This window comes from Devosia soli (assembly GCF_000970455.1).
Lineage (GTDB): Bacteria > Pseudomonadota > Alphaproteobacteria > Rhizobiales > Devosiaceae > Devosia > Devosia soli.
In genome coordinates this window covers 224,141-279,505 of sequence record NZ_LAJG01000042.1, presented here as the reverse complement: position 1 = coordinate 279,505, position 55,365 = coordinate 224,141, and the positions used below count along the sequence as shown (strand labels likewise).

The window sequence follows — 55,365 nt, the reverse complement described above, 5'->3', positions numbered from 1 at the left end:
CCACTACCCCCTTGGTCAGGTAAGGGTTGCCCCAGTTACCGTTTGACTTGGTTCTCTGTTCTTCGATCGTGCATTTGGTTGCCCCCTGCGCCGGCCGGTCGCAGATCGCCGGACTGTCGGCATTGGCCGTGGTCCAACCAATATTGTTAAGATAGCTCGAGCTCACGATCGCCGTCGTATTGTTGATATAGTTGTTCCCGCCGGTCCCGGACGGCAGATCGGGCGCAAATTGTGGCACGAAGAGCGTGTCTCCGGACGTGGGCGTTGTGTCGTCGGTGTCGAGATATTCGGTCGACAGCGTGCCGCTCTTGGTGTGCGGCCGCGCATCGACACAGCCGCGCCAGGCCTGGCCCGTCGCGGCAAAGAGGCTCTGCCGGGTTGGGAAAGTATAAGAGCCCGAGCTCAGCACGAGACGGCTTTCATCGTCGTCATTGTCGAAATTGTCGAAGTGGGTTGAGGAGGCCCCGGTCTTGTCCATCCAGGTGGCGTTGGCATTGTTGGCGCCGACATTGACGAACATGGTGAAGGGCACGATGCCCACGCGCACGTTCTTGACGAGTTCAGCGCTGGCTGTGGGGATGCACGTATTGCTGTTGCCAGGCTTATCCTGAACTTCGGAATACATCAGGATATAGGTTGCGCACTTGGCCGCGTCGACCAGATTGGTCATGCGGCTTTCGCTGGCCATTGAGCCGGAATTGTCGAGCACCATGACGACTTCGAGCGCCAGCTTTTCGCGTGTCGCCTTGGATTCGACATTGGCGCTGAGGGTGTTGACGCCGACAAGCGACACAAAGCTCGTTGGCACATCGATATGGGCTTCGAAATAGAGCGACCCGTCATTGGGGTTGCCCTTGGTCGCAATGATCTTGGCGCCGAGTTTGTCATTGCCCATGCGCTCGCTGAGGAAGGCCTGGGCGAGGTTCTGGACTTCAGATTCGCTGAAATTGCTTTCAAAGATTTTTGGTTGCAGCGCGAGCGCGGCCGCATCGAGCGCGACCTGCGCGCGATTGCGCCCCTGTTCCATCGCCACATAGTCGACCACGGCGCCGCCGAGCGCGATCAGCACGATGGCCATCACGCCGAACATCAGCGCAAAGGCGCCGCGATCGTCCCGCAAGAAACGCCGGAGCAGCCGGCCAGTCGTGGTTTTCGAGGTCAATCGCAAGCTCCCCTCAGACGGGCGCCGACAATTTTGCCGTCAAATCCTTGCTAAAGAACCACCACTTTCGTTTTCAATTGTACGCGCTCGTAAAGATCTATCACGTCTTCGTTGGTCATGCGGATGCAGCCCGACGAAACATTCTGTCCGATGCTCCAGGGCTCGGTCGTGCCGTGGATACGATAGAGCGTCGAGCCGAGATAAAGGGCGCGGGCGCCAAGAGGATTGCCCGGACCGCCCTCCATGTGTGCCGGCAAGCCCGGTTGGCGGGCGCGCATTTCGGCCGGCGGCGTCCAGCCGGGCCATTCCGCTTTTCGCGACACACGATGGGTGCCGCTCCATTCAAAGCCATCGCGCGCAACGCCGATGCCATAGCGAAGGGCGCGGCCATCGCCGAGAACGAAGTAGAGAAAATGCGCGCTGGTATCGACGACGATCGTCCCGGACCGTTCCCCGGTCGGGTAGGGGACGACCTGACGCAGGTAGATCGGATTGACGCGCGGGTCGGCCTGCAAGGCCAGTGCGTGACGCGGGCGCTGGGTGCTCATCGTCACTCCCGGCGGCGGCGCATAACGCCAACCCGGCTGAAAACGCGTTTCAGCGCCGGCCGAAGCCACCGATGCCATCATCATGGCCGTTGTCGCCAATCCCAGACCCCATGCACGCATCGCCATGGCTCTCTGCTCACGTTTCGTTCGAGTTGAGGCCTGAGTTTGCCCTTTCAACCGCAAAAGCCGCGTCAACCGGCGTGGTAAACAAAGCACGAGAGAAGAAGGCTAATGCGGCGTAAAAGGCTGTGGCGAAACGGCCACACTAAAGCGGGTGCGACAGACTGTCTCACTTTTCACTTGCCGATCACGGAAGCGCGATTTAAGCGTTCATAGTCCGAATTGCCAACCGAGGGAGGCACTTGAATGAAAGTCATGTTGTTCCGCCGCTCGGGGAATTGGCATCATCTTGCCGGTAATGGTCACTACGCGGCCTAAGGCTTTTCCAGCCACCCGGTAACCTTCTGGGCCTTCGGGTCCCGGACATGTCCAACCCACTGCCAAGTGTCGATTCCGGGTCGTATTGCGTCCGCGGTCACACATCTTATCCCTTCAACAAGAGGCCGGCAGGATTCGACCTGCCGGAAAATCGCTATGTCTTCGACTGTGCTTTCCGAGCGCAATGTCATCTTGCGCCTTGAATTCTCCATCGCCGATGCCGTGCATCAGCGCGGACTCCTGCCGGTTATCGCCAGCGCCCTCAGCGCGTGGTGGCATCGCCCGCGGGTTCCAAGCCAACTGCCGGCCTATTTGCGGGACGACGTGGGCCTGCCGCCGGTTGCAGAACCCATTGCCTGGCATTCGCTGCCCACGGCTGCGCTGATCCCCCACCGCCCCAGGCGGAGAGTGTCTTGATCCTCCATGGCAGCCGGGCCCCGCCCGGCTGCCGCCCCGCCCCGACAGTTGTTTCTCGTGCCCTGATCCGCTAGGAACGGCGCGACTTCGTGAAGGCTCTCCCATGACCGAAAAGACCAAGCTCATCGCGCCGCGCTTGCCGCGTGGTTTTGAAGACCGCACCCCCGGCGACATCGCCGCCGTCGGCCAGATGATCGAGACCATCCGCAAGGTTTATGAGCGCTACGGTTTCGATCCCGTCGAAACACCGCTCCTCGAACTCACCGAGACGCTTGGAAAATTCCTGCCCGATACCGACCGACCCAATGCAGGCGTCTTTTCCTTGCAGGATGACGACGAGCAGTGGATGAGCCTCCGCTACGATCTCACCGCGCCGCTTGCCCGCTATTTCGCCGAGAATTTCGAAACTCTGCCAAAGCCTTACCGCTCCTATCGGCAGGGCTATGTGTTCCGAAACGAAAAGCCTGGCCCGGGCCGCTTCCGTCAGTTCATGCAATTCGACGCCGACACCGTCGGCGCGCCCGGCCCTGAGGCCGATGCCGAGATGTGCATGATGATGGCCGACGTCATGGATGCGCTCGGATTGGCGGGGAAGTACGTCGTCCGGGCCAACAACCGCAAGGTGCTCGACGGGGTGCTCGAAGCCGCCGGCGTGACGTCAGACGAGCAGAAGCTCGCCGTTCTTCGCGCTGTCGACAAGCTCGACAAGTTCGGCCAAGAAGGCGTCAAACTGCTTCTGGGTGCGGGCCGCAAGGACGAGAGTGGCGACTTCACTAAAGGCGCTGATCTCACCGATGCACAGGCCGCCGTGGTCCTCGACTATGTCGCTGGCAAGCCGCCGGCCGATAATGAAGGCGTCACCGAACTTGACGCCATGCAGACGTTGTTCGATGCCGCTGGCTATGGTCCTGATCGGATCAAGATCGACCCATCCGTCGTCCGCGGCCTCGAATACTATACCGGCCCCGTGTTCGAAATCGAACTGACCTTCAAGGTGCAGAACGAAAAGGGCCAGGACGTGGTCTTCGGTTCCGTTGGTGGCGGTGGACGATATGATGGGCTCGTTTCCCGCTTTCGGCGCGAACCCGTTCCGGCGACGGGTTTTTCCATCGGTGTTTCGCGCCTCGCCAATGCGCTGAAACTGACGGGCAATCTCGGATCTAAAGAGCCCGTTGGCCCGGTCGTCGTGCTCGTCATGGATAAGGACCAGACGGCCCGCTATCAGGCGATGGTTTCAGAACTGCGGAAAGCCGGGATTCGCGCCGAAATGTTCCTCGGCTCCACCAAGAATTTTGGCAAGCAGGTCGCCTATGCCGATAAGCGCAACGCGCCGGCCGTCGTTATCGAAGGCAGCCAGGAGCGCGAACAGGGCATCCTGCAAATCAAGGATCTGGTCGCCGGCAAGCAGGCCGCAGAAGCCATTACCGACAATGCCGAATGGAAAGCCGCGCGGCCGGGCCAGTTCGAGATCAAGCGGGAAGATCTGGTGCCGGCGATCCAGAAGCTTTTGAGCGAGCAGTGATGCTTTCGAGCGAGGGCGCAAGAAAATGACCAATGCCGCCATGCGCCGAGCTCAGCTCGAAGCGCTCGTTGAAGCGCAAGGCGGCTGTCGCGCGACGCCGCCACTGCTCTTGCCCGCCGATCCCTATTTCGATCTCGCGGGGGAGGAATTCGGCCGCCGTCTGCTGCTGACGACCGATTCAACTGGCGCCGAACATTGCCTTCGCCCGGAATTCACCCTGCCCATCACGCGCGACTATATTGCCGATGGCACACGGCAACCCGCGGCCTTCACCTATCTTGGCCCGATCTTTCGCCAGCGCGACACCGGCCCCGCCGAATTCGATCAGGCGGGTATCGAGCTTCTTGCCCAGCCCGATGGCGATGTGGCGCTCGATCAGGTGTTTACCTTTGCCCGCGCGGCGCTCTCGATCTATGGCCTGCCGGCAAACATCCGGCTTGGCGGTGTTGGTCTTTTCGAAGCCTTGCTGGTGCAGGCCGACATGCCGGCCGCCTGGCGCCCGCGCATTCGCCATCGTTTCGGTCACCCCGAAGCCATGGAGCGGCTGCTGAGCCGCCTTGAGGCTGCGCCCGATGCGCAACGGCAGGAGCAGCCCTCGCGCGATGTGCTGATCGAGGATGTCACGGCGCGCATGGTTTCGACCGGTCTAAGCCTTTCCGAAGGCCGGAAGCCCGAAGAAATTGCCGACCGATATCTCGAACAACAGGCGCTCGATGTCGCGCACGTGCCGGCAGAAACGCTGAAGCTCCTGCGCGATTACCTGGCTATTTCCGGGGATGTGCTTTCAGCCCTGCGCCAGATCGAAGCGCTGGCCGAGAAGCACAAGCTGATGCTTGGTGCGCCAATCCGGGCCATCCGCCGCCATCTCGATAAACTCGGGGAAGCGCGCATCACCTTTGACGCCGCCTTTTCGCCGCGGCTCGATTATTATACCGGCATCGTCTTTGAAATGACCGGGCGGAGCGGCGAGGTGCTGGCGTCGGGCGGTCAATATGACCGGCTGCTCGAGCGTCTCGGCGCGACCGCGCCCATTGCTGCATCCGGTTGTGCGCTTTGGGTCGATCGTCTGGAAGCGGAGGTTTCGGCATGAGCGGCATCACCCTGGCCGTACCCTCCAAAGGACGCCTTGAAGAACTGACCCGCCAGTGGTTTGCCGAACGTGGCCTTTCCATCTCCCGCCCCGGTGGCGCGCGCTCTTATCTCGGCGTCATGGACGGTGAGCCAGATGTCACGGTGCGTTTCTTCCCAGCCTCGGAGATTGCCCGCGAGCTGATCCGGGGAAATATCGATATTGGCGTGACGGGGCGTGACCTGATCCACGAGACCAGCGAAAATGGACCTAGTTCGGTGCATTTTGCACGGTCGCTCGAATTCGGCCACGCCGACGTCGTCATCGCGGTGCCCGATGCCTGGATCGACGTCACGCATCTTCATGACCTTGCCGATGTGGCTTCCGATTTCCGCAGTCGCCATAAGCGCTGGCTGCGCATCGCCACCAAATATATCACCATCACGCGCCAGCATTTTGCCAAGGCCGGGATTGCAGAATACCGCATCGTCGAGAGCCTGGGCGCGACGGAAGCGGCGCCTGCCTCGGGTGTTGCGGATATCGTGGTCGATATTACCTCGACCGGCTCGACCTTGGCGGCCAACGGCCTCCGCGTGCTCGAGGATGGCGTAATGCTCAAAAGCGAAGCCAACCTTATTGTCTCGCGGACGGCGGATTGGCCGGCGGAAAAGAAAGCCCATCTCGACGACCTGTTGCAGCGGCTCGGCGCAACGGCGACCTAAGACGCAGGCGGAGCGGCCACCATGGAACCGTTAGTCGTACCCCTGCTCGCCTTTGGTATTGTTCTCGTCATTATCGTCGCCCTGGGTCAGCGTGACAGAAGGCGCCGAACCGGCAAAGGCTCGAATGCAGACGGCGGTAGCGGCGACGCGGGGCCTGACGCTCATCGTCACGACCATGACGGCGACGCCAGCGACGGTGGCAGCGACGGCGGCGGGGGTGATGGCGGTGGAGGAGGGGATTGATCTCCCCTATCAAGCCCGAAGGCACGGTGCTAAGAGGCGCCGGCTTACCTTGGTTGTCCCATGCTCGATCCGCTTGTTCTTCTCGCCCTCGGCATCGTCGGCCTCCTTGCCGGCTTTGTTGATGCCGTAGCCGGCGGCGGCGGCATGCTATCGGTCCCCGCTCTGCTTTCGGCTGGTCTTCCGCCTATCCAGGCGCTGGCGACCAACAAGATGCAATCTGCTATCGGCACCACCATCGCCACCTATACCTATTGGCGGCGTGGCTTTGTGTCGCTCAAGGCGCTGTTGCCCTCGGTGGCGGTCACCTATGCTGGTAGCCTTCTTGGCGCCTTCACGGTCAAGCAAGTTGATACGTCGGTACTCGACCTGATCGTGCCGATCGCGCTGATCTGCATCGCGATCTACTTCCTCTTTGCGCCCAATCTGTCCGACGCCGATCGCGCGGCGCGCCTGCCGTTTCCGACGCTTGTGCCGCTGCTCGGCTTTTGCGTTGGCTTTTACGATGGGGTATTCGGGCCGGGTACGGGCTCGTTTTTCACCATCGGTTTCGTGCTGCTGTTTGGCCTCGGCATCACGCGCGCCGCCGGCAATACCAAGCTCTTGAACCTGGTCTCTAACCTTGCCGCGCTGACCATATTCATCACCAGTGGCGACGTCGTCTGGCCAGCCGTTTTCGCCATGGCCGTCGGTCAGATCATGGGCGGCTACATCGGCGCCCATGCTGGCATCCGCTTCGGCGCCAAGCTCATCCGGCCGCTCGTCGTCGTGATCTCGATCGCCATGGCCATCAAGCTGCTCGTCTGGCCCTAGCTATTCGCTTTCAAGTCCAGCCGCCTTGCGCAGTACTTCATTGATCCGCTCCTGCCAGCCAGGGCCGTCGTCCTGGAAATGTTCGAGCACGGCACGGTCGAGCCGGATCGAGACCAGCTCTTTTCCCTCTGGCGGCGTCGACGCCTTCGGCTTCATGACGTCGACTGGCTTGGTCGTCGCGCTTTTGAAGGCTGCTTCTGCCTGATCGTAAGCGCTGCCGCGCCTTGGCGTTCTCATTGCCGGTCTGGCTCCTCTTTGCGCGGCAGCCTAGCCTTTTGCCGCCCATGAAAAAAGCCCCGGTGTTGCCACCGGAGCTTTCCACCAAGATCGTGACTGGGAAGAAACGATCCTGGAAGCCTTTTGTCTTTTAAGCGGCAAGTCGCCCGAACGTTGGCCTCTCACGCGGAGAACCAGCGGTCGGCGGTTTGCCGACCGCGATACGGTCCGTGAGCGAAAAGGAAGTCTAAGGCGTTAGCCTTAGAAGTCCATGCCGCCCATGCCGCCCATGCCGCCGGCGCCCGGCATTGCCGGAGCTTCAGCCTTGGGGGCTTCGACGATGGTGGCTTCCGTCGTGATCAGGAGCGAAGCAACCGAAGCTGCGTCCTGGAGAGCATGACGGACAACCTTGACCGGGTCGATAACGCCGAGAGCAACGAGGTCACCATATTCGCCGGTGGCAGCGTTGTAACCGAACGAAGGAGCCGGGTTTTCGAGGATCTTGTCGACAACGACCGAACCTTCGGCGCCGGCATTGTTGGCAATGGTGCGAACCGGAGCCTGAAGAGCGCGGCGAACGATTGCGATACCAGCTTCCTGGTCAGCATTCGCGCCCTTGACGGTCAGGTTGGCCGAAGCGCGGAGGAGGGCAACGCCACCACCCGGAACAATGCCTTCTTCGACGGCAGCGCGGGTTGCGTTGAGCGCGTCGTCGACGCGGTCCTTGCGTTCCTTGACTTCAACTTCGGTCGAACCGCCGACCTTGATCACGGCAACGCCGCCAGCGAGCTTTGCAAGACGTTCCTGCAGCTTCTCGCGGTCGTAGTCCGAGGTGGTTTCCTCGATCTGTGCCTTGATCTGACCAACGCGGCCCTGGATGTCTTCCTGGGAGCCGGCGCCATCGACGATGGTGGTGTTTTCCTTGGTGATTTCGACGCGCTTGGCAGTGCCGAGCATGTCGAGGGTCACGTTCTCGAGCTTGATGCCGAGGTCTTCCGAGATCACCTGACCACCGGTCAGGATGGCGATGTCTTCAAGCATGGCCTTGCGGCGGTCGCCGAAGCCCGGAGCCTTGACGGCGGCAACCTTGAGGCCGCCGCGCAGACGGTTGACGACGAGGGTCGCGAGAGCCTCACCTTCGATGTCTTCGGCAATGATCAGCAGCGGGCGCTGGGACTGAACGACGGCTTCGAGGATCGGCAGGATGGCCTGCAGGTTCGCGAGCTTCTTTTCGTGCAGCAGGATGATCGGGTCCTCGAGGACTGCGGTCATCTTTTCAGCATTGGTGACGAAGTAGGGCGAGAGGTAGCCGCGGTCGAACTGCATGCCTTCAACGACATCGAGTTCGGTTTCAGCGGTCTTGGCTTCTTCGACGGTGATGACACCCTCGTTGCCGACCTTCTGCATGGCTTCCGAGATCATGTCGCCGATGGACGATTCGCCATTGGCCGAAATGGTGCCGACCTGGGCAACTTCGGAAGACGAGGTGATCTTCTTGGCCGAAGACTGGAGCGAGGAGACGACTTCGGCAACAGCCAGGTCAATACCGCGCTTGAGATCCATCGGGTTGAAGCCGGCAGCAACTGCCTTCACGCCCTCGACGACGATGGCCTGACCGAGAACGGTTGCGGTCGTCGTGCCGTCACCGGCGACGTCGTTGGTCTTGGAAGCGACCGAGCGAAGGAGCTGAGCGCCGAGGTTTTCGAACTTGTCTTCGAGTTCGATTTCCTTGGCAACCGAGACGCCGTCCTTGGTGATGCGTGGAGCACCGAAGGACTTTTCGATCACGACGTTACGGCCCTTGGGGCCGAGGGTGACCTTGACGGCATTGGCGAGGATATTGACGCCGCGCAGCATCTTTTCGCGGGCGTCGGTCGAGAACTTTACTTCTTTAGCAGCCATGTGAGGCGCTCCTTAGAATGGGTTAAACGACTGGATAGAAGAGGGTTTTAGACCTCGACGATACCCATGATGTCGCTTTCCTTCATGATGATCAGGTCTTCGCCGTTGAGCTTGACCTCGGTGCCGCTCCACTTGCCGAAGAGCACGCGATCGCCGGCCTTGACGTCGAGGGCATTGATCTTGCCGTTCTCGTCGCGGGCGCCGGGGCCAACGGAAACGATCACGCCCTCGGAGGGCTTTTCCTTGGCGGTGTCGGGGATGATGATCCCGCCCTTGGTCTTTTCTTCACTGTCGACGCGACGGACGACCACACGGTCGTGCAGGGGACGGAAGCCCATGATTCAGTTCCTCTTGGCATCATTTCTGGTGCAATTTCGGGCCGTGTTAGCACTCGAAGTCGGTGAGTGCTAACAAAGCTGACCGGGATATAGGGAGCACCCGGCATTGGAGTCAAGATCGGGTGAACGGAGATTTTGCTCGTGCGTTAACATGGGAAGATGACCCTTGAACGAAGGAGGCGACCGTGACCGCCGATGAAACTGCGACCGCCACTGTGACCCCCGTTTCCGGACGCGTGCATATCTTTTTCGACGACGCAGAAATCGCAAGCAGCGCCAATGCCATGCAGGTGAATGAAGCTAGTGGCAGGACGCAATATTTCGTGCCGCTCGATCATGTCCATCCCGGCATTTTGGAGGCTTCGGATACCCGGCGCGACGAGCCCGGAAAGGGCGAGGCGCATTTTTATACGATCAAGACGTTGACGGCAGACGGGCCAGACGAAGCCTGGTATTTCCCCTATGCCGAGGGCGAATATGCCGACATCCGCGACCTCATCACCTTTGGTGGGGCGCGCGTCAAAGTGACGGTTTCGGACGTCTAGGTGTTAGCACTCCGTTAGCGTTGACATCCTGTTTGGCGTGAATTGGTGGCTGAGACGCTAAATGGCGTCCCACTTTGTGCTTTCATCCGCCGTCCGCGTGCTGCATAAGGCTGACCATGAGCGAACAATCTTCTTATCAGATCAAGCTGCGCCTCAAGGGCGGCAGCGGCCCCAATGCCAACTGGCACTGGGAAATCCATGACGCGGACGGCAAGGTCGTCAAGACCGGTAGCGCTGTCGGACCGGAGCACAAGGCCTTCGCCACGGCGCGGATCGCCAAGGAAAAGCTGGAACAGTCCCAGTCCAAATAAGCCCGCTTCCAGCCGGGTCAGTGTGTCATGTCTGTTTTCCGAAAAGATCCCGCGCGTGCCGCGGCCCCTGCCGCGTCCGCGCCGGCAATGGCTGTCGCCAATCCCATGCGCGGGATCATGCTCAAGGTCGTCTCGGTCTTGTTCTTCGTCATCATGGCGACGATGCTCAAGGCGACCGAGACGGTGCCTTCGGGCGAAATGGTGTTCTTCCGCTCGTTCTTCGCGCTGATCCCGGTCCTCGGCTACCTTGCCTGGAAGAGGCGCTTCTATCAGGCCTTCGCGACCAAGCGGCCCCTCGGCCATATCTTGCGTGGGCTCGTGGGCGTGACCTCGATGAGCCTGGGGTTTTTTGCCCTGACGCGACTGCCGCTGCCGGAAGCGACTGCGATCAATTATGCGACGCCGCTTCTTATCGTCATCTTTTCCGCCGTTCTGCTGCATGAGCGGGTGCATGTATTCCGCTGGACAGCCGTCATGGTTGGGCTTGTCGGCGTGGTCATCATTCTCTGGCCGCGCCTGACCGTATTCAGCGGCGGCGAGGCACTCGGCGACGCCGAAGCAGTTGGGGCTATTGCCGCGCTCCTGGCGGCAGTCGTTTCCGCTTTTGCCCAGATGGCGGTGCGCAATCTGGTTCACACCGAGCGCACCGAAGCCATCGTTACATACTTTTTCATCAGCGCCAGCGTGCTCTCGCTGATGACCTTGCCGTTCGGCTGGGTGTGGCCGACCCCGCAGCAGGCTGCGCTCCTCGTCGGGGCGGGATTCTTCGGCGGGCTCGGACAGCTGTTGATGACATCCTCATATCGCTATGCCGACATGTCGGTGATCGCGCCGTTCGAATATGTCTCACTGCTCTTGACCATCGTCATCGGCTTTTTCGTCTTTGCCGAAGTGCCGACAGTGACGATGGTGGTGGGTGCATTGATCATCATCGGATCGGGCATTGCGGTGATCCTGCGCGAGCACCGGCTTGGTCTTGACCGGATCAAGGCCAAGGAAGCCACGACGCCTTAGCGTCTGACCCGATTAGAAAATTCGTGGTCCGCATAGGCTCGAACGTGCTGTCCCGTTCGAGGGGACCGAAGAGCGAGATGCCGTCGCCAAAAAAGGATCGGGAGGGTGCTGACGATCATGTCTTCGATCAGGCCGGCGCGAACCCATGGGAAAATGCGTGAAGGGGCTGTGTCCGTTGTTAACTTGCACTACGAACTCTTCCACCAAACGCGCCCCAGTTGCGGCAGAGGCTTGATTATTTCGTAGGGCCGCTTGCCCCGTTTCTGTTGGTTTGATCGGTATCCATCGCGACCCCGCCCTGGGCAGATGGCGCACCGCCGCCGGCCACTCTGTCGAGCATGTGGTCTGAGAGCTCCTGCGCATTGGAGCTCGGCTGCTGTGGCGGCTTTTTAGGAACAAGTTTCATTTATCGCTCCCTCAGGTGACATACCGTCATATCACAAGGCGGCCATGGGGGGGTGTCGCTAATGCTGGACAGTGTCCCATGATGCGAATGTTTCGTCCCGCCCACAATCGTTTGGGGGCAGCGGGCTGGTATATGGGGCAATGTTGCGCCATTCGGGCTGCTTGACTTGAGTAGCGCTCGCCGATCGCTTCAAGCCAGAAAACCTGCCGTCAGCCGGCCTTTTGCATTTCTGCCCAGCTCTGTCGCTTGCGATAAATGGTGGAGGGGCTGATTTCGAGTGCGGCGGCGGCCATCGAGATATTGCCGGAAAAGGCGGCGATAGCGTCTTCGATGATCTTTTGCTCCTGCTGCCACATGGGCAGGATAGCGCGGCGGCCTTCGCCGCGTGGCACGGCGGCGTGTATGGGGGCAAAGGCCTGGGATTCGATATCGGCGGCCGTGAGCATGGTCAGATCGATCTCGCCGCCATCGAACATCACGACGATGCGACGAACGAGGTTCTGCAATTGCCTCACATTGCCCGGCCAATCGGCGGCGGTCAGTTGCTGGGCGGCTTCGGCGGTGAAGGCGGAAAAGCTCTTGTGCTCTTCGCGCGCATAGCGATCGAGGAAATGGCGAGCGAGCACCATGATATCGGTCGGGCGCTGGCGCAACGGCGGCAGGTGGATCGGCAGGACGTGGAGCCGGTAGAAAAGGTCTTCGCGGAACTTACGCTCCGAAATCATCTGCAATGGATTGCGGTTGGTCGCACAGATGACGCGGACATCGACCTTGCGCATGTTAGATTCCCCGACGCGCGACAGCGTGCCGGTCTGGAGGAAGCGCAGGAGCTTGGACTGGAGCGAAAGATCCATCTCCCCGATTTCGTCGAGGAACAGTGTTCCGCCATCGGCGAGTTCTGCCGCGCCCTTGCGGTCTTCATGCGCACCGGTAAAGGCGCCACGGGCAACGCCAAAAAGTTCGCTTTCCATGAGATCGCGGGGAATGGCGGCGCAATTGATGGCGACGAACCGCTTGCCCGCGCGGGGGCCCTGGCTATGGAGCGCTTCGGCGCAGACATCCTTGCCGGTGCCGCTTTCGCCCGTGATAAAGACGGGCGCGGACGAGGTCGAGACGCGGCCAATCTGCTCGTAAATGAATTGCATGGCGCTCGAGGCGCCGACAAAGCCGGCAAAGTCGGCGGTTGCCTGGGGGCGGGCAGTATCGAGCCCGAGCGAGCGCGGACGGCCATGGCGCTGAGCGAGTTCGCCAATGCGGGTGGCAAGGGCCGAAGCAGCGATCGGTTTGGCGACATAATCATGGGCGCCGGCGCGCATGGCGCCAACTGCCGCCGTGACCGAGGCTCCGCCAGCCATGGCAACAACCAGCGCGCCTTCCGCAAGCCGGACGATGCGGCCCATGCCTTCTTCGTCGCGATCCGACAGGTCGGCAAGGCTGGGCATATCGGCGAGAATAATATCGAATCGATTGGCGCGGAGCAGCTCGATGGCTTCGCGCCCGGTCCTCGCGACCTCGACCTGGGGCGAACAGAGAAGGGCCTGGCTCAGCGATTCGCCGGTCTCGCATGCAGCCGCGGCATCGCTGTCAATCAACAGCAAACGCCCGCTCAACGCGTTTTCCAGGCCCGAATTCATTGCCATTACGACCAAATCCCAGTACTTCGCCGGTCACCGGATCGGTGCCAATCCGACCTCGGTGTTCGGCATGAGTGTTGACGAACAGGGTAAATAATCCGTTCTTTACCTGTAGGATCGCCTCTCAGTGCTTTTTCCGTCACATTGGCGATGGTATGACGGATAGGCCGAATCTTGACGCTCAGTTCATCCGGGAAGCCAATGCAGGCGCTGGTCTACTTGTTTATCGCTATCGCCGCGTTGGCCTTAGGCGCTGCAACCTATTTCGGCTTGTCCTTCACGCCGGCCGAGGCTGTGCTCGCTGGTCTTGTCGCTGCTTCCATCGGCGTCATCATCACCGAACGCCGCTTGCGGATGCGCGCCGAACGGCGTCTTGAGCGCGGCATCGAGGATCTTTCGCGGCTTCTGGCGACCGATGCGCAGGCCGGCTCCGTGCTGGGCCGCCGCATCAACGCGCTTTCCGAACTGAACCCCGGCCAGCGCCTCGAAACCATCGAGGCCGATATCTCCGTCCTCGGCACCGTCATCCGCCAGGTGGCCGAAGCGGTTGCCGAGATTGAGGAAAAGGCCACCAAGCCCGCTGCGCCCAATCCTGCCCTGGCTGCCGAGCGCTTTTCGGCCGAAAAGCCCCGGACGGCTCCGGCGCCCACGACGCCCGCCGAAGACGAGATCGAACCGATCATTCCGGTCGAGCTGGTGCGGCAGGCGATTTCCGAACAGCGCCTGGTGTTTCATATCCAGCCGGTGGCGCGCCTGCCGCAGCGCCGGCCTGCAGGCTATGATCTTATCCCCCGCCTGATGCTGGAAGATGGCGACCTGGCCGAGCCGGCCGACTTCATGCCCCGGACTGGCAGCACGGATGTTCTTCAGCGCATCGAAGGCACGGCGCTCAACGAAGCCGTCGCCATTGCCCGCCGCGCCCGCACCGGCGGCCAGGCGATCACGCTTTATATTCCATTGAGCGCCGCAAGCGTGCGCGACAGTGCAGCGCTCGAGCAACTGATTGCCACCCTCGACGCCAACCGCGTGATCGCAACCGGCCTCGTTTTCCTCATCGGCGAGCAGGACTTCCAATCCCTCCTGCAATCGTCGCGGCCAGCGCTGCAGGCGATCCAGCGGCGTGGCGCAGGTTTCTCGCTCGCCTCGGCCAGTTCGCTCCGCCTCAACTTTACCGATCTATCCGAGATCGGCGTCCGCTCGGTGCGCGTCAACGCGCAGCGCCTCATCGGCACGCCCGAAGTCTATACCGACTTCCATCTGTCCGATATCGCCAGCTATGTCGGCCGCTTCGACATGACCTTGCTGGCTACCGGCGTGACCGACGAGCGGCAGATCGTCGAGTTGCTCGACAATGAAATCATGCTGGTACAGGGCAATCACATCGCCCCCGCCGGCCCGGTGCGCGCCGATCTGCTGCTCGAGCCGACCCGCACCGTTGCCCCGCCACAGCCGGCCCAGGCCACTGCCCGGCGACGCGCCGAGGTCTGATTTTCCCATCCGCGAAGCCGCTTTGGGCTTGATCGCGGTATGCAAACTGCCACATAGCTCGTCGCATCTTTCTCCAACATGGAACAGCGCCATGTCCGCGTCAGCGCCTCTGCCCATCATTTCCGGCCTTGCCGATCTCGCGGGGCGCTATGATGCGGTCTTGAGCGATGTCTGGGGCGTCATCCACAATGGCGTCGCAGCTTTCCCCGAGGCAGTCGAGGGGCTGGTGGAATATCGGCGCGCCGGCGGCAAGGTGGTGCTCATTACCAATGCGCCGCGGCCATCCCCACCGATCGTTGCCATGCTCGACCGGCTCAATGTGCCGCGCGAAGCCTATGACGCCATCGTCTCATCAGGGGACGCGACGCGGACGATGATCTCGAAGTATCGCGGCAAAGCCATCCACCATGTGGGGCCGGCAACCGAGGACGACGCTTTGTATGATGGGTTCGATCTCCGCCGGACCGGGCCGGACGAGGCCGAAGTGGTAGTCGTGACCGATCTCGACACCGATGACGATACCCCCGAAATGTATCGCGACCGCGCCAAATTCTGGCTCTCGCGAAAGCTGCCGATGATCTGCGCCAATCCCGACCGGGTGGTGGAGCATGGCGACCAGATCATCTATTGCGGCGGGGCGCTGGGCGATCTCTATGCAGCCATGGGCGGCATGGTGCTAATGGCCGGCAAGCCCTATCAGCCGATCTACGAAGAGGCATTTCGCCTGGCGGAGCTGGCGGCGGGCAGGGGGCTCGACAAGAGCAGGGTACTCGCCATCGGGGACAGCGTGCGCACCGATGCAACGGGCGCTGCGCAGTTCGGCGTCGATCTGCTCTTCATCACCGGCTCGATCCATGCCGCCGAGCTCGATGCCTTCGGCAAGCCTGATCCGCAGGCAATTGCCGACCTCGTGGCGCCGAGCCGGGCGCGGGTCGCGGGCTTCTTGCCGCGTCTTTCCTGGTCGGCCTGAATGTCCACATTCGTTCGGCTCTCGGACTATGCCGGGCTCCCTGCGGCGCTGAAGGGCGCCTATGTGGCGATCGGCAATTTCGACGGCATACATCGAGGGCACCAAAAGGTCATCGCGGCGCTGCGCGAGCGCGCTTCGGCGGCCGGCGTTCCAGCGCTGATCCTGACCTTCGAGCCGCATCCGCGCGATGTCTTTGCGCCGGCGCCCTTCATGTTCCGGTTGACGCTGGGCGACTCCAAGGCGCGGCTGGCCGAGGCGCTGGGGCTCGATGGCATCATCATTCTGCCGTTCGACACCGCCTTTTCGCAGATGGAAGCGGAAAGCTTTGTCGCCGATGTGCTGGTCGGGGCGCTGGGCGTGCGCGGCGTCATCGTCGGCTCGGACTTCCATTTCGGCCGCCAGCGCCGCGGCACGCCGGCCTTTTTGCGCGAGCAGGGGACGGCCCTGGACTTTGCGGTCGAAACGCTCGATCTCGTCGACGAGGGCGACGAGCCGATTTCCTCCTCGCGCATCCGGGCTGCCCTGTCCGAAGGGGCAGTCACTGCGGCCAATCGGCTCCTCGGCTATCACTGGTTTTTCGATGGCTGCGTGGTGCAGGGCGATCAGCGCGGCCGCGAACTCGGCTATCCGACGGCGAACACCATGACCCCGGCTGGGTTCCAGCTCGCCCAGGGCGTCTATGCCGTGCGCGCCAAGGTGGGGCAGCAGCTGCTCGATGGCGTTGCCGCCTATGGCAAGCCGATGTTCGACAATCACCGGCCGCCGTTTGAAACGCATCTCTTCGATTTTTCCGGCGATCTTTACGGCCAGACCATTTCGGTGGCGCTGGTCGGGCATATCCGCGGGCAGGAAGTGTTCAAGGGGCTCGATGATCTCATCGCCGCCATGGATCGCGACAGCCGCAAGGCGCGGGCGATGATTGCGGAGTGCGGTCCGCTTGGCGTACTCGACACGCATCTGGGCTTTTTCGGCTAATCGCTTTCGAGGACCAGGCGGACGAGGTCTGTCTGCCGACGTACGCCGGTCTTGTCGAAAATGCTGGTCAATTGAGCCCGCGCGGTGGCGTCGGAGACGCCGCGATCGGCAGCGGCGGTCTTGCGACTACCGGTTTCGACAAGCGCTAGCGTCAGTTCGGCTTCGGCGGTGGTAAGGCCGAATTTCTGGCGCAGGGCGAGCAGTTTTTGGCGCAGCTTTTGCTGAGGATCGGTGATGATCACGATCACGGCCGGCCGTCTCTCTGAGGGGAAAAGCCGGCTACCGGGATAGGGCGCGCAGTGCACCGAAAGTACGCCATGCGGCGTCGGGACATCGAGCCGCCCGCCGGAACTATGGTCGGGCGCGGAAAGGCATAGGGCGAGCAAGCGCGACAGGCGCCGGTCTGCCGCCCCATCGGCACAGCCGAGACGCCGCTGGCGGAGAACGAGGCGGCCGCTTTCCAGAAGAGTAGCGGCGCCGGCATTGGCGTCGAGCAAGAGGCCACGGCCATCAAGCAGGATGGCCGCCTGGCCCGAGAGATCGAGGACATCGAGGCTCGACCGGGCAAGGCCACGGAACCGGCGCAGCAGCGTATTGGTTTCGAGCGCTTGCTGGACGGTGGGGAGAATGGCTTCGAAGCGCGCGATCTGATCAGTTTCGAGCGGAGCGCGGGAATTGAGCATCAACGCGCCAGCCCAGCCATTTTGTGTGGTGAGGACGAGGCCGGCGCCGCGGCGATAGCCCTGCGGGACGCACCACTCGTTATAAAAGCTGTCTCTCACGAAGCCGTCGAAGTCGGCCATGGCTTCATCGACGACGAGTTGCCCCGGGCTTTGGGACAGCATGAAACGCATAAGCATGTTGCGCGGAGCATAGGTCGAAAAATAGCGCGCGATCTGGGCGGGATCTGTGCGCGGCGCGAGGATTTCTGGGGCAGCGCCGGCAATGCCGCCACCGAGCGTCGCTTCAACGACGCCGAGATAATCGGACAAATGCTCCAGCATTGCAGGCCAAGCCGCATCGTCCTCGGCAGCCTGCCTTATGGTCCCGATGATCGCGTCGATACCGGCCATCACGCCACGCTCCGCATCGAACGTCTGTTCGATGTCCACGCCAGCATGGGCCAATAAAAAAGTCCGGTCAATCGAAGGGGTGACCGACGCTACCTCCAGCGCAGGCTCGTTTCGGACCGGGAGTGTTAAACGATGACTTTGAGAAGAAAGCATAGGCCCTATGCCTGGCTTATGGGCATTTTGCTGGCCAGCGTCAGCACGGTGCCGGGCTATGCCGTCGAGAATGTGCGCCGCGAGGTGCACCACTTTTTCGAATGCCTCGACATGATGCTGAGTTCGCCCGCCGACCATAAGGCTAACTGCCAGCCGAACCGGGTGCCGGGGCCGTTTGGGTCTATCCAGTCGACAGGGGGTAGCGACAGTCAGCCAGTGGCGCCGCCAGCTCCTCCTGCGCCCCCAGCGCCGCCTGTGCCGCCGGTCGTCGTGGCCGAGCCGCCACCGCCCCCGGTTGTCGAGCCGCCACCGCCACCGCCGCCAGCGCCCGATCCCTGTGCCTGCGGGTCCTGCTACGCGACATAAGCCATGGCACCGCGGGTTCTGCTTGCCTGGGAAGGCGGCGCCGGGCGCGGCCATGTGGTGACGTTAAAGGTCATCGCAGAAGCACTCGGCGCCGCCGCCATTTGCGATGCTGCCCTCTGCCGCATGGAGCATGCGGCAGAGATCGCGTCCTTTTGCGACGGTGTTTTTGCCGGAGCCCGGCTTTGGCCGAACCGGGCAAGACGCGAGGCAATGGGCAATCCGCATACCGCAACCTGGGGCGATTTTCTCGGCGATCTGAATTTTTGGGATCCGCAATTTCTGATCACCCAGATCGGCTGGTGGCTCGCGGTGATCAGGGCACGGCAGAGCCGAATGGTCGTGGCCGATTTTGCGCCCTGCGCGCAATTGGCCGCCTTGATTGCCGGCATTCCCTCTATCGCTGTGGGGACGGGCTACTCCGTGCCACCCAGTGGGCTTGAGCGTTTTCCGGTGCTGCTGCCTGAATATGCAATTTCTATTTATGACGAGGGCGAACTGCTCGACGCGGTGAACCGCGCGCTCCGGCATTTTGGGTCCGCGCCGCTGCAACACCTCTCCGATATTTACAGTGGGGGAGGCGCCATGCCGCGCACTATCGCGGGCCTTGATCCCTATGATGGGATGAGAGCGGCGCCACTGCTGCCGCCGCTCAACGAAAAATTGCCGCGGCCCGACGGGAGCGGCGAAGAGATCTTTGTCTATTTTTCAACGAGAGAGACCGAAAACGAAGCACTTGTCGACGCGGTCTTGGGCCTCGGGCTGCCGATGCGCGCCTTCCTCCCAGGTGCAGATGGAGAGATGAAGACGCGCTTCGCATCGGCTGGGGTTGTGGTCGAGCCAGCGCCAGTGCCGGTTGAGGATATCGGCCGGCGCACGCGGTTGATGATCCACTCGGGACAGCATGGTTCGCTGTGCCTTGGGCTCGGCATGGGATTTGGGCAAATTGCCATTCCGCAGCATCTCGAGCATCTTTTTCATGCCAGAAAGGCGGCTGCGCTGGCGCCGGTCAGTATTATCGGGCCGAGCATGAAGAGGACAGACGACATCGCCGGGGTGATCGAAGCAGCCTATCGCGACGACGCGGTATCTTCCCATGCGCGGGGCGTGGCCATGCGGTTGGGCGATGACCTTTTTGGCGATATCGGCGTCATCACGCGCGAACGTCTCCTGCCGCTGATCGGCTGAAGGTAAATCACCCTTTGCCCCATGGGCGTCACCTTGCTAAAAGGCGCGCACTTCTTCCGAACGAAACGCCGATCCATGACCGATACCGCTTCAAGCGCGACCGAAAGAGATTATTCGGCCACGCTCTTCCTGCCCGAAACCGAGTTTCCAATGCGCGCGGGCCTGCCCGATCGCGAGCCGATCTGGCTCAAGCGCTGGCAGGACATGGACATTTATGCGCTCCAGCGCGAGCAGGCCAAGGACCGGCCGCTCTTTACGCTCCATGACGGCCCGCCCTATGCCAATGGCAATATCCATATCGGGCATGCGCTCAACAAGACGCTGAAGGACCTGGTTTCCCGGTCCATGCAGATGCTCGGCTACAACTCCGCCTATATCCCCGGCTGGGATTGTCACGGCCTGCCGATCGAATGGAAGATCGAAGAGCAGTACCGCGCCAAGGGCAAGGACAAGAACGAGGTTCCGGTAGTGGAATTCCGCCAGGAATGCCGCTCGTTCGCTGAAAGCTGGGTCGACATCCAGCGCGAAGAATTTAAGCGCCTCGGCGTGCTTGGCGAATGGGACAACCCCTACCTGACGATGAGCTTTGACGCCGAAGCGCAGATCGCGCGCGAGCTGATGAAGGTGTCGATGTCGGGCCAGCTTTATCGCGGGAGTAAGCCCGTGATGTGGTCGGTGGTCGAGCGCACGGCGCTGGCCGAAGCCGAGATCGAATATGCCGATTATGAGAGCGATACGATCTGGGTGAAATTCCCGGTTTCGCGCATCCAGACCGTTGATGGCAAGGACACCGACGAGGTGATTGCGCATCGCGAGCACCTGACAGACGCAAGTGTCGTCATCTGGACGACGACGCCATGGACGATTCCAGCCAACCGCGCGATCTCGTTTTCGAGCAAGATTGCCTATGGCCTTTATGAGATCACCGAAGCGCCGGCCGAAAACTGGGCCAAGGTGGGCGACAAGCTGATCATCGCCGACAAGCTGGCAGCCGAGGTCTTTGCCAAGTCAAAGGTGATCGGCAACGTTCGGCTGCAGACCGTTCCGGCTTCGGTTCTCTCGGGTATCGCGGCATACCATCCGCTGCGCGGTTTTGGCGGCGGCTACAATTTTGACGTGCCCCTGCTCGATGGCGAGCATGTGACCGACGATGCCGGTACCGGCTTTGTCCATACCGCGCCCGGCCATGGTCTCGACGACTTCGGGATCTGGATGGAATCGACGCGCCTGTTGCAGGATCGCGGCGTCGATCCGGCTATCCCCTATGTCGTCGGCGATGATGGTTTTTACACCAAGGACGCGCCGGGCTTTGAGGGCGCGCGCGTTATCGACGACAATGGCAAGAAGGGCGACGCCAACCAGCGCGTCATTACGGCGCTGGCCGAGCACGGCAATATCATTGCCCGTGGCCGCGTAAAGCACCAGTATCCGCATTCCTGGCGGTCCAAGAAGCCGGTGATCTATCGCAATACGCCGCAATGGTTTGTCTATATGGACAAGGACATCGAGGGCGCGGCGGGCGACACTTTGCGCGTGCGTGCGCTCAACGCCATCGACAAGACCAAATTCTATCCCGCAGCGGGCCAGAACCGTATCCGCGCCATGATCGCCGACCGGCCCGATTGGGTTCTGTCGCGTCAGCGCGCCTGGGGCGTGCCGATCACGGTTTTCGTGCACAAGGAAACTTCGGAAATTCTGCGCGACGAAGCGGTCAATCACCGCATCGCCCAGAGCTTTGAGGAAGAGGGTGCGGACGCCTGGTATAAGCCGGGTGCTGCAGAGCGCTATCTCGGCTCGGACTACAAAGCCGACGACTATGAGATGGTGACTGACGTGCTCGACGTCTGGTTCGACAGCGGTTCGACCCATGCCTTCGTGCTGCGCAACAAGCAGAAGTGGCCGCATCTCAAATTTCCGGCCTCGATGTATCTCGAAGGCTCGGATCAGCATCGTGGCTGGTTCCATTCGTCGCTGCTTGAATCGTGCGCGACCAATGGCTATGCGCCCTATGACAGCGTTCTCACTCATGGTTTCACCATGGATGGCGAAGGCAAGAAGATGAGCAAGTCCCTGGGCAATACCGTTGCCCCGCAGGACATCATCAAGCAATACGGCGCCGATATCCTGCGGCTCTGGGTGGCGTCCTCCGATTATTCGGAAGACCTGCGGCTGGGCAAGGAAATCATCCAGACGACCGTCGACAGCTATCGCAAGCTGCGCAACACGCTGCGTTGGCTCTTGGGTAATCTGGCGCATTTCAAGGCCGATGACGTCGTCGATTTCCGCGATATGCCCGAGCTTGAGCGGCTGATGCTGCACCGGCTGGCGCAGCTCGATGCGGGCGTGCGCGCGGCGTACAAGGAATATGACTACCGCAAGGTGGTCTCGCTGCTGACCAATTTCATGAACATCGAGCTTTCGGCGTTCTATTTCGATATCCGCAAGGACACGCTTTATTGCGATCCGATCTCGTCGGTGAAGCGGCGTTCGGCGCTGACCGTGCTCGATCACCTGTTCAATGCGCTCACGGCATGGCTGGCGCCGATCCTGGTATTCACCATGGAAGAATGCTGGCTGGAACGGCATCCGGGTGAGACCGAGAGCGTGCATCTGCGGCTCTTCCCGGACGTTCCGACCGAGTGGCTTGACGAACAGCTGGCCGAGAAGTGGCAGCTTATCCGTGCCGTCCGCCGCGTCGTCACCGGCTCGCTCGAAATCGAGCGGCGTGAGAAGCGGATCGGCTCGTCGCTGGAAGCGGCGCCGACGGTGTTCATCGCCGATCCGCGCTATGTCGTAGCGCTCGAGGGCGAGGACCTTGCCGAGATCGCGATTACCTCGGCCATTGTGGTCAAGCAGGCAGAAGGTCCGACAGAAGCATTCCGGCTCGACGAAGTGCCAGGCGTCTCGGTGATGCCGGGGCTCGCCGAAGGCAAGCGCTGTGCCCGGTCCTGGAAAGTCTTGCCCGAGGTCGGGACCGATCCGGACTATCCCGACGTGACCCTGCGCGATGCGCAGGCGCTGCGTGAATTGGCGGCGGCAGGGGTTTCATAAGCGACGGAGCTTGGCTCTTTCGCCCTCTCCCCTGTGGGAGAGGGCACCCTAAGGCGGGTGAGGGGTATTTCCCGAGCACCGCTTACCCCTCATCCGGCGCTGCGCGCCACCTTCTCTCACAAGGGGAGAAGGGGAAGACGGAGAGCGCATTGAAAGCAACCGCCACCTACACTTCTCTCGTCGCAGCGGTCCTCGCCTTCGGCATCGACCGGGCGCAAAAGGGCTATCACATTGCTGCCGATTGCTATGCCATCGGCCAGGCGAACTGCGTCGAGATCTTTTCCAACTACGTGCCGTTTTCGATGACCGGCTGGCGCGGCGGCGAGATCACGCCGGTGACGCCATTTTTCGACTACGTCCTCGTCTGGAACACCGGCATTTCCTATGGCCTTCTCGATGGCCTGCCGGTCTGGACGCTCGGCGCGATCATGATGGTCGCCATTGTCGGTCTCTCGGTCTGGTGGTGGCGGACCGATGCGCCGATGGTGCGGCTCGGGCTCGCCTTCTGTATCGGCGGGGCATTATCCAACGCGCTTGACCGATTGATCTTCGGCGCGGTCGCAGACTTCTTCCATTTTCATTATGGAAGCTGGTCGTTCTACATCTTCAACATCGCCGATATGGCGATCACACTCGGCGTCATCCTGCTGATCCTCGATCTTTTGGGGCTGGGACGAAAACCGGCCGCAAGACAGAACTGACGTTGACTTATCATTGTGCTGCCCAAATCTGGCCTTAGGGGCAGAAATGCGGTATGAAGGCCGCCGTTATCGTAAGGGACGTTTCATGCGTATTGGATTGACCGGCCAGCAGGGCCGTATTTCGGCCGTGGCGCGTGCAGGGCTTGCCGGACTCGCTTTGGCAGCGACACTGGCCCTTGGCGCTTGCACTACGGTTGAGGGAACCAATGCGCTGACCGATGTCGGTACGTTTGAGCGCGAAGTACTCAATACGACTGCACGCGGCGTCGGGTTGATTCCGGGCGAGGCCGCCAAGGAAGAGCCGACCCAGGCGCGCGCGCCGCTGGTGCTGCCGCGGGACGGCAGCCTGCCAGCTCCAACGACGCAAGTCGTTTCGGCGCAATTGCCGGTGAACAGCAATACTGTGCAAGTCGACACATCTAAACTTTCCGAAGCCGATTTGGCGCGTCTGCGCAGCGCCAAGGTCGTCGATCTGCGCTCTCTTTCCGGCCGTCCGCTGACAGCCGAAGAAGCGCGCGCCCTGACGGCACGCATGAGCGCCGCTGGCATGCAGGTCACCGCTGCGACAGGTCGTCCGCTTTATCTGCCGCCGGACGAATATTTTACACGTGTTGGCGACGCGAATCTCATCTGCCGTACGCCTGCGGGAGAGTTCGTGCCTTTGAACGACCAGCGTTGTCCCGAGCAGGTGCGCAAGGCATTGCGCAGCAACGGCCCCGGCGCCACGGTCCTCAGCACCGGTCCTTCCACCAATCTGCTTGGCTCGGAAGTCAAAAACTAGTTCTGGACATCCGGACGTTATGATTCCCGGCGGCCGGATGATCCGGCCGCCTTTCGCATTCTCCGCGCCGCCCATAATGGGTCCCGCATGACATGAAAGTCCTCTCGATGAGCGACACTCCAAAACCCGAAACCGCCGATCGTCTTGCCAAGGTCATGGCCCGTGCCGGGCTTTGCTCGCGCCGCGATGCCGAAGGCTGGATTGCTGCCGGCCGCGTCACCGTCAACGGCAAGAAGGTGATTACGCCGGCCTTCAACGTGACGAGCCGCGACAAGATCATCGTCGATGGCCAGCCGCTGGCCGAGCGCCAGGGCACGCGCGTCTGGCTCTATCACAAACCCGCCGGGCTCGTCGTGACCGAGAAGGACCCCGAGGGGCGCCCGACGATTTTCGAAGCGCTCGAGGAAAAGGGACTGCCGCGCGTTGTCACCGTCGGCCGGCTCGACATCAATACCGAGGGGCTGTTGCTGCTCACCAATGACGGTGGGTTGAAACGTATTCTCGAATTGCCCTCGACCGGCTGGCTGCGCCGCTATCGCGTGCGCGCCCATGGCTATGTCACCCAGGCGCAGCTCGATGCGCTCAAGGACGGCATCACCGTCGATGGCGTTAATTATGGTCCGATCGAAGCCACGCTCGAACGCGAGCAGGGGCACAATATGTGGATCGTCGTTGGCTTGCGCGAAGGCAAGAACCGAGAAGTCAAGAACGTGCTTGGGGCGCTCGGACTCGAAGTCAATCGCCTCATTCGCGTATCCTATGGTCCATTCCAGCTCGGCGACCTCAACGAGGGCGAGATCGAAGTGGTCAAGGCCAAGATGCTCAAGGACCAGCTGGGCAAGAAACTGGCGGAAGCGGCCAATGTCGACTTCGACAGCGAAATGCCCGAGGGCCTGTTCCCGCCTCCGCGCGCCATGAGCGAAAGCCCGCGCAGCCGCGGCTTTAGGAAGCCGGCTGCGCGCAACGCTTTCGGCGCATCCGAAGAAGACCGTCCGGTACGGCCGCGCCGCATCCACTTCGAAGATGATGGCCGCGCGCCGGAAGAGTATGAGCCCAAGGGTCCCGGCAGGGGCGGGCGTGGCCGCGCCGATCCCGACGATCAACCGGCGAGCAATTACGGCCGCCCGCCTATCCGTGCGCCGCGCGCCGACAAGCCGGACGGCGACCGCAAACCTTTTGGAGCGAAGAAGTCATTTGGCGACAAAAAGTCATTTGGCGACAAAAAGTCGTTCAGTGACAAGAAGCCTTTTGGCGAGCGGAAATCCTTTGGCGACAAGAAGCCTTACGGCGATCGTCCGCAGCGCAGCCGGACTGACGGCGGCGAACGTCCGGCTCGTGGCTTCAGCGAGCGTCCGCAGCGCAGGGACGACGATCGGCGCAGTGGCAATGGCGAACGCCCGCAGCGCAATTTTGGCGGCGGTGAGCGCCCGGCACGCGGAGCAGCGCGCCCGTTTGGCGACAAGCCGCAACGCAGCTTTGGTGGTGGCGATCGCCCCAATCGCAGCGGAGGCGAGAGGCCAGCCCGGTCGTTCGGGGACAAGCCGGCGCGCAATTTCGAGGATCGTCCGAGCCGCGGCGACCGTCCGCAGCGCTCTTACGGCGACAAGCCGGCACGCTCGTTCGGCGACCGGCCAGACCGTGGACAGCGTTCGGATCGTCCGCAGCGCTCGTTCGACGACAATCGTGGTCCGCGCCGTGATGACCATTCGGGTCAGGGCCGGCCGCAGGGTGGCCGCCCCGCAGGCAAGAGCTTTGGCGGCGCGCGTTCCGACGGTGGCCGTCCATCGACTGGCGGCCGTCCCGGCGGCAAGCCGTTTGGCGGTAACCCAGGTAGCGGCCGGCCGACCGGCGGTCGTCCGGCAGGCGGAGGACGCCCGTCCGGTGGCGGCTCGCGTCCCGCGGGTGGCTCACGTCCCACGGGAGGCTCCCGTCCCACGGGTGGGCGGCCCGGTGGCGGCAAGCCGCGGGGTTAAGCGGTGCGGATCGTTGCCGGCAAGTTTCGCGGCAAGCAGTTGAGTTCGCCATCGGACGATTCCATTCGCCCGACGGCCGACCGCGTGCGCGAAAGCATGTTCAATATCCTGGGGTCACGCCTCGGGCCCGTACTCGAGGGCAAGAGGGTCCTCGATCTTTTTGCCGGTACCGGCGCGCTGGGGCTTGAAGCGCTGTCGCGCGGGGCGGCACACGTGACATTTGTCGATACCGGCGCCGAATCGCGCGGCCTCGTGCGCGATCATATCCAGGCGTTCGGCGTTGCCGGGATCACCAAGCTCCTGCGCCGCGATGCGACGGCGCTCGGGACGCCGGGTACGTTCGGGCAGTTCGATCTCGTCTTTCTCGATCCGCCCTATGGGCAGGGGCTCGGGGAAAAGGCGCTGGCCGAACTGGCGGCGAATGGCTGGCTCAAGCCCGGCGCGACGCTTGTCTGGGAAGAAAGCCGCGATGTGCCGGTGGCTGTGCCGCAGGGGTTCGAGCTCGACGATGAGCGCGAATATGGCGCGGCGGCAGTGCGTTTCCTGACATTCGGGCCGTCGGCCTAGGCCGCCTTGAGGCACTGGGCGCAGCGGCCACGGATTTCCATGGTGGTGCGTTCGACCTTGAAGCCTTCGGCATGCGCCCAGGCGCCGAGTCGGCTTTCGATGACGGCATCGGCGAACTCGTCCACCTTGCCACAGCCTTCGCAGATGGCGAAGGCGATAAGGCCTTTGCGGTGGCAATGGGCATCAGCGCAGGCGACGAAGGCGTTGAGCGATTCAAGCCGATGCGCCAATCCCCGATCAACCAGCTTTTCGAGCGCACGATAGACCTGCAAGGGCGCCCGGAGGCCTTCGGTGCGCAAGCGGTCAAGAATGTCGTAGGCGCTCAAGGGGCCCGACGAGGCCGTCAGCGTGCCAAGCACCAGTTCCTGATTGCGCGTGAGATCGGTCGGCATATCGTGGCTATGCGCCATGGTTTTCTCTCCTGCCAAACAGGCGGGCGGTGGGGACCGTGAGGGACAAAAGAAAGATCAGGAGCGCCGCAACGACGATCGACGGGCCGGAGGCGGTGTCCCAGGTCAGCGAACCATAAAGGCCGGCAATGACCGAGGCGGCGCCGAGCACTGCGGCAACGAGCGCCATGATCTCTGGAGTGGCGCTCAGCCGCCTTGCAGTGGCCGCGGGGATGATCAGCAGCGAGGTGATGAGGAGGACGCCGACAAGCTTCATGGCAATGGCGATGACCGAGGCCATGAGCAGCATGAGCAGAATGCGGCTGATCTCCGGCTTGAGGCCTTCGGCTTCAGCGAGCTCGGGGCTGACGGTGGCGGCAAGCAGCGGGCGCCAGTTGAGCGCGAGAAGCACGAGAATGGCGATGCCGCCGCCATAGATGATGAGGATGTCTTCGGTCGAGACGGCCAGAATGTCGCCGAAGAGGAAGCCCATGAGGTCGATGCGCACCTGGGTGAGGAAGCCGACAAGCACGAGGCCGACCGCGAGCGAAGAATGGCTGAGAATACCGAGGAGGGCGTCGGTCGAGAGGGTGTTCTGGCGCTGCAGCAAGAGGAGCGCGCCGGCGACAAGGGCAGCGACGGCAAAGACGCCGAGCGTCATGTTGATCGAGAGCAGGATCGAGATGGCGACGCCGAGCAGCGCCGAATGGGCCATGGTATCGCCGAAATAGGCCATGCGGCGCCAGACGACGAAGCAGCCGAGTGGGCCGGTAACAGCGGCAAGGCCGACGCCGGCGACAAGGGCGCGGGTGAAGAAGTCACCGAGCATGGGGGGCTCCACTTTTGCACATTATGCGTGCCGACACCCCCTCCCAGCCTCCCCCATCAAGGGGGAGGTGCTGCATCAGGTGTCGGGCAGCATCTCTCCAAAGCCACCAGCCGGAAACCTCGCCCTTGATGGGGAAGGTTAGGAGGAGGTGGGGTACTACGCTCGAAAACTCAGCCATGATGATGCCCGGCATGCGCATGCACCCCATCCTTGCTCACTACGCAACCGTCGTCGTGGTGCTCGTGGTCGTGATGATGTTCGTAGATCGCCAGGGTTTCGGCGGCGCGGGTGCCGAAGAGCGCAAGATATTCGGGGCTGCGCTTGACGGCGGCAGGTGTGCCGCGGCAGCAGACATGGCCATTGAGGCAGATGACCGTGTCGGTTTCAGCCATGACGACATGGAGATCGTGGCTGATCATCAGGATGCCGGCCTTTGTGGTATCGCGGATCTGGCGGACAAGTTCGTAAAGCGCGACCTCGCCGGAAAAATCGACGCCTTGCACGGGCTCGTCGAGGACGAGAAGATCGGGCTTGCGGATCATGGCGCGGGCAAAGAGCACGCGCTGGAATTCTCCGCCGGACAGTTCCTGCACCGCGGCACCGAGCAGGCGGCCGGCGCCGACTGCGGCAAGCGCGGCTTCGATTTCGCTCCGCGCATATCGACCGGTCAGCGTCATCAGGCGCTCGACCGTGAGCGGCATGGTCCAATCAATGCTCAGCTTTTGCGGCACATAGCCGATCTTGAGTCCCGGCTTGCGCGTTACCGTGCCCATCGAGGGTTTGAGGACGCCAGTGGCCATCTTGGCCGTGGTTGATTTTCCCGAACCATTGGGCCCGATCAACGTGACGATTTCGCTACGCGAAATGGTAAGGTCGACCCCTTCGACCAGAATGCGATGCCCGCTTCGCACCCCCGCATTGGTAAGGGTGATGAGCGTCTCGCCTTTCGTACGCATGTCCATGAAAAGATCCAGAGGTGCTCTTGACGGTGATATTTACGTTATAGCATAACACCGCCGCAAGCGTAATAACATAACATATCATTTGACGATATGATGCGACCAAGAGGTAATTTCGATGACGAGGCTTCTTCCCCTTGCTGCCCTTGCTGGTCTGATGCTGACGGGGACGGCGTTCGCAGCGCCCAATGTCGTTGCATCGACTAAGCCGGTGCATTCGCTGGTCGCTGCCGTGATGGCAGGCGTGGGTGAACCCGGGCTGATCGTCAAAGGCGCCGCTTCCCCCCACACCTATTCGCTGCGTCCGTCCGATGCGCAGGCTCTCGAGAATGCCGACATCGTCTTTTGGACCGGCCATGGCTTGGAGCTGTTCCTTGCCGAGGCGCTGGGATCGCTCGCGACCAAGGCCGAGACGGTGGAGCTCGCCGATGCCGAAGGCATCACGCTCCTCCCGGTGCGCGAGGGTGGCGCCTTCGAGGCGCATTCGGATGGCGATGACCACGCTGGAGAAAAGCATGATCACGAGCATGAACATGACCATGCCGATGAAGTGAGCGAAGGCGACATGCATTTCTGGCTCGATCCGGAAAATGCCAAGCTGATGGTCGCCGAGATCGCCCGCGTTCTTGCCAAAGCCGATCCGGACAATGCAGCGGCGTATAATGCCAATGCCGAAACCGAGATTGCTGCTCTGGATGCCCTCGAAACCGAAATCGCAGCAAGCCTGACTGCGGTGACGGGCAAGCCCTTCGTCGTTTTCCACGACGCTTACCAGTATTTCGAAAACCGCTTCGGCCTCACCGTTGCCGGCTCGATCACGGTTTCGCCCGAAACCATGCCGGGCGCGGCGCGGGTCGACGAGTTGCGGACCAAGGTCGCCGAACTGGGCGCAACCTGCGTCTTCGCCGAGCCGAACTTCGAGCCGGCCATCGTCAGCACCATTATCGAGGGCACAGACGCCAAGGCTGGCGTGCTCGACCCCGAAGGCAGCGCGCTGCCCGAAGGCCCGGCGCTTTATGGCGAACTGCTGCGCGGTCTCGCCAGGGGGCTTGTCGATTGCCTCAAATAGCCTTGGCTATTTGAGGGGGCCCTTGAAGATGAAGAAGGCGCCAACGCCGATGAAGGCAAAGCCGATCGCGTGGTTCCAGGTCAGCTTTTCGCCGAGATAGAACACGGCGAAGAGCGCAAACACCGAGAGCGAAATGACTTCCTGGATGGTTTTGAGCTCGGCCGCCGAATAGACCGAAGAGCCGATGCGATTGGCGGGGATAGCGAGCCAATACTCGAAGAACGCCACGCCCCAACTGATCAGAACCACCACCCAGAGCACGAGGCCATGGTATTTGAGGTGCCAGTACCAGGCGAAGGTCATGAAGACGTTGGAGGCGAGAAGCAGCCCGATGGGGGCGAGGCTGGGGAAATTAAGACCCATGAAGCACCGTTGCGCGATTCGGCCGGTTGACCGAGGTTCCGCATCATTTCCGGCTAATCGCCGACTTTGGCAAGCTCAACGCAGATGCCGGGTCGGTTGTTCGAGCGCGAAGATCTCGTCGGTCAGGTTCTCGACCTGTTTGCGGATGAGCGCCTGCGCATCGTAAAGGCCTCGATTGTAGAAATAGGCGCCCATCTTATCGACGAAAAACTGCATCAGCATCTCGGCGGGAATAGCGCCGATGGACTGATCGAGTTCCTCGCGGAAATAATCCTGTATCTCTCCGACGATGGCCTTGGTTTCTTCTCTGTCGAACTTAATCGGCTTCATCGCAAAACTCCTTCAGGCCTCGTTCATATCGCGAGTCGCCAATTGTCGGCAGGCGCAAGCTCGGTCACAATGTGCGCCGCTGAGGAGGAATTTCATCATGTTCGCCCGCCTGCCGCTCACCGCCCTGAGCCTCGTGCTGATCGCCGTTTCGCCGGTTTTGGCCAAGGACAAAACGGCCGATCCGGCGCCCGCTGTCGCGGAAACCGTCACCTGCGAGGGCGTGTTCGGGCGGACAAGCTCTGATGCGCTGGTCAAGGAGACGTTCGGGGCCGAAAACGTCAAGACCGGCATCGTCTATGGCGCCGAGGGCATGGAAGTGATGGCGACAACGGTCTATCCGGATGACCCGCAGCGGACGATGGAATTCAGCTGGTGGGACGAGGACAAGCTTGAATATCTCGGTTCTGTCGAGCTTTCGCCAAGTCAGCAGACCCCGACCGGGGTTCGCATCGGCATGACCGTTGCCGAGGTGGAAAAGATCAACGGCGCGCCGTTTACCGTCGGCGGCTTCTGGTGGGATTATGGCGGCAATGCGAATTTCGAAAAGGGCACGCTGGTCAATTCCGAAGACGGCTGCGGCTTCTGGATCCGCTTTGCGCCCAACGACGAATATCCATCCGATCTCAATGTCGATGCGGTTTCGGGCGAGGTGACGGTATCGTCCTCGGAGCCGCTCCTCAAAACGCTCGATGTTCGGGTCCAGTCGATCTCGGTCGGCTATCCCTATCCGGAAGAATTGCCACCGCAGGACTATTGATGGAAGGGCGAGATGGATGCAGAACACCATCATCTATCTCATCGGCCATTATGGCGTCGGAAAACTGACGATCGGCAAAGCCATTGTTGAGGCGACCACGGCCCGGTTGTTCGACAACCATCTCGCCAACAATGTGATCTTCTCGCTCATCCGTGAAGACGGGCGGACCAAAATCCCGGAGCGGGCCTGGGACCTCATCATGACGATCCGCCGCCAAGCGCTGATCGCAATAGCCGAAATCGCCCCTAGGGATGCGAGCTTCGTTCTTACAAACGCCTTGATGGAGGATGATCCGCTCGACCGCCAGTGCTACGACGAAGTGGTCGCCACGGCCCGGCGGCGCGACGGCATATTCGTGCCGGTTCTGCTTTCGGCATCGGACGAGGCGCATGCGCGGCGCATTCCGTCCCTCGAGCGCGGAGAACGGCTTAAAATGACCGATGCTGAGGGAGCTGCCATTGTGCGGAGGACCAAGAGATTGCTCGTGGTCGATCATTCGCATCGCCTCGATATCGATACGACGACGCTACCGGCGGCCGAAGCGGCGCGGCGCATCATCGATCATGCCGACGCGATTGCCCTCAGCAGGCGGACTTGAACGAGGTGACCAGCGGCTCGACCAGATCGTCGAGCCTGGGGCGGTCGGTCTGCGCATATTCGAGGCGAAGCGCGGCATAACCGCTCGCGTCGCATAGGGCGATCATGTGCTGGACAATCACGCGGCCGGATTTTTCGGCCGACCAGGTGGCCCATCCAGGTGTGGCAGCCTGGGAGATGACGTTCCAGCCATCGTCACGGTCGTCGGCAAAACGGGCATTGGCTTCGGATTCGAAATCGGGCTCAAGCGCGAAGTAACCGCCCCAGACCGTCAATTTGCCGACGCGGCCATCAAGCAGAAAAACTTCGCCATCGCCATTATCGCTTTCGCCCTGGCCCTCGAAACCGGGCGGGATGTCCACTTCGTAACCATAGCGCCCATTGGCATAGTACCCCCAGCCAGACTGGGCATGAGCGGCCGTGACGGCAAGAAGGATGGCAAGGAGGGCAGTGATGAGGCGCATGACGGGGAGTGTGCCCCGCATCGGGGGCGTACGGCAAGGGGCGACAGTCGGCCTAAACCACGACGATCCCGGCGTGCTTGGCCTTGTTTTCGGGCTCGACGTGGATGGTGATCTGCACGTCCTTGACCGCGTCGCGCAGCTTGGCTTCGATGGCGTCGCAGATGGTGTGGGCGTGATCGACCGTCATGGCGCCGGGCACGACAAGGTGGAAGTCAATGAAGGTCAGCTTGCCGGCCTGGCGGGTGCGGATGTCGTGGGCCTCGATAGCGCCATCGGCGCTTTGCGAGATGACATCGCGAATGGTCTTTTGCGTATCGGGTGGCACGGCGACGTCCATGAGACCGCCGACGCTGTCGCGGATGACGCCCCAGCCGGACCAGAGTATGTTGAGTGCGACGAGGGCGGCGAGCGCTGAATCGAGCGCAGCGATGCCGGTTGCATAGACGAGGACGAGGCCGAAGATGACGCCGATGGTCGAAACGACGTCCGTCATCAGATGTTTGGCATCGGCGACGAGCGCCGGCGAGCGCACCCGGTGGCCATAGCGCCTGAGATACTGTGCCCAGCCGACATTGATCACCGTGGCGGCAAAGCTGACGGCGAGGCCTTCGATCGGCGCCTGGGGCAGTTCGGGCGACATGAAGCCGAAATAGGCTTCGCGCAGAATGAGAATGGCCGCGACGATGATCATGACGCCGACGAGAACGGCCGAAAAGTACTCCGCCTTATGGTAGCCATAAGGCAGCGAGGCATCGGCCGGGCGTTGGGCGAGGCGCACCGCGACGAGCGCCGCAATGGCCGTCACGACATTGACGATCGATTCGAGGGCGTCGGAATAAAGCGCGATGGAGCCGGTGATCGACCAGGCAAAGAATTTGAGGCCGAGTACGGCGATGCCAATGACAAGGCTGGCCGTTGCAATGGCGAGCGTACGTTCGGACATGTGATCGGTCTCCGTTTCGGCGAGGAGGAGGCCATAGCTTCAATGTCGACCGCCGGCAAGTCCTTGTATTTGCGAGTGATTTTCAGAAGCATTTGCTTCTGGTGCTGGTTCCCGCAAGCCCTTGATTGCACTTACTCTTATCTATTGCGCCGTCGCTCCCTGCGGTTGGGGAGAGTTGCCTTTTAAGGTGAGGGGCAGGCCCGCGGCGACGAAATAGACATCGTCGCAGACTTCGGCGAGCCGCTGGTGAGCGGAGCCGGCAAGATCGCGGAAGGTACGGGCCATGGCATTTTCGGGGACGATGCCCAGTCCGACCTCATTGCTGACAAGGATTACCTTGGCGCGCTGAAATTCCATCAGCGTGGCGCAAAGCTCGCCCACGGCGGTCGCAACATCCTCGTTGGCGATCAGAAGATTGGTGATCCAGAGCGTCAGGCAATCAACGAGAATCACGTCGTGCACGTCGCCTGCCGCAAGAATGACCGGGGAGAGCGCCAGCGGCTCCTCGATGGTGGTGAAGCGATCGGCATGGCCGGCACGGTGACTGGCGACGCGATCGCGCATTTCCGGATCAAGCGTCGCGGCGGTCGCCAGATAGACCGGGCGACTGCCGGCACGCAGAGCCAATCGCTCGGCAAAAGCCGTCTTGCCTGATCGCGCGCCTCCCAGAACCAGTGCATGCCGCATCTCGTCCTCCCGCCGCTTCCTGGTGGATGTCCGGGAAACCGATTTGACCGGGCTCCCGTTCCACGCGTCCATCCGGCTCTGGCGCGCCTCACGTAAAACCACCATCGGGCGAACGTTTTTGGGCTTATGCTACTTTCGTCTTACGATCTTTCGCATTATGGTCCGCGCCGAATTGACACTTTAGGGTGGCTCGCGTCGCGACGGGCGCTGCTTCGTCCCGGCTTCCCACCTGATCACGGAGAAACCGCGTGCCCCGATATTACCTTGGCGTTGACGGCGGCGGCACCAATTGCCGCGTGCGTTTAGCCGACGAAAATCTGGCGACGCTGGCTGAAGTCAAGAACGGCCGTTCCAACCTGCAGATCGACGACGGCGAGCCCGCCTATAAAGCGATCAGCGACGGCACCCGCGATGTCTTCAAGGCCGCAGGGATCGATTATGCCGAGACCGCCAATACCTATGCCTGCTTCGGCATGGCCGGCGGGCGCATGGATTCGGCCCGCGCCGAATTTGCTGCACGCAACTGGCCCTTTGCCGGTGTAACCGTCTATGACGACATCGATATCGCCCACGCTGGCGCCCTGGGTGGGGGCGAAGGCGGGGTCGTCATCATCGGCACCGGCTCGGCCGCCATGTCGATCGTCGGTGGCAAGCGCTATCAGGCCGGCGGCTGGGGTTTTCATATCGGCGACCAGATGTCGGGCGCTATTTTGGGCCGTGAGCTTGCGCGCTATGCCGTCGAGGCCGAAGACGGCCTCGTCGACGGCTCGCCGCTGACCAAGGCCGTGATCGCTGCGCTCGGCGGCGACAATCAGGCGGTCATGACCTGGTCGTTTGCGACCGAGATGGACCTCAAGCTTTTGAGCCGCGACGGCACCGAAGGGTGCGACGACGCGCTGATCGGCCGGGCGCCGGGGGAATTCGGCAAGCTCATGCCGCTCTGGTTCGACCATCTCGAACAGAACGATCCGGTCGCGCTCAAGATGCTCGACATCCAGACGGGCTATATCGACACCTATGTGCGCTGGTTCAAAGCGCACGATGCCAAGGTGATGGCCATTGTCGGTGGCCTCGGACAGCGGCTCTTCCCGCGCCTCACCCAACGCTATGGGGACTTCGTCGCCCTGCCGCAATTCGAGCCCCTGCATGGCGCGGTGATCCTCGCCAAGCAAAACGTCGCTTCAAACTAGGGACTTGCCCAGTGTCCAGCCGTATCATCCCCGTGCAGCCCTTCGACTATGTGGTGTTTGGCGCCACGGGTGACCTGACCAAGCGCAAGCTCGTGCCTGCGCTCTATCATCGCTTCAAGGATGGTCAGTTCGACGAACAGAGCCGCATCATCGGCGCCTCGCGCTCCAAGCTCAGCGAGGCCGATTTCCAGACTTCGGTGCGCGACGCTATCAACCAGTTCGTCGAAAAGGACTATCAGGACGAGGCGACGATCGAGCGTTTCGTCAAAATCTGCACCTATGTGCCGGTCGATGCCAGCAAGCCCAATGAATCGGGCGATCTCGGCAAGGCGCTGCGCAACGATCCAAAGATCGTCCGCGCCTTCTATCTCGCCGTGGCGCCGGACCTTTTCGAGCCGATCGCCGAATATCTTGCGGCCAAGAAGCTTTATCGCCGCGACGCCCGCGTCGTGATCGAAAAGCCTCTCGGGCATGATCTTGAATCGTCCAAGGCGATCAACGACGGCGTTGCCAAGATCTTCAAGGAAGATCAGGTCTATCGCATCGACCATTATCTCGGCAAAGAAACGGTGCAGAACCTGCTGGCCCTGCGCTTTGCCAATACGCTTTTCGAGCCGGTCTGGAATTCGGCCCATATTGACCACGTGCAATTGACCGTCGCCGAAAGCGTCGGCGCCGGCACGCGCGGCTATTATGACGAGAGCGGCGCGCTTCGCGACATGATCCAGAACCACATGCTGCAGTTGCTCTGCCTTGTGGCGATGGAACCACCGGCATCGGACGAAGCCAATGCGCTGCGCGACGAAAAGCTGAAGGTGCTGCGGGCACTGCGGCCGATCGTCAATGGCGAAGTGGGCAAGAACACCGTGCGCGGCCAATATCGCGGCGTGTCCTCGGAAGCGACCTCGGTTGCCGGCTATCAGGACGAATTGCCGGAAGAAAAGAAGGGCAGCCGTACCGAAACCTTCGTGGCGCTCAAGGCCAATATCGACAACTGGCGCTGGGCCGGCGTGCCGTTTTACCTGCGCACCGGCAAGCGTATGGCCGAGCGCGTCTCGGAAATCTGCATCCAGTTCAAGCCCATTCCGCACTCGATCTTCGACCATGCGGAAGGCGCGCCCAAGCCCAACAAGCTGATCATGCGGCTCCAGCCCAACGAGGGCGTCAAGCTCCTGATGATGATCAAGGATCCGGGGCCGGGCGGCATGCGCCTGCGTGAAGTGCCGCTCAACCTCTCTTTTGCCGAGACTTTTGCCGAGCGCACGCCGGAAGCTTATGAGCGCCTGCTGATGGACGTGATCCGCGGTAGCCAGACGCTCTTCATGCGCCGCGACGAACTGGAAGCGGCCTGGATGTGGGTTGATCCGATCCGCGAAGCCTGGGATCGTTCGAGCGAGCCGCCGCAGACGTATACGGCCGGCACCTGGGGCCCGAGTGGCGCAGTGGCGCTGATCGAGCGCGATGGCCGCTCCTGGTATGAGGATCCGCTCACGTGACCATAGACCGCCGCACCTTTGCCGACCGGCCGACGCTTGCCAAGGAGCTGGCCGAAGCCATTGCCGACCGCATTCGCACGGCCATTGCCGAACGCGGCGAAGCGGCGATTGCCGTCAGCGGAGGCTCGACGCCGGGGAGGTTTTTCCAGGCGCTCGGGAAATTCCGCGGTGTCGACTGGACCAAGGTGGTCGTGACGCCGGTGGACGAGCGCTGGGTCGACGAGACCTCTGATCGGTCCAACGCTTTGCTGGTCAACGAAAAGATGCTGCAGGGACCGGCGGCTGTCGCCCGCTTCGTGCCGCTCTATTCGGGTGGTGACGAGCCAACGCCGGAGGCTGTGGCCAAGACCAATGCATTGGTCGGCGCGCTGCCGAAGCCTTTTGCCGCGGTGATCCTCGGCATGGGCACTGACGGACACACGGCCAGCTTTTTCCCGGGCGGCGATACGCTCGACGCGGCGCTGACGGCCGAGGGCCCGACCCTTGCCATCCACGCGCCGGGCGCGGGCGAACCACGCATCACCTTTACCCTGCCGCGTCTTTTGGAAACAGACGGCCTTTATCTCCACATCGAGGGAGAGGAAAAGGCCGAAGTGCTCGAAAAGGCGCTCGGCGACGGTCCGGTCGACGAGATGCCGATCCGCGCCGTGCTTCGCTCAGGCGCGCCGCTTTCAGTTTACTGGTCGCCCTGAGCCCCTGGGGCGGTCCCCAATCGACCGCCCTGGCCGCACCCGGCGCCAGTCATCGTTGCAAGGCTTATCCGCGCCAGCGGCCCCCCTTTGGCGCGTCCTTGCCCTTTATGGAGAAAGACCATGACCGTCCGCCAGGCCATCAAGGACGTGACCGACCGCATTGCGGCCCGCAGCCAGGACACGCGCCGCGATTATCTCGCGCGCATCGATGCCGCCAAGGAAGCCGGCGTTTACCGGTCGAGCCTTTCGTGCGGCAATCTGGCCCATGCCTTTGCCGCTTGCGCGCCTTCCGAAAAGGCGGCGCTGGCCGGCAACAAGACGCTGAACCTAGGCATCGTCACGAGCTACAACGACATGCTCTCGGCGCATCAGCCCTATCAATTCTATCCCGACATCATCAAGGAAGCGGCGCGCGAAATGGGCGCGACGGCCCAGGTGGCAGGCGGCGTGCCGGCCATGTGCGATGGCGTCACGCAGGGCCAGCCGGGCATGGACCTCTCGCTGTTCTCGCGCGATGTGATTGCCATGGCGACGGCCATCGCGCTTTCGCACAATATGTTCGATGCGGGCGTCTATCTTGGGATCTGCGACAAGATCGTGCCGGGCCTCGTCATCGGCGCGCTGACCTTCGGGCACTTGCCGGCTGTGTTCGTGCCCGCAGGCCCGATGCCTTCGGGCATTCCGAATGATGAAAAGGCAAAAGTTCGCCAGCTTTATGCCGAGGGCAAGGTTGGCCGGGCGGAGCTGCTCGAAGCCGAGAGCAAATCCTATCATTCGGCAGGTACCTGCACCTTTTATGGCACGGCGAATTCAAACCAGATGCTCATGGAAATCATGGGCCTGCACCTGCCGGGGGCAAGCTTTGTCAATCCCGGCACGCCGCTTCGCGATGCGCTGACGCGCGAGGCAACGAAGCGTGCGCTGTCGCTGACCGCGCAGGGCAATGAATATACGCCCATCGGCCACATCGTCGATGAAAAGGCCATCGTCAACGGGCTCGTGGGCCTCCATGCGACGGGTGGCTCAACCAATCACACCATGCACCTGATCGCCATGGCGGCAGCCGCCGGCCTGCAGGTGACCTGGGACGATATGAGCGACCTCTCGGACGCGACCCCGCTCCTGGCGCGCGTCTATCCCAATGGCGTCGCCGACGTGAACCACTTCCATGCCGCGGGCGGCATGGGTTTCATGATCCGCGAACTGCTCGAGGGCGGTTATCTCCACGAAGACGTCAAGACCGTCTGGGGTGCGGGGCTCTCCAACTACAGTGTCGAAGCCAAGCTGATCGAAGACAAGCTCGCCTTCGAACCTGCGCCGGCCGAAAGCGCGCTGCCCAAGGTCTTGACCAGCGTCAAGACGCCGTTCCAGCAGACCGGTGGCCTCAAGCTGCTGACAGGCAATCTCGGCCGCTCGGTGATCAAGGTCTCGGCGGTCAAGCCAGAGCATCGCGTGGTCGAGGCGCCGGCGCGCGTCTTCCATAGCCAAGATGGCATGCAGGCAGCGTTCAAGGCCGGTGAACTGACCGGCGATTTCATTGCGGTGGTGCGCTTTTCCGGCCCCAAGGCGCTCGGCATGCCGGAACTGCACAAGTTGACGCCCTCGCTCGGCATTTTGCAGGATCGAGGCTTTAAGGTAGCACTTCTCACGGACGGTCGTATGTCGGGTGCATCTGGCAAGGTGCCGGCGGCGATCCACATGACCCCGGAAGCCGTCGATGGCGGTCCGATCAGCAAGATTCGCGATGGCGACATGATCCGGCTCGATGCCAATGAAGGCACGTTGACTTTCCTCGGCGACGAGAAAGAATTCTTCTCGCGTACTCCGGCCCTGGAAGACTTGCGGCCGCAGCATTTTGGCATGGGCCGGGAGTTGTTTGCCGGGTTCCGGAGCCTGGTTGGTGTGGCGGATCGCGGGGCGAGTGTTTTTGGTTGAGGCCGAAGTAACCCCCACCTAACCTCCCCCTGGTAGGGGGAGGGACCTATCGAGTTTGCCGAGATTTTTGGGAGTTCCGATCCACTCCTCCCCTAGAGGGGGAGGCTGGGTGGGGGTGTCGGCACGCCCACATACCTTGCCCTTGGCCTGATCAGCGCGCCGGTTTCGATCTGCTCCAGCGCATGGGCCAGCCAGCCGACGCTTCTTGCCAGCGCGAAGATCTGCAGCGGGGCATCTTCAGGCAGATCATAAGCGGCGACCAAGGCGGAGAGGGCGAAGTCGATATTGGGCTTCTCTCCGCTCATGGCTTCGCCGACCTTGGCGAGTTCAGCGAAAAGTTTTGGGACTTCGAACGTCGCGAGAAGTGCCGGCGCGCGGATGTCGTGATCGGGATAGAGCCGGTGGCCGAAGCAGGGCAGCGGGCGGCCCTGGCGGAGAAGGCTTGAGACCGCGGCTTCGACGCCATGGCGCTTGGCGTCACGAATGAGGGCGCCCATGCTGAGGCTGGCGGTGCCGTGGAGGGGGCCGGAAAGGGCGGCGAGGCCCGAGAGGACCGCGGCGGCAAGTGGCGCGCCGGTCGAGGCAGTGACGCGGGCGGCGAAGGTTGAGGCGTTGAGTTCGTGTTCGGACAAGAGGACGAGGGCGCAGCGGAGACTATTTGCGGCGTCGGGCCGCTGCCATTGGGTGGCGAGGCGCTCGTGGACTGGACCGGACCGTGCACCGGTGATGGCCGAAGCGACGAGCGAAACGACGAGGGTTGCGTCCTTGATCAGTACGCTGCGGGCGCGGCCGATCGGCGGCATTTGCGTGGCGGCGAGTTCGGCGATCTGACGATAGGCTGCGATAAGACCGGCGCTGCTGCCGATGCTGGTGACTGCCGCGAAGTCGACGGGGCCGGGCGCATTCCAGAGGAACGCTGCCATGTCTTCGAGCGTGGCGGTTTTGGCAAGCGCGGCGACGTCCTTACCACGAATATAAAAGTGGCCATTGGCGACCGTGGAGATCGCCGTTTCCAAAACGGGTTCGCCCCAGGCGATGCTTTCGGCGGCGACTGTTGTCGCCGGGCGGCGGCCCTTTTGGCGCGCGGCGAGACGCTCGACATCGTCCTGACGATAAAGGCTGCGGCGCGGATCATCGGGATCGGAGCGGGCGGCGATGCGGCCGCGGCTGACATTGGCGTAGAGCGTCTGCGGCTTGGTGCCGAGAAGGCTCAGGGCTTGATCGGCCGATATCCAGCTCATGGCGCCTCACATTGATCAATTGCATCAAGATTGACGTCAATCTTGATTAAGCCGATCTAGCGTCAAAGACGAAGGAGACGCAATATGTCTGGATTGGATGATGTCATTGCTGCCGAGACGACACTGTCAGAGGTCGATGGGCTGAATGGCCGGTTGGTGATCTGCGGATATACGCTCGAGGAGTTGGCTGGGCACAAGTCGTGGGAAGACGTGCTGGGTCTGCTTGGCGGCGACCTGCTGCCGGCAGTGACGTTGAAATCGAAGCTGGGCATGGCGCGGTTGCGGGCCTTTGCGGTGGTAGCCTGGATCGACGATGGCATCCTGGCGCTGTCGATCACCGAGGGGTTGCGCGCGTTGATGGCGCGGCTGCCCGATGGCGAGGATGCGGCAACGGCTCTGCTGTTGGCCGCGGCACCGGCTGTGTTTGTCCCGGCTTTGGTGCGGCGCAAGGCGGGGAAGGCTGCGATTGCGCCGAACCCAGAATTTGGCCATGCGGCCGATATGCTGGCAATGCTCACTGGCACTGTGCCCAGCGACGAAGCCGCTGCGGCGCTCAATGCCTACCTCGTGACCGTTTCGGACCATGGGCTGAATGCCTCGACCTTTGCGGCGCGGGTCGTGGCTTCAACGCGAGCGGGCTATACATCGGCCGTGCTGGCAGCGCTTGGGGCACTGAAGGGGCCGCTGCATGGTGGGGCGCCGGGGCCGGTGCTCGATATGCTCGATGCGGTGGGAAGACCCGGCAATGCCGAGGCCTGGCTTTCGGCGGAATTGGCGCGCGGCGAGCGGCTGATGGGGTTTGGACACCGGATCTACCGTGTTCGTGATCCGCGCGCAGATGCGCTCAAGGCCGCATTGGCGCGATTGGGCGCAGCGGGCGGGATGGATGCCGAGCGGCTGGCACTAGCTGAAGCGGTGGAGCGCGAGGCGCTGAAACTGCTCAAGGCCAAGAAGCCGGACCGGGCGCTCGAAACCAATGTCGAGTTTTTCACCGCGCTCGTGCTCGAAGCATTGGGCTTTCCCCGTGAGGCATTTACGGGCGTCTTCGCTGCCGGTCGCGTCGGCGGCTGGCTCGCGCATGCGCATGAGCAGGTGGAAAAGGGACGGTTGATCCGCCCACAGTCGCGCTATGTAGGGTCCAAAGCGGCTTAGGTCAGAAGCCAATCCCCAATCGCTGGCGCGTCCTCGTCACTGAGGTCGTGGCCGGTGGCGACGAGGCGCACACCAACTTCCGCGCCCCTGTTCCTTAGGGCGTCCGCCAACTTTTCGCCCTGAGGGCGGAAGGCGTCGGTTTTGCCGAGGAGGATGAGGACGCTGGTGCCGGTGAGGTCAGTCTCCGGCACCGCATCGAGCACCATGACGGGGCGGGTCAGGACCGCGCGGCGGACAAAGCCGGGATTGAGCAGCAGGGCGGCGCCGAGAAGATTGGCGCCGTTGGAATAGCCTAGGGCCACGGTCTTTTCCGGGTCGAGGCGATAGGCGCTGCGGATTTCTTGGAAGAAGGCGTCGAGCGCGCCGGATTCGAACCGGATATCCTTCTGGTCGAAGATCGAAGGGCCAAAACTCCGGAACCAGCGCTGGACACCACTTTCGGTCGAGCGACCACGGAGGCCGAGAAGAGTCGCCTTCGGCGCTGCCCGGTGGGCGAGCGGCATGAGGTCGGTTTCGTCGCCACCGGTGCCATGGAGGAGGGCGATGGTGGTGCCGTCTGCATCCTCGGGTGTGAAGAAGCGGTGCTTGTAGATGAGATCGCGGTAAACGACACGCTCTTCGCCGGGCAGGCCGAACTGGGGCAGCATCACCTTCATCGCTTCCGGATCTGGCGTGTCGGGCGGCATGAAGAGTGTCTGGCCAAGCTTGTCGAGCGTCTCGTCCAGCGTAAAACCCGGCCCGTCGCTGGCCACTTCGATCAGGACATTGCCGGGCTCGCGCACATAGAGCGAGGTGAAATACTGCCGGTCGTGGAGATTGGTGAGGCTCGAATTGAGTTTTCGCAATTCGATTGCGGTGGCTTCGACTTCGGCGGCGTCGTTGGCTCGGACGGCAACGTGGTCGGCGGTGCCGGTGCCTGGCGCTCCGGGCCAGAAGCCTGCAGCGTCGCGGATATCGAGGACGTCGCCCACCTCGGAAACGAGACGCTGGATCGGGCCTTCGGTGGGGCCGGGGTGAAAACCGAAATGGCGGCTGAGGAAGGCGGTGGTTTCTTCCTGCACTTCGGACAGGAGCGTGACGCCGCGAATGCGGCGGATGGCGTGGTCGGCGGGAATATCGATTTCGGGCATGGTCAGCGCTGGTAGATTGGCGCTGACGAGTTTGACGATGACGCCATCGGGGTCGCGAAGGCGTAGGACGGTCTCGCCAAATTCCTGGCTTGTCCCCTCGACTTTGACCTGATGGGTGAGGGCGCGTTCGAGCCAATAGCCGATCGAGCCTGGCGCGATGGCGAGGGCGAGTTCGCTGACCTGGCCGGCGCCGGCCTGGCCAGATGAGCCGCCCTGCCAGACAAGGAAGGTGATGAGCGACCCGGGGCTGGCGGCATAGTCGCCATAAAAGAGATGAAGCTGACGCGCGTCTTCATAGCCGCCGGTACGCTTGACGAGGCGAAGTCCGAGGAAGCCGACATAGAAATCGACATTGGCCTGCACGTTGCCGGTGATCAGGGTGACGTGGTGGATGCCTGAGGTCATGTCTTAGCCTTGCGGCGCGGTCGCGCCATGATGTCTTCGATGCGCTGGGGGCGAAAATCCTGCGCATCGACGCCGACGTCGAACTGGCGCGGGACTGGGGTCAGCTTGCCATGGGAATGGCCATGGAGATTGATCGACTTCTTGCCCATCTTGTTCCAGGTGCGGAACGGATAGTGGCAAAGGACGAAAAGCTGACCGTCGATGGTGAGCTCGGCATAGTGCTGGATGCTGGCCCAGCCTTTCGCATCGAGTGTTGTTTGCGGATCGTTGTTGCCGATGATCAGGTGCTTCGTGCCATTGAGCTGGGCAAGGAGCGCTTCGACCTCTTCGGTCGTGCCGCGGGCGAAATCGCCGAGGTGCCAGACTTCATCTTCCGGTCTTACGACGGCGTTCCAGTTGGCGATCAGCGCCGAGTCATGCTCGGGCAGGTTGGCGAAGGGCCGGCGGTCGATGCGGAGGACGCGCGGGTCGGCGAAATGGTTGTCGCTCGTGAACCACAGCATCAGCGGCTGCGTCCGAAGAGGCGTTCGATGTCGCCCTTTTTCAATTCCACATAAGTCGGGCGGCCGTGGATGCATTGGCCGGAATGGGGCGTGGCTTCCATGTCGCGGAGAAGGGCGTTCATTTCATCGACGCGGAGGCGCCGGCCGGAGCGGACCGAGCCATGGCACGCCATGCGGCCGATGATGGCTTCCATCCGATCGCTGAGCGCGGCCGTGCTGTCCCATTCGGCAAGGCCATCGGCGAGGTCGCGGATGAGCCCGGAAATATCGGTATTGCCGAGAAGGGCCGGGGTTTCGCGCACGGCAATGGCGCGGGGGCCGAAACGGTCGAGATAAAGGCCGAAGCGTTCGAGTTCGGGCGCGGCGTCTTCGAGACGGGTGCAGTCCTCTTCAGGAAGTTCGACGATGACGGGGATCAGTTGCGCCTGGCTCGCGACGGGGCCCGAGGCCATTTGCGCCTTGAAACGCTCATAGACCAGGCGCTCATGGGCGGCGTGCTGATCGACGAGGAGGAGGCCCTTCTCACTCTGGGCGATGATATAATTATCGAACATCTGCGCCCGGGCCGTGCCGAGGGGATAATCGACTGGCTCGGCGGGTTCGGTGAAAGGCTCGACGCGGCCGCTGGGGGCGGTGAAGCCCGCGAGGCGACCGGGGGCGCGGTCGAGATGGAGCGGGGCGGCTTCGGAGCGGTAGCCGTAGCTCGTTGCGCGCGGCGCGTCATTGAAGCCGGTTGCGGGCTCGTAGGCCGGGGCGGGCGCTTCGGCCATTTCAGGGGCAGTGAAGGCGCCCAGAATGTCTTCGGCAACGCTGGTGGAGGCCTTGAAACCGGCGGCGGCGATGGCGGTGCCGATAGCGCGGATGACAGCGCCGCGAATGGCGCCCTGATCCTGAAAGCGGAGTTCGGCCTTGGCGGGGTGGACATTGACGTCAACGGCGCCGGGATCGACCGCGAGATATAGCGCCACGACGGGGAAACGATCCCTAAAAACATAGTCGGCATAGGCAGCGCGGATGGCACCCACCAGCACCTTGTCGCGCACCGAGCGGCCATTGACGAAGTAGAACTGCGAAAGCGAATTGGCGCGGGTATAGGTGGGGAGCCCGGCAAGCCCCGCGACGACGACGCCATGGCGGGCCATGGCGAGCGGCACGGCATTGTCGATGAAATCGCCGCCCATGACCTGGCCGAGGCGAGCGGCGAGTGCGCCTTCGCCCGAGACTGCGGGCCAGTTGGACGGATTGCGATCGCTGCCTTCGAGGATGAAGTGGATTTCGGGATTGGCCATGGCGAGGCGCTTGACCACGTCGGTGATAGCGGCAGCTTCGGCGCGGGCGCTCTTGAGGAATTTCCGGCGGGCGGGGATGAGCGCGAAAATATCGCGGACTTCGATGACCGTGCCGCGGTTCATCGCCTGCGGGACGGGGCCGGAACGGCGGCCATTGTCGACGGTGATGATAAGGCCCGATTCCGCATCGGCAGGGCGGGAAGCAACGGAGAGGCGGGCGACCGAGCCGATCGAGGCGAGGGCCTCGCCGCGAAAGCCCAGGGTCCGGATATCGTCGAGATCGTCGACGGAGAGTTTTGAGGTCGCGTGCCGCTCGACAGAAAGCATGAGATCGGTCCGGTCCATGCCGTGGCCGTCATCGGTGATGCGGATGAGGTCGATGCCACCGCCGGCCGTAGCGATGACGATGCGGTGCGCGCCGGCATCGATGGAATTTTCAACCAGTTCCTTGACGACGCTTGCCGGTCGCTCGACCACTTCGCCGGCCGCGATGCGGTTGATCAGGTCTTCTGGAAGCTGGCGAATGGGCAAGGGCGATTCTCCTTGGGGCCAATATAGGGAAAGCTGCAGCACTTTCCGACCCGCATCGGGATTTGTGCCCATTCTTGCTCAGGGGCGGGTGTCGGGCTAGTGAAGGCCATGACCCAGAACCCTTCACCGATGGATATTGCTTTGCGCCTCGCCGAAGAGGCGGCATCGCATGGCGAGGCACCGGTAGGGGCGGTAGTCATGGAGGGCGACCGGGTGCTCGCTTCGGCGCGCAACCAGATGCAGGCGCTGGGCGACCCGACGGCGCATGCAGAGATGATGGCAATCCGCGAAGCGCTGGCGGTGCGCGGCACCGGGCGGCTCGATGGCTGCGATCTTTATGTGACGCTCGAACCCTGCGCGATGTGTGCGGGCGCCATTGCCCATGCGCGGTTGCGGCGAGTGTACTTTGCGGCGGAGGACACCAAGGCAGGCGCGGTCGAAAACGGTATCCGGCTCTTCGACCAGCCGACGTGCCACCATCGGCCTGAGATCATCGGCGGCCTATCGGCCTCGCGCGCCGAGGCGCTCTTGACCAGCTTTTTCAAGACTCTCCGCTAGAACATGCGGTGGCGCACCGCTTCAGCCACGGTATGGGCGCGGTTCTTGGTGCCGAGCTTGTCGGCGATATTGTCCATGTGCTGATTGACCGTCCGCGCCGAAAGCCCCAGGCGCTCGGCGATTTCGATCGACGTCATGCCTTCGGCGCTGAGCGCGATGACTTCCTTTTCCCGTGGAGTCAGCGCCTCGGGCGGCGTAACGATGCCGGTCTTCCGGTCGCCGCGGATCTGGGCGAAGAGCGAATAAACGACGAGCTGCAAGGCGCCCTGCTGCCGCACATCAAGCTCGACCGTGCCGCAAAGCCCGGCTATGCCGATGACGCGATGATCATGGCTGACCGTGACGGTCGTGATATCGACGAGGTCCATGCGCCGGCTGAATGCAAAGAGCGGATCGCCCGGCCCCGCAAACCGCGAACCATCGGCCCTGTGGACCGGGGCCTGTTCGGAAATGGCCTTGAGATAGTCAGGCGATTTTCGAAGGCCGCTATCGAGATACTCGCCCCACCAGACGGCGCGGCGCGAATCGCTGTCGAGCACGCGCCGGACGTTCAGGTGCTCGTCGCTATACTCGAGTGTGAAGGCGCTGCGAAAGCCGAAGTCCTGGGCGAGTTGGCCCAATATGGCGATATAGCGCGCGTCCGTGCGCGCATCGGCTATGGCGCGCAGATAGGGTTCGGCCAAGGCAAGCATCTGAAGTCCGCCGAATGAAGTGGCGTCCAAGCAGTAACACGCTCGTGCGTCACCGCGAGTGCATTTTGCAGTTTTTTACATCGTCATTTTTGCCGATGGAAAAAATGGCGGCGTCAATTGTCACAGTGGCAATTCTCACAGCGCGAAAGCTGCCGATTCTCAACTATTCCAAGTGCCTGTATGATTCGGGACAGTTGGAGCTTCCCTCCTGGACCAGACAGAATGTCGGCATTCGATATTGCTCTAGATTATCAGCGGGAGCGCGAAAGGCGCGCCCTCGACAACCCCTATCACCTGACGACCAGCGAAACGGCGATCGCGCGTGATCTGGTTGCCGGTCGGTCTATGCCCGAAATCGCTGCCAAGCTCCGGCTGACCGATGCGAGCCTCAAAACCCATATGGACAGGATTTGCGAGAAGGTCGGCGCCAGCGGGCTGACGCATATGCTGCATCTGCTCTCGACATTGCCGCAGATGCGCATCCAGACCAACGTCGTCGACATCGACGACTTTCGAATTGCCTTCGGCCTCGGCGGTCCATTCCGCCAGGGCTGACGACGAAACAGGGTGTAGGGCCGTCCCGCCACGCATCCTTTAGGAGAGGCGCATGGCCTAGCGCATTCCCACTTGCGCCTCTCCCTCGTTTCTCCTTGAAAGAGCCAACTCACGCGTGCCTTTCGGAACGCACTTTGTTTGGCCTCTCAACCGTGCGAGCGGTTGCTTGGAATGGGCTCGATTTTGTTCTGGATATAGGCTTCGATCTTGCGCGTGAGCATGTGTTTGAAGCGGTCTTTTTCCGCTTCGACATGCGTCAGGATTTCGCGCACGCGCCAGAATTCCATGGCGCCGAAACTTGCCACATGCGGCCGGATATAGATGTCTGGCGGATAAGCGGCCATGGAATGGGCAATCAGCGAATGCATCATGATCTGCGCCGAGCCAAACCAGATATCGAGCGGACGATGGTCGGTCTTGTTGATGCCGTTCGAAGGATCGCCGTTGACGTCGATGCCGATGAGGAAATCGGTGCCGATATCGGCCTGATCGAGGGGGAGCGGATTAACCACGGCCCCATCGACGAGGATGTGATTGCCGTGGACAACCGGCTTGAAGATGCTCGGCATCGAAATCGAGCCGGCAATGGCCGGCCGCAGAAGGCCTGAATTGAACACGACCTGGTGCCAGGACTGGAAATCGGTGGCGACGACATAAAGCGGGATCTTGAGGTCGCTGAACTGCTCCGGGAAGCTGGCAGGCGTGAAGGCATCGACGATATGGAGCGGATCGAGCTGCATCGAAATGCCATTGCGCAGGATGCCGCCAATGCCCTTGATCTGCGTCGCCCAGAGCTTTGTGGCAATGGTTCGCAGCGTGCCCAGCACCTCATAGGAATGTTCGCGCAATTCCTTACCGGTCATACCGGCTGCCCAGCCGGAGCCGATCAGGGCGCCGATCGAGGTGCCCGAGATGACCGATGGCTTGAGCCCGAGCTCATCCATAGCCTCGATATAGGGGATATGCGTAAGCCCGCGCGCCGAACCGCCGCCGAGGGCCACACCGATCTTGGGGCCAGAAATAGTACTCATTCCGCCTCGCTCCCTTTCCTTGGAGCGCAACCGATCCACCAGAATTTTTCCGCGCAATTGTAGCGGCGTCAACGGGCGTCCAGGTGGCGTCTCGTCAAAGACGGTCCGCGGAGAGCTTAATGCTGCAAGATTGAAGAAAGGTTCAGCCTTCGCGGGCGATTTGGCGCCATCCGATATCGCGTCGCGCAAATCCTTCTGGCCAATCCACTGCTGCAACGCCCCGATAAGCACGGTCCTGTGCCTCTCTCACCGATGGACCGAGCGCGGTGACATTCAGCACGCGTCCGCCATTAGCCAGTAAACGGCCGCCCTCCCGCTTCGTTCCGGCGTGAAAGACGGCGAGATCGTGGCTGTCGAGCCCATCAATTCCACGGATTTCACTGCCTTTTTCATAGCTCCCTGGATAGCCTTTGGCGGCCATGATCACAGTCAGGGCGAACTGGTCCTTCCACTCAACCTCATGCCCCTTGAGCGTGCCGGTGGCGGTGGCATGAAGGAGGGGCAGCAGGTCGCTTTCCATCCGCATCATCATCACCTGCGTCTCCGGATCACCGAAGCGCGCATTGTATTCGACGAGCTTGGGGCCGTCCCCGGTCAGCATCAGCCCGGCATAGAGGACGCCTTGATAAGGCGTGCCACGTTGGACGAGGCCGCGGGCGGTGGGCTCGACGATGCGAGCCATGGCGATATCGTATTGCTCGCGCGTCATCACCGGGGCTGGGGAATAGGCACCCATGCCCCCTGTATTAGGGCCGGTGTCGCCATCAAAGGCGCGTTTGTGGTCCTGCGCCGTCGTGAGCGGCAGGAGCGTTTCCCCATCGCATAGGACGAAAAGGCTGACCTCTTCGCCCTCCATAAACTCCTCGATCACCACAGCGGCGCCGGAGGCACCGAATGCACCGGAAAAGCAATCGATGATCGCTTCCTCCGCTTCCTCAACGCTCATGGCGACGGTGACGCCCTTGCCGGCGGCAAGACCATCGGCCTTGATCACGATGGGAGCGCCCTGAGTATAGACGTAAGCGAGGGCCGAAGCCTCGTCTTCGAAGCGCGCGTAGCCGGCGGTGGGGATATCGAATTCGTCGCAGAGCGCCTTGGTAAAGCTCTTCGAACCTTCAAGCTGGCCTGCAGCCTTGGAAGGGCAGAAGCAGGCGATGCCGGCAGCGCGGACATCATCGCCAAGGCCGGCAACCACCTGTGCGTCAGGCCCGACGACAACGAAATCGACATCATGCGCCTTGGCGGCGGCAATAACCGCGGCATGGTCGGTGATGTCGACGGGAAGGTTTTCGGCAACTGCTTCGGTGCCGCCATTGCCCGGGGCGATGAAGAGCTTGGAGAGGAGCGGCGACTGCGCAATCTTCCAGGCCAAGGCATGTTCGCGCCCGCCCGATCCGATGACCAAAACCCGCATTGCCGCCTCCACGCTCGATCTGCGGGCGTGATGCAGGAAAGTGGCCGGGAGGGCAAGAAATTCCTGCGCGCGAGCGCGGCTTCCCTACATCTCGGCTTCGACAAACACCGGGGTCACATCCTCATTCCATTCGCCATGGAATTTTTCGAGCCAGCGCTGCGCGGGCGCCTTGCCGGTCCGGATGGTTTCTTCGAGGGGGGCGAGATGGATGGTTTCGTCCTGGCCCTGCGCATTGAGCCGATTGCGGCGCACGAGGCCTGCCTCGGAGATGCCGACAGCCTGAGCGGCTATATCGAAAATGCTCGAACGGTCAAACGGCGTATCGAGCCCGAGACGCGGGATTTCGCGGCGGAGATAATCGCGGTCGTCCTCGGTCCAGTTGCGCACCAGTTCCCAGGCCGCTTCGAGCGAAACGCTGTCGTAAAGAAGGCCGGTCCAGAACGCGGAGAGGGCAACGACATGGGCCTCGTTGCCCATGTCCGCGCCGCGCATTTCGAGAAATTGCTTGAGGCGGACTTCGGGGAAAAGGGTCGAGAGATGATCCTCCCAATCCTTGATCGTCGGCTTTTCGCCCGGCAGTTGCGGCAGTTCGCCCTTGAGGAACGCGCGAAAATTTTCGCCGGCGACGTTGACGTATTTGCCGTTGCGAATGACGAAATACATCGGCACGTCGAGCGCATGATCGGCATATTGCTCGAACCCGAAACCTTCATCGAAGGCGAAGGGCAGCATACCGGTCCGGGCGTCGTCGGTATTGAGCCAGATATGGCTGCGGAAGCTGAGATAGCCGGTGTCGCGGCCATCGGCGAAGGGCGAATTGGCAAAAAGTGCAGTGGCAATCGGCTGCAGCGCAAGCGAAACGCGCAGCTTCTTGACCATGTCGGCCTCGCTCGAAAAATCGAGATTGGTCTGCACCGTGCAGGAGCGATACATCATCGATGTACCGAGGCTACCGACCTTATCCATATAGGGCGTCATGATGCCATAGCGCGACTTGGGCATGGCCGGGATATCCTTGACCGCCCAGAGCGGGGTAACGCCAAGGCCGAGGAAATGGATATCGAGCGGGGCGGCGACTGCCTTTGCGACGCGCAGGTGTTCGGCCATTTCGGCGGCGGTTTCGTGGAGCGTTTCCATCGGCGCGCCGGAGAGCTCGAACTGCCCGCCGGGCTCGAGCGAGATGCCCCCGGCGACGGCATCGTTGCGCAGGCCGATGGGGTTCTCGCCATCATAGAACGGATGCCAACCCGTTGCCTTTTCGATACCCTCGAGCAGGGCACGGACGCCGTCCGGGCCCTCATAGGTTACCGGGCGCAGCGGATCGGTATGAAAGACATGCTTTTCATGCTCGGTGCCGATGCGCCATTCCGCTTCCGGCTTGGCACCGCGCGACATGGCCTCGATGAGGTCGGCCCGCGATTCGATCAGTGGCGAAAAACTATCGGCGCCGGCCATGGCATCCTCGTCAAAATAGGTGAGGCTTAAACTGGGCCGGCAAGATAGCGAGCGCAAGCCGGAATGCAATCAGCTTTTATCGCCAATCACCGATGGTCGCCTGAATAACGGCGAGGGCGGCAACGGCCGCCGTATCGGCGCGAAGAATGCGCGGGCCAAGGCTGATCGGCGTGACGAACGAAAGCGAGAGCAGTTTTTCACGTTCTGATGGAGAGAAGCCGCCTTCGGGGCCGATCAGCAGGCCGACTTTTTTGCCTTTAAGACTTTGCAGCGTTTCGAGCGGGGAAGCCGAGGCCGCGGCTTCATCGGCAAAGATCAGCTGGCGTTCGGCGTGCTCGACCGGCCAGCAGGCGAGGAGACGCTCAAGCGTAACCTCCGGTGCGATCTCGGGGACATTGAGCACTTCGCATTGCTCGGCCGCCTCGATGGCATTGGCATGGAGTCGGTCGGTCTTGAGGCGGTGGACCTGGGTGAGCTGGGTCATCACCGGTTGGATCGTGCCGGTGCCCATTTCCACAGCCTTTTGGATGACATAGTCGAGCCGCTCGTTTTTGAGCGGGGCAAAACCGTACCAGAGGTCGAGGCGTGGCGGCTGCGGCGCGATCTGTTCGACGCACTGCAGGGCAACCGACTTTTTCGAATCAGCCGTGAGACGGCAAAGCCAGGCGCCATCGCGGCCGTTGAACAGCACGGCCTCGTCGCCGATGGCCTTGCGAAGGACCGCGGCGAGATAGAGCGACTGGTCCTTATCGAGCGTGATCTCGGCTGATTGAGCGAGGTCGGCGTCAACGAAAAGACGGGGCAGGGTGGCGTGGGTACGGGGCATTTCGAGGCTCCGCCTTCTCCTGGCCAGAGAAGGTGCCCAAAGGGGCGGATGAGGGGTTTCGGGCGCCACCATAAACGCTGTATGCGTGGAGAGAACCCCTAACCCTGATTTTCTGCTCACGGCAGAAAATCTGTCCCTCTCCCGTAAGGACAAGGGGGGCTGGGGCGCTCGAAAGGCCCGAAAGAATGTCCGAGATCCATTCCGCCCCCGTTGCCGATGCCCAAAAGGATAATTGGGTCGATCGCTACGCGCCGGCCATTGCCAAGCCCTACCTGCGCCTTGCGCGGTGGGATCGGCCGATTGGGGTGTGGCTGCTGTTCTGGCCGTGCGTCTGGGGGCTGGCGCTCGCGGCCGTTGCGCAACCCGATTGGGGTTTCGGGTGGTATCACGCCATCCTGATGCTGATCGGGGCCGGTTTGATGCGCGGGGCAGGGTGCACATTCAACGATATCGTTGATCGCGATATCGACGATAAGGTGGCGCGAACGCGGTCACGGCCCATCCCGTCAGGGCAGGTCACAGCCAAGCAAGCGCTGGTCTTTCTCGTCGCTCAGGCGCTGTTGGGCGCAATCATCCTTTTCCAGTTCAATCGCTTCACCGTCTGGGCCGGCGTCGCCTCTTTGGTGCTGGTGGCAATCTATCCCTTTATGAAGCGGATCACGTGGTGGCCGCAGCTTTTCCTCGGCCTCGCCTTTTCCTATGGCGCGCTGGTGGGCTGGTCGAGCCAGACAGGCGGCATCGCCTGGCCGGCCCTGCTGCTTTATCTCGGCACCATCCTCTGGGTCATCGGCTACGACACGATCTACGCCTTGCAGGATGTCGAGGATGACGCCTTGGTGGGCGTCAAATCAACGGCTCGCCTCTTTGGCGAAAATGTACGCCCGGCGGTCGCGGTTCTTTATGTCGGCGCATTCCTGCTGTGGCAGGCGGCAAACCTGCAGGCCGGCGGCGGCCTCATCTTCGCCGTGCTGTCGCTGGTCGCGGGCGGCCTCCTTGCCTGGCAGGTCTATACGCTTAACGCGGAAACCCCAGGCAATCCGCTGCTGCGGTTTCAAAACAACCACTATGTCGGGATCGCGATATCCCTTGCGCTGCTGGCGGAATGGGCTTGGTAGTTCATCTGCAAGGACACCGTTAGGGAAGCACACTACCGGCCTTCCACATCAAGGGGGAGGTTCGAGTGCGGTGGTTTTGGCGCGGAAAAAAAACGCCAAAGGGACCAGCCGCACCACCAGCTGGTCCCGTTGACGTGCCCTTGGAGGGGGATTCTTGAAAGCTAGTTGCGCTCGGCTTCGCCCGGCTTGCGGCGGTTGAGGAAGCGGGGGCGGCGGGCGGCATCGGCAGCGAGCTTGCGGCGCGGCGCCACGTCGCCGACCATCACGCCATCGACCTGCTGGCTATAGGGGAGATAGGTGCCGTCGCCGGCCTTGATGAAGAGCGGCAGGCGGAGCTTCTTGCCCCAGTTCTGCCACTCGGCGACGACGTTGTGGTTTCCTTCTTCTTCGAAAACCTTATAGGTCAGTTCGCCATCGGGATGGACGAGCTCGATCGAGCTTGTCAGCACGCCCTCTCCGGAAATCGAAGTGGCTACCGCCACGCCGATGAATTCGGTCACCGGAACCTTGATCTTGACGGCCACACCGCTCTGTTCGAGCTGTTTGCGCACTGTCACGGTCTTCACCGGATCGCGCGGCCCATTATCGTTTGCCGCAACGAAGCGGCGCTCGGCCAGAGCGGGCTTGCCGAACGCAAGTACGACTGACGATCCTTCCATCGCAACGCCATGAACCATTTTTGAGCCTTCCTGTAACTTCGAGAGCTGTTTTTTGCGCTCCGTTTATGAGGGCAATCTAGCGCGTCCCCTTACCCGCCGCCTTAATCGGTTCGGTTAAGTTTATGTTGTTTTCTGAGGTGGTTAGCGGGGTGTTGCACACTGTAGGAAGCAGTTTACCGAACGCGGTTGCGGCTTGTTTACCCTGCTGTTTCCAAGTGCCTGACCCCCCTCGCAATCACAGAAGGGGGCATCGCCCGAGCGGGCCTTGTCCAAAGCCCGGGCGAGGCCTAAAAGCCGCCTATGCCGGCTTTCGCCCCACCTTACGAAGATGATCTCGAACTGCTCCGCGCCACCGCCGTGGCCGCGGGGATCATTGCCGCGAGCTATTTCCGGCGCGACATCAAGAGCTGGAACAAGGACAACGCCTCTCCGGTCAGCGAAGCCGATATCGTTGTCGATCGCTATCTTGCCGCGAGCCTGCTCAATGCCCGCCCTGCTTATGGCTGGCTCAGCGAAGAAACGGCAGACAATCCGAGCCGCCTCGATTGCGACCGGGTTTTCATCGTCGATCCGATCGACGGAACGCGCGCCTTTCTGCGAGGGGAAGACTGCTGGACGGTCTGCCTCGCCGTCGTCGAAAACGGTATTCCGGTCGCTGGCGTCGTTTACGCGCCGGCGCGTGATGAAATGTATGAGGCAAGCCTTGGTGGCGGCGCGCGACTTAATGGCGAGCCATTGACGCGGCATCGCCGGGCGGGTGCGGCGCCGATCATTCCCGCGCCCGGAGCCGTGCACCAGGAATTGCAGGCCACGGGCCTCAACTATTCACGCGGACCGATGTATCCTTCGCTCGCCTATCGGCTGGTGCAGGTGGCAACGGGCAAGCTCGACGCAGCGGTCGCCCGGCGCGGCAGCCAGGATTGGGATATCGCTGCGGCCGCCGTGATCCTCAAGGAATCCGGACTCGACTTTGCCGATGTGTGCAGCGGGTTCCCACAATTCAACAGACGAGATGTGCGCCATGGGGCGCTTGCGGTGCTCAGCGACATGAGCCTAAAACCCGCCGTCCATACCGCTTTGATCAAGGTCTATGGCTGTCCCGAGCCCCTGATCGAAAACGAACCGACCTCAACCCAACTCAGTGGACCCGTGAGCGATGGCTGAAAACAAAGCACCCGAAAAGCAACTTCTCCACCTCGTGATCGGCGGCGAGCTGTCGAGCATCGATGGCATCACCTTTGCCGACCTAGATAAGGTCGACATCGTCGGGCTCTACCCCAATTATGCTTCCGCGCTTGTCGCCTGGAAGCAGAAGGCGCAGATGACCGTCGACAGCGCCCAGACGCGCTACTTTATCGTTCACCTCCACCGCCTGCTCGATCCGGAAACGGCCGGCGCCTGATCAGGCTCTGATCTCGGCGAGGATGGCTTCCATCGCGCCGGGACCACCGATCCGGTCCTGACCGACCTGCCCGAGGCGGGTCCGCTCGACCGTGTCGGTGAGGAGGCGCCGGAGTGCCGTGGCAATC

The 55,365-nt window shown here is 62.2% G+C and carries 58 protein-coding genes (2 of these 58 only partly in view); 31 read left to right on the top strand and 27 right to left on the bottom strand.

Going from position 1 to position 55,365, the window contains the following annotated elements; translation table 11 throughout:
* Positions 1-1,162: the 5' portion of a TadE/TadG family type IV pilus assembly protein gene (locus VW35_RS17860; protein WP_046144419.1), read on the bottom strand. The gene continues 893 nt to the left of window position 1, outside the view; 1,162 of the gene's 2,055 nt are visible here — the first part of the coding sequence; it begins with the start codon at positions 1,160-1,162; its stop codon lies off the left edge, out of view.
* Positions 1,163-1,212: 50 nt separating this feature from the next.
* Positions 1,213-1,836, bottom strand: coding sequence for a L,D-transpeptidase (locus VW35_RS17855; RefSeq protein WP_083982992.1), 624 nt, complete (start codon positions 1,834-1,836; stop codon positions 1,213-1,215).
* Positions 1,837-2,304: 468 nt separating this feature from the next.
* On the opposite strand from VW35_RS17855, the gene VW35_RS17850 reads away from it, so the two are divergent.
* The 4 genes from VW35_RS17850 to hisG all read left to right on the top strand — a co-directional run bounded on the left by VW35_RS17850 (position 2,305) and on the right by hisG (position 5,878).
* Positions 2,305-2,565, top strand: coding sequence for a hypothetical protein (locus VW35_RS17850; RefSeq protein WP_046144417.1), 261 nt, complete (start codon positions 2,305-2,307; stop codon positions 2,563-2,565).
* Positions 2,566-2,668: 103 nt separating this feature from the next.
* Complete coding sequence (gene hisS, locus VW35_RS17845) at positions 2,669-4,087, top strand: histidine--tRNA ligase (protein WP_046144416.1); 1,419 nt, start codon at positions 2,669-2,671, stop codon at positions 4,085-4,087.
* 25 nt (positions 4,088-4,112) lie between these two features.
* Positions 4,113-5,177 carry an ATP phosphoribosyltransferase regulatory subunit gene (locus VW35_RS17840; RefSeq protein ID WP_052951848.1) on the top strand — a complete coding sequence of 355 codons (1,065 nt, stop codon included), beginning with the start codon at positions 4,113-4,115 and terminating at the stop codon, positions 5,175-5,177.
* Positions 5,174-5,878: an ATP phosphoribosyltransferase gene (gene hisG, locus VW35_RS17835; RefSeq protein ID WP_046144415.1), complete on the top strand. Its 705-nt coding sequence runs from the start codon at positions 5,174-5,176 to the stop codon at positions 5,876-5,878. Before VW35_RS17840 ends, hisG begins: the two co-directional genes overlap by 4 nt.
* A 30-nt stretch (positions 5,879-5,908) precedes the next feature.
* On the opposite strand, the gene VW35_RS22175 is transcribed toward hisG, so the two are convergent.
* Entirely contained in the window at positions 5,909-6,043 is a 135-nt protein-coding gene (locus VW35_RS22175; RefSeq protein ID WP_280136771.1) for a hypothetical protein, read from the bottom strand.
* A 138-nt stretch (positions 6,044-6,181) separates the two neighbouring features.
* On the opposite strand from VW35_RS22175, the gene VW35_RS17830 reads away from it, so the two are divergent.
* Positions 6,182-6,931 carry a TSUP family transporter gene (locus VW35_RS17830; RefSeq protein ID WP_046144414.1) on the top strand — a complete coding sequence of 250 codons (750 nt, stop codon included), beginning with the start codon at positions 6,182-6,184 and terminating at the stop codon, positions 6,929-6,931.
* On the opposite strand, the gene VW35_RS17825 is transcribed toward VW35_RS17830, so the two are convergent.
* The 3 genes from VW35_RS17825 to VW35_RS17815 all read right to left on the bottom strand — a co-directional run bounded on the left by VW35_RS17825 (position 6,932) and on the right by VW35_RS17815 (position 9,387).
* On the bottom strand, positions 6,932-7,168 hold the full coding sequence (locus VW35_RS17825; protein ID WP_046144413.1) for a BrnA antitoxin family protein: 237 nt from the start codon (positions 7,166-7,168) through the stop codon (positions 6,932-6,934). It abuts the gene before it with no gap.
* A 240-nt stretch (positions 7,169-7,408) separates the two neighbouring features.
* Positions 7,409-9,049: a chaperonin GroEL gene (gene groL / locus VW35_RS17820; RefSeq protein WP_046144412.1), complete on the bottom strand. Its 1,641-nt coding sequence runs from the start codon at positions 9,047-9,049 to the stop codon at positions 7,409-7,411.
* A 47-nt stretch (positions 9,050-9,096) separates the two neighbouring features.
* Positions 9,097-9,387 carry a co-chaperone GroES gene (locus VW35_RS17815; protein ID WP_046144411.1) on the bottom strand — a complete coding sequence of 97 codons (291 nt, stop codon included), beginning with the start codon at positions 9,385-9,387 and terminating at the stop codon, positions 9,097-9,099.
* A gap of 185 nt (positions 9,388-9,572) precedes the next feature.
* Between VW35_RS17815 and VW35_RS17810 the strand changes: the two genes are divergently transcribed.
* The 3 genes from VW35_RS17810 (at position 9,573) to VW35_RS17800 (ending at position 11,257) form a co-directional block, all read left to right on the top strand.
* Complete coding sequence (locus tag VW35_RS17810; protein WP_046144410.1) at positions 9,573-9,932, top strand: DUF427 domain-containing protein; 360 nt, start codon at positions 9,573-9,575, stop codon at positions 9,930-9,932.
* Between the two features lie 116 nt (positions 9,933-10,048).
* A complete protein-coding gene (locus tag VW35_RS17805; protein WP_046144409.1) occupies positions 10,049-10,243 on the top strand; it encodes a hypothetical protein in 195 nt (64 codons plus the stop codon).
* 27 nt (positions 10,244-10,270) lie between these two features.
* On the top strand, positions 10,271-11,257 hold the full coding sequence (locus VW35_RS17800; protein WP_052951847.1) for a DMT family transporter: 987 nt from the start codon (positions 10,271-10,273) through the stop codon (positions 11,255-11,257).
* A gap of 615 nt (positions 11,258-11,872) precedes the next feature.
* On the opposite strand, the gene VW35_RS17795 is transcribed toward VW35_RS17800, so the two are convergent.
* Positions 11,873-13,273 (bottom strand): sigma-54-dependent transcriptional regulator, encoded by a 1,401-nt coding sequence (locus VW35_RS17795; RefSeq protein WP_244465935.1) that lies wholly within the window; start codon positions 13,271-13,273, stop codon positions 11,873-11,875.
* A 225-nt stretch (positions 13,274-13,498) separates the two neighbouring features.
* Here VW35_RS17795 and VW35_RS17790 point away from each other — a divergent pair, with 225 nt between their 5' ends.
* The 3 genes from VW35_RS17790 to VW35_RS17780 all read left to right on the top strand — a co-directional run bounded on the left by VW35_RS17790 (position 13,499) and on the right by VW35_RS17780 (position 16,730).
* Positions 13,499-14,785 (top strand): EAL domain-containing protein, encoded by a 1,287-nt coding sequence (locus tag VW35_RS17790; RefSeq protein ID WP_046144408.1) that lies wholly within the window; start codon positions 13,499-13,501, stop codon positions 14,783-14,785.
* 91 nt (positions 14,786-14,876) lie between these two features.
* Positions 14,877-15,755, top strand: a complete 879-nt coding sequence (locus VW35_RS17785; protein ID WP_046144407.1) for a TIGR01459 family HAD-type hydrolase — start codon at positions 14,877-14,879, stop codon at positions 15,753-15,755.
* A complete protein-coding gene (locus tag VW35_RS17780) occupies positions 15,756-16,730 on the top strand; it encodes a bifunctional riboflavin kinase/FAD synthetase (RefSeq protein WP_046144406.1) in 975 nt (324 codons plus the stop codon).
* Here the strand turns inward: VW35_RS17780 and VW35_RS17775 are convergent.
* Entirely contained in the window at positions 16,727-17,857 is a 1,131-nt protein-coding gene (locus tag VW35_RS17775) for a helix-turn-helix transcriptional regulator (protein WP_046144405.1), read from the bottom strand. The two genes, VW35_RS17780 and VW35_RS17775, sit on opposite strands and share 4 nt — an antisense overlap.
* Before the next feature lie 78 nt (positions 17,858-17,935).
* On the opposite strand from VW35_RS17775, the gene VW35_RS21770 reads away from it, so the two are divergent.
* From VW35_RS21770 to rsmD, 7 genes are all read left to right on the top strand, one after another.
* Complete coding sequence (locus VW35_RS21770) at positions 17,936-18,322, top strand: hypothetical protein (RefSeq protein WP_162484857.1); 387 nt, start codon at positions 17,936-17,938, stop codon at positions 18,320-18,322.
* Positions 18,323-18,325: 3 nt separating this feature from the next.
* Positions 18,326-19,507, top strand: coding sequence for a hypothetical protein (locus VW35_RS17765; RefSeq protein ID WP_046144403.1), 1,182 nt, complete (start codon positions 18,326-18,328; stop codon positions 19,505-19,507).
* A gap of 75 nt (positions 19,508-19,582) precedes the next feature.
* Complete coding sequence (ileS, locus tag VW35_RS17760) at positions 19,583-22,558, top strand: isoleucine--tRNA ligase (RefSeq protein ID WP_046144402.1); 2,976 nt, start codon at positions 19,583-19,585, stop codon at positions 22,556-22,558.
* Between the two features lie 149 nt (positions 22,559-22,707).
* A complete protein-coding gene (gene lspA / locus VW35_RS17755; RefSeq protein ID WP_052951845.1) occupies positions 22,708-23,259 on the top strand; it encodes a signal peptidase II in 552 nt (183 codons plus the stop codon).
* Positions 23,260-23,344: 85 nt separating this feature from the next.
* Positions 23,345-24,040, top strand: coding sequence for a hypothetical protein (locus VW35_RS17750; protein WP_046144401.1), 696 nt, complete (start codon positions 23,345-23,347; stop codon positions 24,038-24,040).
* A 107-nt stretch (positions 24,041-24,147) separates the two neighbouring features.
* Positions 24,148-26,013: a pseudouridine synthase gene (locus VW35_RS17745; RefSeq protein ID WP_161796941.1), complete on the top strand. Its 1,866-nt coding sequence runs from the start codon at positions 24,148-24,150 to the stop codon at positions 26,011-26,013.
* 3 nt (positions 26,014-26,016) lie between these two features.
* Entirely contained in the window at positions 26,017-26,580 is a 564-nt protein-coding gene (gene rsmD / locus VW35_RS17740) for a 16S rRNA (guanine(966)-N(2))-methyltransferase RsmD (RefSeq protein WP_046144399.1), read from the top strand.
* Here the strand turns inward: rsmD and VW35_RS17735 are convergent.
* From VW35_RS17735 to VW35_RS17725, 3 genes are all read right to left on the bottom strand, one after another.
* A complete protein-coding gene (locus VW35_RS17735) occupies positions 26,577-26,990 on the bottom strand; it encodes a Fur family transcriptional regulator (RefSeq protein WP_046144398.1) in 414 nt (137 codons plus the stop codon). The genes rsmD and VW35_RS17735 overlap by 4 nt on opposite strands.
* The gene (locus VW35_RS17730) at positions 26,980-27,798 is read right to left on the bottom strand and encodes a metal ABC transporter permease (protein WP_046144397.1); all 819 of its coding nucleotides are present in this window, start codon (positions 27,796-27,798) and stop codon (positions 26,980-26,982) included. Before VW35_RS17730 ends, VW35_RS17735 begins: the two co-directional genes overlap by 11 nt.
* A gap of 170 nt (positions 27,799-27,968) precedes the next feature.
* Entirely contained in the window at positions 27,969-28,760 is a 792-nt protein-coding gene (locus VW35_RS17725; RefSeq protein ID WP_083982986.1) for an ATP-binding cassette domain-containing protein, read from the bottom strand.
* Between the two features lie 115 nt (positions 28,761-28,875).
* On the opposite strand from VW35_RS17725, the gene VW35_RS17720 reads away from it, so the two are divergent.
* Positions 28,876-29,826: a zinc ABC transporter substrate-binding protein gene (locus VW35_RS17720; RefSeq protein ID WP_046144396.1), complete on the top strand. Its 951-nt coding sequence runs from the start codon at positions 28,876-28,878 to the stop codon at positions 29,824-29,826.
* Positions 29,827-29,832: 6 nt separating this feature from the next.
* Here the strand turns inward: VW35_RS17720 and VW35_RS17715 are convergent, their stop codons facing one another.
* Together VW35_RS17715 and VW35_RS17710 are read right to left on the bottom strand one after the other, a co-directional pair.
* Positions 29,833-30,189 carry a DMT family protein gene (locus VW35_RS17715; RefSeq protein ID WP_046144395.1) on the bottom strand — a complete coding sequence of 119 codons (357 nt, stop codon included), beginning with the start codon at positions 30,187-30,189 and terminating at the stop codon, positions 29,833-29,835.
* Positions 30,190-30,264: 75 nt separating this feature from the next.
* Entirely contained in the window at positions 30,265-30,519 is a 255-nt protein-coding gene (locus VW35_RS17710; RefSeq protein ID WP_046144394.1) for a DUF2164 domain-containing protein, read from the bottom strand.
* Positions 30,520-30,616: 97 nt separating this feature from the next.
* On the opposite strand from VW35_RS17710, the gene VW35_RS17705 reads away from it, so the two are divergent.
* Together VW35_RS17705 and VW35_RS17700 are read left to right on the top strand one after the other, a co-directional pair.
* Positions 30,617-31,276, top strand: a complete 660-nt coding sequence (locus tag VW35_RS17705) for a hypothetical protein (RefSeq protein ID WP_046144393.1) — start codon at positions 30,617-30,619, stop codon at positions 31,274-31,276.
* 16 nt (positions 31,277-31,292) lie between these two features.
* A complete protein-coding gene (locus VW35_RS17700; RefSeq protein ID WP_046144392.1) occupies positions 31,293-31,874 on the top strand; it encodes a hypothetical protein in 582 nt (193 codons plus the stop codon).
* Here the strand turns inward: VW35_RS17700 and VW35_RS17695 are convergent.
* The 3 genes from VW35_RS17695 to cobU form a co-directional block, all read right to left on the bottom strand.
* Positions 31,858-32,358: a hypothetical protein gene (locus VW35_RS17695; RefSeq protein WP_152662654.1), complete on the bottom strand. Its 501-nt coding sequence runs from the start codon at positions 32,356-32,358 to the stop codon at positions 31,858-31,860. The genes VW35_RS17700 and VW35_RS17695 overlap by 17 nt on opposite strands.
* 31 nt (positions 32,359-32,389) lie before the next feature.
* On the bottom strand, positions 32,390-33,280 hold the full coding sequence (locus VW35_RS17690) for a cation diffusion facilitator family transporter (protein ID WP_046144391.1): 891 nt from the start codon (positions 33,278-33,280) through the stop codon (positions 32,390-32,392).
* Positions 33,281-33,421: 141 nt separating this feature from the next.
* Entirely contained in the window at positions 33,422-33,967 is a 546-nt protein-coding gene (cobU, locus tag VW35_RS17685) for a bifunctional adenosylcobinamide kinase/adenosylcobinamide-phosphate guanylyltransferase (RefSeq protein ID WP_046144390.1), read from the bottom strand.
* Between the two features lie 248 nt (positions 33,968-34,215).
* On the opposite strand from cobU, the gene VW35_RS17680 reads away from it, so the two are divergent.
* From VW35_RS17680 to edd, 4 genes are all read left to right on the top strand, one after another.
* On the top strand, positions 34,216-35,157 hold the full coding sequence (locus tag VW35_RS17680) for a glucosamine kinase nucleotide-binding domain-containing protein (protein ID WP_046144389.1): 942 nt from the start codon (positions 34,216-34,218) through the stop codon (positions 35,155-35,157).
* A gap of 11 nt (positions 35,158-35,168) precedes the next feature.
* A complete protein-coding gene (zwf, locus tag VW35_RS17675) occupies positions 35,169-36,653 on the top strand; it encodes a glucose-6-phosphate dehydrogenase (protein ID WP_046144388.1) in 1,485 nt (494 codons plus the stop codon).
* The gene (pgl, locus tag VW35_RS17670; protein ID WP_046144387.1) at positions 36,650-37,345 is read left to right on the top strand and encodes a 6-phosphogluconolactonase; all 696 of its coding nucleotides are present in this window, start codon (positions 36,650-36,652) and stop codon (positions 37,343-37,345) included. Before zwf ends, pgl begins: the two co-directional genes overlap by 4 nt.
* A gap of 120 nt (positions 37,346-37,465) precedes the next feature.
* Entirely contained in the window at positions 37,466-39,280 is a 1,815-nt protein-coding gene (gene edd, locus VW35_RS17665) for a phosphogluconate dehydratase (protein WP_046144386.1), read from the top strand.
* Between the two features lie 92 nt (positions 39,281-39,372).
* Here the strand turns inward: edd and VW35_RS17660 are convergent, their stop codons facing one another.
* A complete protein-coding gene (locus VW35_RS17660) occupies positions 39,373-40,521 on the bottom strand; it encodes a citrate synthase (RefSeq protein WP_046144385.1) in 1,149 nt (382 codons plus the stop codon).
* Positions 40,522-40,605: 84 nt separating this feature from the next.
* Here VW35_RS17660 and VW35_RS17655 point away from each other — a divergent pair, with 84 nt between their 5' ends.
* On the top strand, positions 40,606-41,673 hold the full coding sequence (locus VW35_RS17655; protein ID WP_046144384.1) for a citrate synthase: 1,068 nt from the start codon (positions 40,606-40,608) through the stop codon (positions 41,671-41,673).
* Here VW35_RS17655 and VW35_RS17650 read toward each other — a convergent pair.
* The 3 genes from VW35_RS17650 to mutL are packed head-to-tail and all read right to left on the bottom strand — an operon-like array spanning position 41,670 to position 45,531.
* A complete protein-coding gene (locus VW35_RS17650; protein WP_046144383.1) occupies positions 41,670-43,208 on the bottom strand; it encodes a VOC family protein in 1,539 nt (512 codons plus the stop codon). The genes VW35_RS17655 and VW35_RS17650 overlap by 4 nt on opposite strands.
* Positions 43,205-43,711 (bottom strand): metallophosphoesterase family protein, encoded by a 507-nt coding sequence (locus VW35_RS17645; RefSeq protein ID WP_046144382.1) that lies wholly within the window; start codon positions 43,709-43,711, stop codon positions 43,205-43,207. The genes VW35_RS17650 and VW35_RS17645 overlap by 4 nt, the downstream gene beginning before the upstream one ends.
* Positions 43,711-45,531: a DNA mismatch repair endonuclease MutL gene (gene mutL, locus VW35_RS17640; RefSeq protein WP_046144566.1), complete on the bottom strand. Its 1,821-nt coding sequence runs from the start codon at positions 45,529-45,531 to the stop codon at positions 43,711-43,713. The genes VW35_RS17645 and mutL overlap by 1 nt, the downstream gene beginning before the upstream one ends.
* A gap of 108 nt (positions 45,532-45,639) precedes the next feature.
* Here mutL and VW35_RS17635 point away from each other — a divergent pair, with 108 nt between their 5' ends.
* A complete protein-coding gene (locus tag VW35_RS17635) occupies positions 45,640-46,089 on the top strand; it encodes a nucleoside deaminase (RefSeq protein WP_046144565.1) in 450 nt (149 codons plus the stop codon).
* Here VW35_RS17635 and VW35_RS20790 read toward each other — a convergent pair.
* Positions 46,086-46,811 carry a helix-turn-helix domain-containing protein gene (locus VW35_RS20790; RefSeq protein WP_152662653.1) on the bottom strand — a complete coding sequence of 242 codons (726 nt, stop codon included), beginning with the start codon at positions 46,809-46,811 and terminating at the stop codon, positions 46,086-46,088. The two genes, VW35_RS17635 and VW35_RS20790, sit on opposite strands and share 4 nt — an antisense overlap.
* 192 nt (positions 46,812-47,003) lie before the next feature.
* Between VW35_RS20790 and VW35_RS17625 the strand changes: the two genes are divergently transcribed.
* Positions 47,004-47,336, top strand: coding sequence for a LuxR C-terminal-related transcriptional regulator (locus VW35_RS17625; protein ID WP_046144381.1), 333 nt, complete (start codon positions 47,004-47,006; stop codon positions 47,334-47,336).
* Positions 47,337-47,482: 146 nt separating this feature from the next.
* Here the strand turns inward: VW35_RS17625 and VW35_RS17620 are convergent, their stop codons facing one another.
* The 4 genes from VW35_RS17620 to VW35_RS17605 all read right to left on the bottom strand — a co-directional run bounded on the left by VW35_RS17620 (position 47,483) and on the right by VW35_RS17605 (position 52,062).
* Complete coding sequence (locus VW35_RS17620; RefSeq protein ID WP_046144380.1) at positions 47,483-48,367, bottom strand: patatin-like phospholipase family protein; 885 nt, start codon at positions 48,365-48,367, stop codon at positions 47,483-47,485.
* Positions 48,368-48,509: 142 nt separating this feature from the next.
* The gene (purD, locus tag VW35_RS17615; RefSeq protein WP_046144379.1) at positions 48,510-49,781 is read right to left on the bottom strand and encodes a phosphoribosylamine--glycine ligase; all 1,272 of its coding nucleotides are present in this window, start codon (positions 49,779-49,781) and stop codon (positions 48,510-48,512) included.
* Between the two features lie 84 nt (positions 49,782-49,865).
* Entirely contained in the window at positions 49,866-51,236 is a 1,371-nt protein-coding gene (locus VW35_RS17610) for a glutamate--cysteine ligase (protein WP_046144378.1), read from the bottom strand.
* 76 nt (positions 51,237-51,312) lie between these two features.
* The gene (locus VW35_RS17605) at positions 51,313-52,062 is read right to left on the bottom strand and encodes a 16S rRNA (uracil(1498)-N(3))-methyltransferase (protein ID WP_046144377.1); all 750 of its coding nucleotides are present in this window, start codon (positions 52,060-52,062) and stop codon (positions 51,313-51,315) included.
* Between the two features lie 185 nt (positions 52,063-52,247).
* On the opposite strand from VW35_RS17605, the gene ubiA reads away from it, so the two are divergent.
* Entirely contained in the window at positions 52,248-53,177 is a 930-nt protein-coding gene (gene ubiA / locus VW35_RS17600) for a 4-hydroxybenzoate octaprenyltransferase (RefSeq protein ID WP_046144376.1), read from the top strand.
* A 161-nt stretch (positions 53,178-53,338) separates the two neighbouring features.
* Here the strand turns inward: ubiA and VW35_RS17595 are convergent, their stop codons facing one another.
* Positions 53,339-53,854 (bottom strand): DUF6101 family protein, encoded by a 516-nt coding sequence (locus tag VW35_RS17595; RefSeq protein ID WP_152662652.1) that lies wholly within the window; start codon positions 53,852-53,854, stop codon positions 53,339-53,341.
* Positions 53,855-54,136: 282 nt separating this feature from the next.
* On the opposite strand from VW35_RS17595, the gene VW35_RS17590 reads away from it, so the two are divergent.
* Both VW35_RS17590 and VW35_RS17585 read left to right on the top strand, forming a co-directional pair.
* Complete coding sequence (locus VW35_RS17590) at positions 54,137-55,000, top strand: 3'(2'),5'-bisphosphate nucleotidase CysQ (RefSeq protein ID WP_046144374.1); 864 nt, start codon at positions 54,137-54,139, stop codon at positions 54,998-55,000.
* Entirely contained in the window at positions 54,993-55,238 is a 246-nt protein-coding gene (locus VW35_RS17585) for a DUF4170 domain-containing protein (protein ID WP_046144373.1), read from the top strand. Before VW35_RS17590 ends, VW35_RS17585 begins: the two co-directional genes overlap by 8 nt.
* Here the strand turns inward: VW35_RS17585 and VW35_RS20785 are convergent, their stop codons facing one another.
* Positions 55,239-55,365, bottom strand: the 3' end of a protein-coding gene (locus VW35_RS20785) for a glycosyltransferase family protein (protein WP_052951841.1). It continues 1,019 nt past the right edge of the window; only the last 127 of its 1,146 coding nucleotides appear in the window; the start codon falls outside the window, past its right edge — the gene reads right to left on this strand; it ends in the stop codon at positions 55,239-55,241. It lies immediately after the preceding gene.

Excerpts from the sequence above, each read along its gene's own strand:
- VW35_RS17855 (WP_083982992.1), bottom strand. The coding sequence starts at position 1,836 with ATGGCGATGCGTGCATGGGGTCTGGGATTGGCGACAACGGCCATGATG.
- VW35_RS17850 (WP_046144417.1), top strand. The coding sequence starts at position 2,305 with ATGTCTTCGACTGTGCTTTCCGAGCGCAATGTCATCTTGCGCCTTGAA.
- hisS (WP_046144416.1), top strand. The coding sequence starts at position 2,669 with ATGACCGAAAAGACCAAGCTCATCGCGCCGCGCTTGCCGCGTGGTTTT.
- VW35_RS17840 (WP_052951848.1), top strand. The coding sequence starts at position 4,113 with ATGACCAATGCCGCCATGCGCCGAGCTCAGCTCGAAGCGCTCGTTGAA.
- hisG (WP_046144415.1), top strand. The coding sequence starts at position 5,174 with ATGAGCGGCATCACCCTGGCCGTACCCTCCAAAGGACGCCTTGAAGAA.
- VW35_RS22175 (WP_280136771.1), bottom strand. The coding sequence starts at position 6,043 with ATGAGCGTCAGGCCCCGCGTCGCCGCTACCGCCGTCTGCATTCGAGCC.
- VW35_RS17830 (WP_046144414.1), top strand. The coding sequence starts at position 6,182 with ATGCTCGATCCGCTTGTTCTTCTCGCCCTCGGCATCGTCGGCCTCCTT.
- VW35_RS17825 (WP_046144413.1), bottom strand. The coding sequence starts at position 7,168 with ATGAGAACGCCAAGGCGCGGCAGCGCTTACGATCAGGCAGAAGCAGCC.
- groL (WP_046144412.1), bottom strand. The coding sequence starts at position 9,049 with ATGGCTGCTAAAGAAGTAAAGTTCTCGACCGACGCCCGCGAAAAGATG.
- VW35_RS17815 (WP_046144411.1), bottom strand. The coding sequence starts at position 9,387 with ATGGGCTTCCGTCCCCTGCACGACCGTGTGGTCGTCCGTCGCGTCGAC.
- VW35_RS17805 (WP_046144409.1), top strand. The coding sequence starts at position 10,049 with ATGAGCGAACAATCTTCTTATCAGATCAAGCTGCGCCTCAAGGGCGGC.
- VW35_RS17800 (WP_052951847.1), top strand. The coding sequence starts at position 10,271 with ATGTCTGTTTTCCGAAAAGATCCCGCGCGTGCCGCGGCCCCTGCCGCG.
- VW35_RS17790 (WP_046144408.1), top strand. The coding sequence starts at position 13,499 with ATGCAGGCGCTGGTCTACTTGTTTATCGCTATCGCCGCGTTGGCCTTA.
- VW35_RS17785 (WP_046144407.1), top strand. The coding sequence starts at position 14,877 with ATGTCCGCGTCAGCGCCTCTGCCCATCATTTCCGGCCTTGCCGATCTC.
- VW35_RS17780 (WP_046144406.1), top strand. The coding sequence starts at position 15,756 with ATGTCCACATTCGTTCGGCTCTCGGACTATGCCGGGCTCCCTGCGGCG.
- VW35_RS21770 (WP_162484857.1), top strand. The coding sequence starts at position 17,936 with ATGACTTTGAGAAGAAAGCATAGGCCCTATGCCTGGCTTATGGGCATT.
- VW35_RS17765 (WP_046144403.1), top strand. The coding sequence starts at position 18,326 with ATGGCACCGCGGGTTCTGCTTGCCTGGGAAGGCGGCGCCGGGCGCGGC.
- ileS (WP_046144402.1), top strand. The coding sequence starts at position 19,583 with ATGACCGATACCGCTTCAAGCGCGACCGAAAGAGATTATTCGGCCACG.
- VW35_RS17750 (WP_046144401.1), top strand. The coding sequence starts at position 23,345 with ATGCGTATTGGATTGACCGGCCAGCAGGGCCGTATTTCGGCCGTGGCG.
- VW35_RS17745 (WP_161796941.1), top strand. The coding sequence starts at position 24,148 with ATGAGCGACACTCCAAAACCCGAAACCGCCGATCGTCTTGCCAAGGTC.
- VW35_RS17735 (WP_046144398.1), bottom strand. The coding sequence starts at position 26,990 with ATGGCGCATAGCCACGATATGCCGACCGATCTCACGCGCAATCAGGAA.
- VW35_RS17730 (WP_046144397.1), bottom strand. The coding sequence starts at position 27,798 with ATGCTCGGTGACTTCTTCACCCGCGCCCTTGTCGCCGGCGTCGGCCTT.
- VW35_RS17725 (WP_083982986.1), bottom strand. The coding sequence starts at position 28,760 with ATGGACATGCGTACGAAAGGCGAGACGCTCATCACCCTTACCAATGCG.
- VW35_RS17720 (WP_046144396.1), top strand. The coding sequence starts at position 28,876 with ATGACGAGGCTTCTTCCCCTTGCTGCCCTTGCTGGTCTGATGCTGACG.
- VW35_RS17715 (WP_046144395.1), bottom strand. The coding sequence starts at position 30,189 with ATGGGTCTTAATTTCCCCAGCCTCGCCCCCATCGGGCTGCTTCTCGCC.
- VW35_RS17710 (WP_046144394.1), bottom strand. The coding sequence starts at position 30,519 with ATGAAGCCGATTAAGTTCGACAGAGAAGAAACCAAGGCCATCGTCGGA.
- VW35_RS17705 (WP_046144393.1), top strand. The coding sequence starts at position 30,617 with ATGTTCGCCCGCCTGCCGCTCACCGCCCTGAGCCTCGTGCTGATCGCC.
- VW35_RS17700 (WP_046144392.1), top strand. The coding sequence starts at position 31,293 with ATGCAGAACACCATCATCTATCTCATCGGCCATTATGGCGTCGGAAAA.
- VW35_RS17695 (WP_152662654.1), bottom strand. The coding sequence starts at position 32,358 with ATGCGGGGCACACTCCCCGTCATGCGCCTCATCACTGCCCTCCTTGCC.
- VW35_RS17690 (WP_046144391.1), bottom strand. The coding sequence starts at position 33,280 with ATGTCCGAACGTACGCTCGCCATTGCAACGGCCAGCCTTGTCATTGGC.
- cobU (WP_046144390.1), bottom strand. The coding sequence starts at position 33,967 with ATGCGGCATGCACTGGTTCTGGGAGGCGCGCGATCAGGCAAGACGGCT.
- edd (WP_046144386.1), top strand. The coding sequence starts at position 37,466 with ATGACCGTCCGCCAGGCCATCAAGGACGTGACCGACCGCATTGCGGCC.
- VW35_RS17660 (WP_046144385.1), bottom strand. The coding sequence starts at position 40,521 with ATGAGCTGGATATCGGCCGATCAAGCCCTGAGCCTTCTCGGCACCAAG.
- VW35_RS17655 (WP_046144384.1), top strand. The coding sequence starts at position 40,606 with ATGTCTGGATTGGATGATGTCATTGCTGCCGAGACGACACTGTCAGAG.
- VW35_RS17650 (WP_046144383.1), bottom strand. The coding sequence starts at position 43,208 with ATGACCTCAGGCATCCACCACGTCACCCTGATCACCGGCAACGTGCAG.
- VW35_RS17645 (WP_046144382.1), bottom strand. The coding sequence starts at position 43,711 with ATGCTGTGGTTCACGAGCGACAACCATTTCGCCGACCCGCGCGTCCTC.
- VW35_RS17635 (WP_046144565.1), top strand. The coding sequence starts at position 45,640 with ATGACCCAGAACCCTTCACCGATGGATATTGCTTTGCGCCTCGCCGAA.
- VW35_RS17625 (WP_046144381.1), top strand. The coding sequence starts at position 47,004 with ATGTCGGCATTCGATATTGCTCTAGATTATCAGCGGGAGCGCGAAAGG.
- VW35_RS17620 (WP_046144380.1), bottom strand. The coding sequence starts at position 48,367 with ATGAGTACTATTTCTGGCCCCAAGATCGGTGTGGCCCTCGGCGGCGGT.
- purD (WP_046144379.1), bottom strand. The coding sequence starts at position 49,781 with ATGCGGGTTTTGGTCATCGGATCGGGCGGGCGCGAACATGCCTTGGCC.
- VW35_RS17610 (WP_046144378.1), bottom strand. The coding sequence starts at position 51,236 with ATGGCCGGCGCCGATAGTTTTTCGCCACTGATCGAATCGCGGGCCGAC.
- VW35_RS17605 (WP_046144377.1), bottom strand. The coding sequence starts at position 52,062 with ATGCCCCGTACCCACGCCACCCTGCCCCGTCTTTTCGTTGACGCCGAC.
- ubiA (WP_046144376.1), top strand. The coding sequence starts at position 52,248 with ATGTCCGAGATCCATTCCGCCCCCGTTGCCGATGCCCAAAAGGATAAT.
- VW35_RS17595 (WP_152662652.1), bottom strand. The coding sequence starts at position 53,854 with ATGGTTCATGGCGTTGCGATGGAAGGATCGTCAGTCGTACTTGCGTTC.
- VW35_RS17590 (WP_046144374.1), top strand. The coding sequence starts at position 54,137 with ATGCCGGCTTTCGCCCCACCTTACGAAGATGATCTCGAACTGCTCCGC.
- VW35_RS17585 (WP_046144373.1), top strand. The coding sequence starts at position 54,993 with ATGGCTGAAAACAAAGCACCCGAAAAGCAACTTCTCCACCTCGTGATC.